Below are 56311 nucleotides of genomic sequence, written 5' to 3'. Positions count from 1 at the left end.
CACGGTAGCGGTGGCGGATTTCTTCCAGGAATGACGGGGCCAGCCAGGCGCGGTTTGCTTCGGTGGCGGCATGGGTCAGCACTGTGGAGGGCGCGCGCAAAATACCCTTCAGCGTGGCCTGATTGCGCGGGGTGGTGGTGACCAGCTGGCGCGGATGGGGGCCAAGGCGCAGGGCGAATTGCAACATGTCCCAGGCGTCTTCGGCCTTGGGCCATTTGGCCAGTTCGTCACACCATGCCGCGTCAAATTGCGGGCCACGCAGCGCCTGCGGGTCGGACGCGCTGAAGCATTGCGCAACCGCGCCATTGGGCCAGACCAGCCGGCGCTTGGTCGCTTCCCAATGGGGCAGGCGGTCAGCGGGGGAACAGGCCATGATGCCGCTGTCGCCAAACACCATCACATCGCGCGCCTGATCATAGGTTTCGCCCACCAGCGCCACGCGCCGCGCCACACCCGCATCCAGCGGGCGCGCCCCTTCGACCTGCGCGCGCACCCATTCGGCGCCCGCGCGCGTTTTGCCCGCCCCGCGCCCACCCATACACACCCATGTGCGCCAGTCGCCCGAGGGGGGCAACTGGTGGGGCGCGGCCCAGAATTCGAACAGCCATGGCAGGGCTGCCAGCGCATCATCACTCAGGCTGTCCAGAAATTCCGCCACAGTTTGCGGCGGCGCGCAGGCAAGCCAGTCTGCGGGCGATTTCATCCCTTGCGGCCCCAAGGTCAAGACTGGCGGCGCGGGCATCTTCGCCGCCCTTGAGTTTCTGGATATTGGCACGTTCATGATAAGCAATCTCCAACGCCTTGCGCAGGCTGCGGAACTCCTCGGCCAGTTCCTTGCCAGCCAGCGCAGCGGGCATATCGTCATAGGTTTCAAGAATGCGCGTCAGCCGCGCGATGGAATGGTTCAGCAACTGCTCGGAATAGGACACCATGTTTTCAGGTGTCGGCCCCCCATCGGCCCGCGTGCCGGGCTGCGTGTCTTTGATCATAAGGTTTTGCCTGTTTCTGTGGCCCCTGCACGGGGACGGACCGCGCCTGTTGCAACGCCCCCCGCCCACCGGACCCCGCCAAACACGAAAACCCACCTTAGGGCATAAAGCTGTGAACTTGGCTAAGGGCGCGTGCGCTGCCTGTAGGGGGCCTGAACGGGGCCAGAACGGGGGGGCATCAACAGGGGCGCTATGCCGTGTCGTGCGAAAACACCCGCCCAGTCGCCTGTGCGCGCGGTCATGGGCATGCGCGCCGCATGCCCTAGCCCCACCCTAACCCCAAGAATTTGCGTGTTTTCCCGCGCAACGGGCTGCAGCGCTGCGCTGCGCAGGTGACTGCGCCCGCCCCAAAGGGGCGTCATGCGGGCCGCCGCTGGCCCGACATTTTCCGAACCGCTGTCAGGCCGAACACCCCGGTTTAGGGCCTACGCAGCACGTCTAGCCGGATTTGCCGCCAAACAGCCGGTAATAGGCCCAGTCCGGCAGGAAATTCGCACCGCGAAACAGCCATGAGAACACGCGCGGAAAGGCGCGCTGGAATTTATACCCGCGCATCAGCGCCATAACTTCGGCCGCTGCCCTGTCGGGTTCCATCAAGAACGGCATGGCAAAGTCGTTCTTGTCGGTCAACCGTGTGCGGATGAAACCGGGATTGGCCAGTTGCACATCCACGCCCGTGCCGCGCAAATCGGCATGCATTGATTCCGCCAGATGCATCACGCCTGCCTTGCTGGAACTGTAGCCGATGGACCCCGGCAAGCCACGATAGCCCGACAATGACCCCACAATCACAATATGGCCCTGCTGGCGCGCCACCATCTGCGGCACCACCTGCCCCAGCACACGCGCGGCCCCTGTCAGGTTCACGTCAAACATGGTTTCGGCCTTTTCAGCGTCCCATTTGCGTGCGGAAAACGGCCAGTAGACACCCGCCATCCACACCAGCCCATCCACTGGCCCCGCCGCGCGCGCCGCCGCCAGCACCGACGCCCTGTCGGCCACATCGCAGGCCAGCACGCGCGCGGGATTGGGCAATTCGGCGGCCAGCGCCTGCAGCTTGTCTGCCGTGCGCGCCGACAGAACCAGCGTGCACCCGGCCTGTGACATTTGCTGCGCCAGCGCGCGCCCCAACCCTTCGGAGGCGCCGACAATCCAATAGGTTTTCCCTGCAAGCCCCCTCATGCGTCAGGCTTGCGCATTGTGGCGACCAGTTCGGCCACCTTGAAGCCGAATTTGCGAAACTGGCTGCGGTTGATGATGGTCTTGTCATCGACCAGATACATCCAGTCGGTGACCTGAAGCGTGTGCCCGCCCGCGCTGGCAGGCAGGCGGATGGTATAGGTCAGGCAGACCGCCGCGCCATCCTGCTTGCCTTGGCCAATGCCGGTCAGGTCATCGGCCTCGGCTTTGATTGCGCCGTCATTGCCCAGTGTCAGGCGCCATTCGCGGTCCTGCCGGGTGCCACTGTCATAGGTGAAATGTTCCGACAACACGCCCCTGTTGCCGTCCCAGCGCCCGTCCATATCGGCGGTGAAGCGCGATGTCACGCGCCCCAGCGGGCCGTAAATCACGCCTTCACAGCGCAGCGGGCCGGACAGGTGGTGGCGAATGTCCATGCGCGGTTCCAGCGTCGCATAATCCGACGGCTTTTGCGCACCAAACCCCATCATACGCGACATAAGCGCAACAAGCGCCAGCATCAGGGCCATGCCTGTCAATACACTTAGCAAGGTGGTCATGTCAGCTCTCCGTCAGGGGCGTGCGGGCCAGAAGCACCACCGCCAGAAATTTCAATACCGAAGGGAACGCGGCATACAGCACGACAAGCGCCAGCAGGGCGCTGTCGGGGTTCGCGCTGCCCGCTTCGAACCCTGCAAGGTCCAGTGTGGGAAACACAATCAGCGCCGCCAGCGCCAGTGTGGCCTTGGTCACAAACGCCCATAGCCCGAACCCTTGCGATGCATCGGGCGACAATTCGGCCATGCGGCGCGAAAATATCGCAGGCAGCAAGGTCAGATCGGCGCCAATGCCCGCGCCCGACACCACGCAAATGATGGCAAACAGCGCAATATCCCCCGGACCCAGCGCCAGCACGAACACGAAACTCAGCGCGGCCAGCCCCATGCCCGCCATCAGCGCCGGTTTTGCCCCCACACGCCGCGCCAGCCGCGCCCATAGCGGCGCAGACACTGCCGCCGACAAAAACAGCACGATCAACAGCGCGCCTTCCCACCCGTCCGCCTGCAAGACCGATTCGGCGTAAAACAAAAACAGGGTGGATGTGATGGCCACCGGCAAGGCATTGACCAGCGCAATCAGCAACAGCCGCCGCGCCGTGGCATCGGCCAGAATATGGCGCAGGGGCAGTGCGGGGGCAGCAGTCTCGCGCGGGGTGGCCAGTGCCCCCCATTCGGCCCGCATGGCCCAAAGCGCCAGCCCCGCCACAAGGGCAAAACCCACGGCGAACCCCGTGAAGGGCTGCGCCAGCACCCCCGCCAGCGCAACAGGTGCGGCCGCAGCCACGCACACCCCCAAAAGCGCCCCGGTTTCGCGCCAGCCCGCCAGCCGCACATGCCCGCCCGCGCCCAATTGCGTGCCCCGCGTCGTGCCTGTGGCATAAAAGCAGATGGTCAGGAACGAATAGGCCGAAAACACCAGCGTCAGTGCCAGCGCGAACCATAAAAGCGGGGCAAATAGCGGCGGAATGGCAAACAACGCCAACATCCCCAGCGCCATCAGCCCCCCGGCCACCGCCACGGCCTGCGCGCGCACATGGCGCAGCCGCGCAGCCAGCCAGCCAAGGGCGGGGTCCTGCACGAAATCCAAGCCCCGCAGCACAAACAACACTGTGCCCAACGCCGCCAGCGACACGGCATAGTCATCAACATAGAATTTCGGCGCATGAATATAGATGGGCAGCCCCGCCATGGCCAGCAACCCGCCAAACACCGCATAGCCCCACAGGGCAGGCGGCGCTATGGGCGTGTTGGTGGTTGCGGTGGTCATTGGCTGACCTCTTGACTGGGGGGTTCGGGGCGCGCGCGGAAGGGTGCGCCGCGCCACCACAGGCGCGCGGCCTGCCAATGGATCAGCGCCAGCACCCTGCGCGACCCCAAGGGCCTGCGCACCATGGCGCCCAGCAAGCGCCGGCTTGTCAACGCAGTGCGCGGCCCCACCAGCGTGGCCACCAGCCCGCCGCCTTGCGCGTCCTCGTTCTGGGAATAAGAAATGCGGATATTCACCTTGTCCGGCGCAATATCAAACCTGAAGGCATAGCGCCCCGCCACTGGCTGAAACGGTGAGACGTGAAAGATTTTCTGCGCGCCCAGTTCATCTTGCGCGCGGATCACGGATTGGTCGGGTTTCACGCATAAATAGGAATGCCGGTCCCCGTAGGTGTTGTTCACTTCCGCAATCACCGCGCGCAAACCGCCCGCGCTGTCATGGCACAGCCAGAAACTGACGGGGTTGAACAGATGGCCCAGAATGCGCGGCTGCGTCAGCAGCAGGACCGCGCCGCCGGTCACCCCCGCCAGCCCCTGTGCGGCCAGAACGCGGCGCACCCATGCCGCGCCCGCCCCCTGCCCCGGTGCGCCGCCATGGTCGCGGTCGCGCAGCGACACCAGACCGGCACGGTTGCGCACCATAAGGCGCGGCAGGCGCAGCGGTTTTTCCGCGTCAAACAGCACATAATCCACGCCATAGGTGAACCGGTTGTCCACCGCCCCGCGCCGCCCGTGAAAGGTGCGCCCCGCGATATGGTCAATCCCGGTCATTGCGCGGCCACTTGCTGGGCGGTGTCGTTCATGGCGCGCACCACATCCACTGCGCTGGCAAAGCCGTCTTCGTGAAAGCCATTGCGCATCCATGCGCCGCAAAACCATGTGCGGTTGGTGCCGTTGAACGCGCGAATATCAGCCTGCGCCTGCAATGCGCCCGCATCATAGACAGGGTGATCGAAGCTGTAAGTGTCGTAAATACACTCCTCGCGGACGGGGTGGTTGGCGTTCAGGGTCACGAACATGGGGTCATCATGGGGGATGGGTTGCAGGGAGTTCATCCAGTAGCTTAGCGAAATGCGGTCGCGGTCCGCTGGGCCGCGTTCGGTATAGACCCAACTTGACCAGCATTTGCGCCGCTTTGGCATCACATCGGGGTCGCAATGCAGGATTGCGTCATTGGTCTGGTAGCGCACCGCGCCAAGGGCTGCAGTTTCCTGCGGGGACGGGTCCGCCAACAAGCGCTGCGTGATGTCGGAATGGGTGGCAAAGATCACCTCGTCAAATGCTTCGGGGTCCAGACCCTGCGCCTTCAGCTGCACCTCAAGCGGGCCGCGCGTCACTGATTGCACAGGGGTTGAAGGGCGCAGGCGCACCCCCACACGTTCCAGATGGTCGCCAAGGCGGCGGACATATTCGATGGACCCGCCCTTGACGGTATACCACTGGTGCTGCCCGTCATAGCCCAGCAAGGCATGATTGCTGAAAAACGTCATCATGGCCTGCGCGGGAAAGTCCAGAATCTTGCGCGTGGGGGTGGACCAGATCGCGCCAGAAAAGGGCAAAAGATACCTGTCACGAAACCAAGCCCCTGTGCCCAAACGCGCCAGCAGCCCCCCGATACTCAGGCTGGGGTCCGCTGCCGCAACGCGGGGCGCGTGTTTGTTGAAATGCAAAATGTCGCGCACCATGCGCCAATAGCGCGGATCCGCGATGTTGCGGCGGGTTGCAAACACTTCGTCCATGCCAGACAGACTGTATTCGAACCGCCCTGCGTCAAACGACACCCCGAAACTCATGTTCGAGGGGGCGACGGGCACATCCAGCCGGTCAAACATGGCCGTCATATGCGGGTAATTCGTGTAATTGAACACAATAAAACCCGTATCCACCGGCTGTTGGCCCTGCTTGCCCGCAAGCACAGTGCGCGCATGCCCCCCAAGGCGCGGCGCGGCCTCATACAAGGTGACGCGGTGGCGCTGCGCCAGCAGATAGGCCGCCGCAAGCCCCGAAATCCCCCCCCCGACAACGGCAATACGGCGGGCAGGTGTGTCTAACATCTCGAATGGCATGCAGGCGCGCTCCGATAGAAATTTGCGTTTGAATGTTTACGTCAGGACTGCATGGACAGATCACTGCAAAAAACATCTTACTTCCTTACAGGTTTTTTGATCCGCTTCCCCCTTGCAGCCGTAACCGTGGCATGTTTGATCAGACCTGTGACGATACAACCACGCCACAACCGCATCGCGCGCCCCGGTCAGGGGGTGCGACAGACGCGGTATTGGGCAGGATGGCGGGACAGGCAGGATTGGACAATACAGATAAAACCGTCTGGGCAGCGCTGGTCATGCGCGTGGCCAACCAACAAGACGCGCAGGCGTTCACCAAGCTGTTTGAACATTTCGCGCCGCGTGTGAAGGCGTTTTTGATGAAATCAGGCGCCGACCCGACCAGCGCAGAGGAATGCGCACAAGATGTCATGGCAACGGTCTGGCACAAGGCCGCCCAGTTCGACCCCGCCCGCGCCAGCGCGGCAACGTGGATTTACACCATCGCGCGCAACCGGCGCATAGACATGTTGCGCCGCGACCGCAGGCCCGACCCCGAAGACCTGCCATGGGGGCCGGAGGCCGAACCCGATCAGGTGGACGCGCTGGCGCTGCAGCAGGAAACGGAAAAACTGGCACAGGCCATGAATGCCTTGCCCGAAAAGCAACGGAAGATGATCGAAAGTGCCTATTTCGGCGACCTGACGCATAATGAAATTGCAGATGAAACCGGATTGCCCCTTGGCACGATCAAATCCCGCATCAGATTGGCACTGGAACGGCTGCGCCATTCCATGAACTGAGAAAAGAGACGGCACGACAATGATCAAGCACCATATAAGCGACAAATTGCTGATGGCCTATTGCGCAGGCACCCTGCCAGAGGCGTTCAACCTTGTTGTTGCCACACATATTTCGCTATGCGACGACTGCCGCGCGCGGATGGCAGGGTTTGACGCTGTGGGCGGGGCGGTTCTGGACCAACGCGTGGCCCCTGTGGCCATGTCCTCGGATGCGCTGTCGGCCACATTGCGCAAGATCAAGGCCAAGACAGCCGCAGACGACCCCGAAGACAGCCCTGTTGGCCAATACATGCGCGACCCTGTGCTGCCCGGCCCCTTGCTGCGCTATACCGGCGGCGGCCTGGAGGCGGTGCAATGGCGCGCGATCGGGGGCGGGGTGCGGCAGGCAATCTTGCCAACCTCGCGCCATGCCAGCGCGCGGTTGCTGCACATCCCTGCAGGAACCGCCGTGCCCGATCATGGCCATCGTGGGCTGGAATTGACGCTTGTTCTGCAAGGCGCCTTTGTCGATGAAAGTGACCGTTTCGCGCGCGGAGATATCGAAATCGCCGATGAGGAGATGGAACATACGCCCATTGCCGAAATGGGGGCAGATTGCATCTGTCTGGCGGCCACGGATGCCCCGTTGAAGTTCCGCGCGCTGCTGCCGCGTCTGGCACAGCCGTTTTTCAGGATTTGACCGCCGACGCAGCTGTGGCTTGATTTGCATCAATGCCATGGGGCGACATATCTGGCACCGCATATTCGCAAGACGATATATGAGGTGCCACATGGACTACCCCGCTTTTATTGCCGAAACGCGCGATAAATCCCGCACACTGGCCAAGGCCATTCCCGACACAATGAAGGGATTCGGCGCGCTGTCACTGGCCGCCAAGACCAGCGGGGTTCTGGGGGTGAAGGAAAAGGAATTCGTGGCGCTTGGCATTGCGGTCGCGGTGCGCTGTGAGCCGTGCATCGCCTTTCATGTGGAAGCGCTGATCAAGGCGGGCGCCACCCGCGAGGAGCTGGCCGATGTGCTGGGCATGTGCATCCAGATGGGCGGCGGCCCTGCGGTGATGTATGCGGCCAAGGCGCTGGAGTGCTGGGACCAGCTGGCGGGGTGATCTGGTTTGACCTGCCAGACTTGACCTGCCAATTTTGACCCGAGTGAGCGGCTGCGCCGCAAGTTTACATGTCACCCCCTGCCCGTTGGGCAGGGGGTTCCGTGTTTGAGTATTTGGGGCAAGATGAAGTTGGCCAAACGGCCTGATACCGGCGGGCGGTTCTGGAGCGGATCAATAGCCGATGGCGCAGCCGTCCTTGCGCGGGTCTGATGCGCCCACCAGAATACCATCGCTGGTCAGGCGGATGGCCTGTGCGCCGCCGATGGGGCTGTCGGAATAGGTGACGGTATGGCCAATCTCGGCAAGCGCGCGCAGGGTTGTTTCGGGATAGGGGCGTTCCAGTGCGAGGGTGCCGTTTTCGGCAAAAGCGCGGGGGGCGTCGATGGCGCTTTGCAAATCCATTGCGAAATCGGTGAGGTTTGAGACCAGTCGCGCATGGCCCACAGGCTGGTATGCGCCCCCCATGACCCCGAAGGGCAGCGTGACGCGCCCGTTTTCGCGCAGCATGCCGGGGATGATGGTGTGCATGGGCCGTTTGCCGCCCTGCAATTCATTGGGGTGGCCTGCCTGCAGCGTGAAGCCCGCGCCGCGGTTCTGGAACAGGATGCCGAATTTTTCGGACGCCAGCCCCGACCCGAAGGGATGGAAGATCGAATAGATCAGCGATACGGCCATGCGGTCGCTGTCCACCACGGTCAGATAGACCGTATCGCGGTGGATGGCTTCGCTTATGGGGGCGGGGTCTGCGATGATGCGGTCGGGTGCAATCAGCGCGGCCAGTGCGGCAGCGGTTTCGGGGGCCAGCATATGGGCCAGCCGGGAGGTATGGTCAGGATCGGCAAGGATGCGGTTGCGCGCGTCATAGGCCAGTTTCGTGGCCTCGGCTTCCAGATGGGCGCGCGGGGCGCCCAAGGGGTCAAGGCCCGCGATATCGAAATGCGACAGGATGTTCAGGATCAGGTTCGCGGTGGCCCCTTGCCCGTTGGGGGCATGTTCGACCAGTTCGACGCCGTGATAGGTGCTGGAAATGGGGTCGGTGTACTCGCAGCGTGTTGCGGCCAGATCATCGAGGCTGTGGCTGCCCCCAAGGGCGCGCAGGCTGTTGATGATGTCCTGGGCCACGTCGCCCTCATAGAACCCGGCGCGGCCCTGTTGGGCGATCAGCTGCAAGGCATGGGCCTGTTGGGGGGCGCGGAACATTTGGCCCGCGCGCAAAGGCTGGCCGCCGGACAGGAAATAATCGCGCGCGCGCCCTTGCAGGTTTTGCGCGCGCCCCCAGTCAAAGGCCGTGCGCGGCGCGACCGGCACGCCGTCTTGCGCATAGCGGATGGCAGGCGCCAGAATATCGGCCAGCGCCATGCGCCCCCAATCGGCATTCAGGCGGCAAAAGGCGTCCACCGCGCCCGGCAGGGTTACAGCATCCACGCCAAACAGCGGCACTGTGGCATGCCCGCGCGCGCGCAGGGCGGCGGCATTCTGGGCGCCGGGCGCACGCCCTGACCCGTTGAGCGCAACGATGCGATCCTCGCCAGCGGGTTTGAGCAGCACGAAACAATCCCCCCCGATGCCGGTCATTTGCGGTTCGCATATGCCCAGCAGCACGGCGGCTGCGATTGCGGCATCGACGGCATTGCCGCCCGCTTGCAAAATATCGACGGCTGTTTTTGCCGCCAGCGGGTGGGAGGTGGCGCAAAGCCCATTGGCCGCATAGACCGCCGAACGGCCGGGATATTGGAAATCGCGCATCTGCCCCCCTGTTGAATCATATCACGCGCGTAGTATAGGCCGCGCGCGAAGCGGGTCCAGCGCATAAAAAAACCCCGCCAATTCAGGCGGGGTCAGTGGGCGTCCCGGCGGGAACCAGGGACACCGGCGGTAACTGTAAAACGGTTGGGTCAGTCGTGCATTTCCGCGCGGATTTGCTGGCGCAGCAAATCAATCGGAATCAACTGCCCATCGCGTTTGAACTGCCAATAGGTCCAGCCATTGCAGGACGGCGCGTTTTCCAGCGCCGCGCCCACCTGATGGATGGAGCCGCGATGTTCGGCACTGACCAGCGAGCCATCCACGCGCACTTTTGCGGCCTGACCGCGCGGGTTGACCAGCACCTCGCCCGGGCGCAGCAGGCCGCGTTCGACCAGTTGGCCAAAGGCCACGCGCGGTTGCGCCCGTTTGGACAGCGTGGTTTCCAGAACGCCAGCTTCCAGCGGGCGCACCTGCCCCAGCCGTTTGGCGGCCACCTTGCGGTAGTTTTCCTCGCGTTCAATACCAATGTAGTGGCGGCCCAGCAATTTGGCCACTGCGCCCGTGGTGCCAGTGCCGAAAAACGGGTCCAGCACAACATCGCCAGGATTGGTGGACCCCACCAGCACGCGGTGCAACAGGGATTCGGGTTTTTGCGTCGGGTGGGCCTTGTCGCCCTTGTCATCTTTCAGGCGTTCATGGCCCGAACAGATGGGCAGCACCCAGTCGCTGCGCATTTGAACGCCTTCGTTCAGTTCCTTCAGCGCTTCATAATTGAAGGTGTATTTCGCCCCTTCCGCCTTGGACGCCCAGATCATGGTTTCATGCGCATTGGTCAGCCGTTTGCCGCGGAAATTGGGCATGGGGTTGGATTTGCGCCACACCACGTCATTCAGGATCCAGAAGCCCGCATCCTGAAGCGCGGTGCCCACGCGGAAGATGTTGTGATAGGACCCGATGACCCAGATCGCCCCGTTGGGTTTCAGCAACCGGCGCGCGGCCTTCAGCCATGCGCGGGTGAAAGTGTCATAGGCCTTGAAGCTGTCGAACTGGTCCCAGGCGTCATCCACCGCGTCAACGCGGCTGTTGTCGGGGCGGTGCAATTCACCGCGCAATTGCAGGTTATAGGGGGGGTCGGCAAAGATGAGGTCAATGCTGCCTTCTGGCAGCGCGTTCATCACCTTTATGCAGTCTCCGCCAAGAATTTCATCCAAGGGTAGCACGGACGCCCCCTGCGCCAATGTTGAAACTGCCATCTCTGCCTCGCTTATGCGCTTTTTGCGCTTGTTGTGGCCCTAAGATGAGTCAAAGGCGATTCGCCGTCAATTTCTTTTTGAATCAGGTGTTTGAAAAACTTTCTTCATGTAAGCTATGGACACAAGATTTTGCGTATCGGGGCGAAGGAACGTCTATGCTCTGGGGTGACCCCCAAATCTGCTATGGCATTTTTGTGACGCTTTGTGGGGTATCCGGCGTTCACGTCCCAGCCGTAACCGGGATAGTGCAGCGCAAGGTCTGCCATGATCCGGTCGCGCGTGACCTTGGCGATGATGGATGCGGCCGCGATGGACAACACGCGCGCATCGCCCTTGACGACGGCCTGCGCGGGACATGGCAATGCGGGCGGCAGGCGGTTGCCGTCAATCAGCAAATGGTCCGGCGGCACGCGCAACGCGGCAATGGCGCGCTGCATGGCCAGATAGGTGGCCTGCAAAATGTTGATCGCGTCAATCTCGGCCGCAGTGGCATGGCCGATACCCACATCAGCGCTGGCCATGATGGCGGCGAACACCCGTTCGCGCGCGGGCGCGTTCAGGCGTTTGGAATCCGCCAGCCCTGCCGGCAGCGCGTCGGGGTCCAGCCACACAGCCGCCGCTGTTACCGGACCACAAAGCGGGCCGCGCCCCACTTCATCCACGCCCACAACACGGCGCGCGCCTTGCAGGGCTGCAAGGCGCTCATGTTCATAATCGGGGGCGGTTTGGTGTGTCATGGGCCATGTAATGCCCGAAGGCGCGGCCCCGATGCAACCCCGTCAGGACCGGCTGCGAAAGCCGCGTTCGGTCAGGCATTGTGCGGAATAGATTGTGCCCGTGGTGCTGCGCACCTGACAGGTGCGCGGCAGGTCACGCACCCCGCGCTGTTCCAGACAGGACGCGCGATACCCCGCCAGCGTTTGCCCGCCATAGTGGTAGGAAATCAGGCAGCGTTGCGGCAGGATATTCCCGCGTTGCCAGCCACTGCCACCACGCGGCGGGGCGGGCTGGTGACGGTCTTCTTCCCAGCGATTGGGGCGCCGGTCAGGGGCGCGGTGTTGCGCATGAAAGCCCGCATCCTGCAGGCAGGACGCCCGATACACGCTGCGCTGTCCGCGATTGGTGCGCGTGGTGTCAAGGCAGTGGCGCGGCAGGGTGCGCAGCCCCGCATCGTGCAGGCATTGCGCATTATAAAGCAAAATGTTGCGGTTGCGCACTGACCATGTTTCCTGACACTGGGCGGGCAATTCGCGGCTGTTGTGCTGCGGGCGGCCCCTGCTGGGGGCGCCGCCATCCGACCGCGCGGCATGCACGACAATCGCCACTGCGGCTGCGCCCAACAGGAATTTGACCAACGCATCCTCTGACGCTTTTGCAGGGGTTGCAGGCAAGGCAACTGCCCCCAGCGCAACCCCCGCCGCCAGCAAGGCACCAGTGGTTTTGACCCTTAGGGTGGAATAGAAATGTGACATGCCGCAGCTTCCTTTCATTCACAAGCCATGCCATGACCCTGTGCCCGCACGGCCCCGTCACGCAATAACGCGGCCCTGTTATCGGATAACATGCCGCCTGCGCGGGCTGTGATATTGAATAACGCGCCCGCCAATGCGATGGTTGCTGCATGAAAACCACTCTATGCGCTGCTACATGTCTGGTTCTGGCGCTTGCGGGGCAAGCCTCGGGCCAATGTTACGCAGATTACAAGGCCAAGCAGGACAGCCCCTTGCGCCTGCAATATGGCATCATTGAACTGCCGCAACCGGCCTGCACCAATATGCAGGCCGCGCGCGCCTATGCCGAACCCGTCATTTCAAGAAGCGGCTGGACGCTTCTACAAATTGAATCCATCTTCGGGGCAGATGACTTTCAACGCAGGAGTGCGCATGCAGGGGCTATCCATCTCCGCCAGTGAACTGGCACGCATGGGCAACCGCGCTGTCATTTGGGGCATTGCGGCCATTGTGGGCATTCTGGCGCTGACAGCGGGGGCGCTGTTTGCCAACCTGCCCGATGCAGGGGCCTTCAATGCGCGCGTGGAACGGGTGTTTGTCGAAAATGCGGACCTGACGGGGCTTGCGGAACTGAAACTGCTGGAAATTCTGGCGCAATCGGGCACGGCATTTTCCGAAACACTGGTGTCCTACAGGGTGGTGATTTTCGTGTTGCTGGTCTTTGCGACCGGGCTTCTGGTGACATCTTTTGTGATGATCATCATGTTGATCACGCTAAACAGGCGCATGGTGCAGGTGGAAAAACAGGGGCTGCAAGTGTCGCAACTGGTCATCGACCGCGCCACAAATGCCGTCACCCTCAATGATATGGAATTCCGCCTGACACCGGCGGCCATGGAAACGCTGGCAGTGCTGGCCGAAGCGTGCATTGATGATGAAGTGTTGTCTGGCGCGGCAATCGAAGCGGTTATTTCGGGCCGCGACGCTGCCAATTGCGACGAGGCCGCAGGCGCCACCCGCATCAAGCGCCTGCGCGACACGCTGGGCAACCAGTTGATCAGCGAAGTTCTGGTGCGCAACATTGCGCGACAAGGCTATATGCTGGCCATTGACCGCAAGGTGATATCCCTGCGCTGAGATGCGGCGCGCGCCTTGACACCCGGCGCCCCACTGTCCCCTTGTGATCGTGTGTTTTTATACCCAAAGCCCCGGGTTCCACTGTTGCACACCACACTGGAATGCGCCCCTGCCCCTGCACCACAGGTGCAGGGGCAAACACCCGCCCTGCGGGTGGTCCAGTGGGGCAGGCAGGGGGCGGCACCGCCCGCCCCCTGCCTGCCCCACACCTTCGCTGGAGCATGTCGCGCATGAGCGCGACATGCTCTGAAACGCACATTCACCCCCCCAGCCCCGCCCAATGCGGCGCATGCGGGTCTGACAGCCGCAAATTGATCGCCCCCAGATCCAGCTCTGCCACAGGGCGCGCGCCGGGGTCGAAACGGTCATACCCGAACAGCTCGAAATCCCAACGATACAGTTCTTGCATGAAATGCACGCTTATATCGTCGAAATACGCGGCCAGCGGTGCCACAGGTTTCGGCCCGCAGTTGAAGCGCCGCGCCGCCCCGGGCCTGCGCGTTGGCGGAATTTGCGCCAGCACCGGCGCGATGCCGCTGTCCCAGTCCTCAACCTGAAACACATGCGTAAACGCCACGCCATTCAAGGGAAGCGCGCGCAAATGCTGCGCTTGGGGCGTCCAGTGCCGGTCAAACCAGAACCGCTGCCCGGACACATGCACATCGCGCACGAACAGCAAAAACCGCCGAAACGCGGGCACCGGGTCCGCGCCCGCGCCCAGATCGGCCCCGTAGCGTTCCGCCAGCATCTGGCGCAATGTCCCCCGATAGGGCTTGCCGTCGCGCTGCAGCGTGCAAATCTTTTCATGAAAGCAGGACAATATCCGCGCAAAGGGGTTGCGCACCGCCGAAAACACAAACGCCGCCCCGCCCCGCGCAGGGGCCATCAGATCCGGCGCAAAGGGCCATTTCACCACCCCCTCATGTGCATCATGAATGTCGCCGTCAAAATACGCCCCGTGATCGGCATGATAGACAAGCTGCGCCAGTGTCGAACAGGCCGCTTTGGGCACTTCACGGTAGACAAGCGCCCCCCCATTGCCCAGCCAGCACCCTTCATACCGGTCCTGCGCCAGATCCATACCGCTGGAATATTCCATCTTCCGCCCGCCTGTCTGTTTTTCAGGGGTGACGCCCTGCCCTGTTGGGCCTACCTTGCGCGCCAGACACCTTCATTGCAAGAGGACGCGATGCCTTACACATATGACGACCAGAACATCTTTGCGAAAATTCTGCGCGGTGAAATCCCCTGCATCAAAGTGCTGGAAACCGATCATGCGCTGGCCTTCACCGATATCGCCCCCAAAGCGCCCCATCATGTGCTGGTCATCCCCAAAGGGCCTTATGTCTGCCATGACCATTTCGCGCTGGACGCTTCGGATGCGGAAATCGTGGATTTCACCCGCGCCATAGGCAAAGTCTGCGCGCAACTTGGCATTTCCCCCGGCGCAGATGGCGCAGGCTACAGACTGATTTCCAACGCCGGTGCAGATGGCGTTCAGGAAGTGCCGCATCTGCATGTGCATATACTGGCAGGGCGCAATATCGGCCCCATGGTGATGCCCGCCCCCTAAGAAACAGCCTTGACGCGGGCTGCCAGACTGCGTATCCGCTTGGCCCAGAGGCGAGTTGGCGGAGTGGTTACGCAGCGGATTGCAAATCCGTGAACACCGGTTCGATTCCGGTACTCGCCTCCACTTCCATATATATTCCGATCATGTGACTATATGTGGAGAACGTGGCGGGTGGCGTGAACCGCTTGATCTGCGTGTTTCAAAAGCAGTTTGAAGGACGACATTCTGGCGTTGCGGCGTCTGGAGCATGTCGCGCAAAACTGGGAACCGGTTTTGCGCAACACGCAGAAATGCGCGAAAATCGCTAATTCAGGTCTTTCAACAACCGTCCATGGCGGCGCACTTCGGTCAGGACATCGCCAAATGTTGTCAGCCCGCGCGATTTCAGCATGGGAATCAGCTTCAAAAACGCATCCGCTGTGGCCACGGTATCGCCAATGGCAGTGTGGCGGGCTTCTTCGGGAATGGTGATGCCCAGACGTGCGGTCAGCGCGTCCAGTGAATGTTGTTCCAGCTGGCCGTAAACCACCGCCGACAGCAGCACCGTGTCCAACACCGGATGGTCGAACCGCACCCCCATGGATTTTTCATGCCTGCGCAGGAATTCCATGTCAAAAGGCGCATTATGCGCCACCAGAACAGCCCCGCGCGCGAAATCATGGAAACGCTTGCCAGCCTCGGTCATGTCGGGCGCGCCTTTGACCATATCATCGGTGATGCCGTGAATTTCGGTTGATGAGGGGGGGATGGGGCGCGCGGGATCAACCAGTGTATCAAACACCTCGCGCTTGACGCGGCGGCCATTGACCACGCGCACAGCCGCGATTTGCACGATTTCGTCACTGGACGGTGTCAGGCCGGTGGTTTCCGTGTCGAACACAACATAGGTCAGATCCTCCAGCGTGCTTTCCAGAACGCCTGCATTGCGCGCTTTCGACAGCAGGTCGAAATCATAGACCACCTCGCGCTGGATGGGGGCGGGGCGGGTTGTGGCGCGGCGCGCGTTGGGGATGGGCAGGCGCACCCGCGACACGCCATCGGGGCGCATTTCGGTCCAGGCCTCGGTGCCATGGGCGTTCAGGACGGCGCGCGCGGTCAGGTCCGGGGTGTCGGGGTCCAGCGCGTCGGACAGCCACGAATCAAACACGCCAACCGACAGGGACGGCCCCTGCCAGACCAGATCCAGCACGGCACCCGGCCCGTCTTCTTCTGCCAGAACCAGACGAAAGCTGCGCGCATGCCCGGCCTGCGCCAGTTTCTGCCCCAGCCAGCGCAGCAACAGTGCCAGTTCAAACCCGTCACAGGTCAGCATCAGTTCCGGCCCTTCGGTCTGCAGGTCCAGTCCAAGGGTTTCGAACTGCGCGCCGATCCCGTCCATCAGATCGCGCGCGCGGATTTGCGCAAGCGGGCGCCAGTCATTGCGCCCTTTGTCATAGCGCTGGCCCAGTTCGGTGATGGCGGCGGTCAGGCCGCGCACTTCGGACAGCATGGCGCCCATCAGGTCAGCGGCTTGTGCCATGTCCTTGTCTTCGGAAATGACGCCGATCACAGTTTGCAAATTGGCGGCAGGGCGGCGCACGCGGTCGAACACCTCGGCCAGCAGGGATTCGCGCGCGGCATGTGCGGCCAGATCAGCGGTGACATCGCGCAGGGTCAGCACGAAGCCGGGGCGTTGCGTGTGTTCTGTGCGGCGCAACACCCGCATACGCCCCGACAACAGCCGCCCGCTGGTGGTGGTCGCGCAAATCAGGTCGGATGCGGCTTCGGGGTCGTTCAGTTTCGCCAGCCGTTCATAGGCATGGCGCACAGGCCCTTCGCGCAGGTAGTCCAGCAAATTGCGGTCCAGTCCCGGTGCGCCGCCTGCTTCCAGAATGGTGACCGCCTGCCCGTTATAGAACGCAAGCTGATAATCCGCCGTGCACAGCAGCACCGCGACCGGCACATCTGCCAGCAATTTTTCCAGACGCGCCTTTTCCGCAGACAGGCGGGATGTTTCGCGCGCCACCGATTCCGCCAGCGCGGACCGGGTTTGCGCCAGTGACTGCGATATTTCCGCCGCTGCAGGCGCAAGATCGCCCAGATACCGCGCGCGGTCCTTTTCGCGGCCCAGATCGCCTTGCACATCGGCATGGGCGCGCGTGCGAATGGCATTTGCCAGCCCGTCAATGGCACGCGCCACATTCATGTCGAACAGATACCAGATGCCGGTGACCAGAAACAGGATCAGGAACCCCGCCAGAATAGCGGCCTGCGCCATGGGTGCGGCCAGATCGGGCGTTGCGCTGCGCGACACCACCAGCCAGCCCGCAACCCCCACTGCCGCAACGGCACCTGCGGCCAGCAACGCAAAGAATAACAGGATACGGACGCGCAGGCCAAGTTTTTCAAGCATCGGTGCGGTCCGTTGGCGGGACAGTTTCGCCAGCAAGGATCTTGCGCACTTCTTCGCGCAATTCCTTCAGTTCAAACGGCTTGGAGATGAAACCATCCGCCCCCATGGCCAAGCCCTTGCGCCGTTCCATGGCCGACCCGCGCGCCGTCATCATCAGGATGCGCACATCCGCGCAGTCCGGGTCGGCGCGCACGGATTGGCAAATATCATAGCCCGACACTTCGGGCAGCATGACGTCCAGCAAAACCAGATCGGGCTTTTGGTCGCGGATCATGTCCAGCGCCCCTGCCCCGGTGGCAAGGCGTGTCTGGTCATAGCCTTCGCGGGTCAGAAGATAGTCCAGCGCTATGGCGATGTTGTCTTCATCCTCGACCACCAGAATCTTCGCCTTCTTCGCGCACTCCTCCATTTGCGGCTCCTCCTCCTGCACATGCGACGGTCAGAAACGGGTCGTCGGGCGTCAGCTGATACCATTCAGCGGCGGCCGGTATCCCTTGATCATTCAAGATTGTGCCTTCGGTCAGATCAGCGCGGCGTGCTGTGCTGCAGTCAAACAAGGACTGAAACCCGAAGGTCAGCGCCCAACGTTCCTTCAGGACCACACCTGTCAGAACCATATCGGGGTTGTTGCGGTTGGTCTGGCGCACCCGGTTGTCGATTGCGGCAATGCGGGTGGTCAGCGGCACAACATAGGTCCAGGGGCGATACCAGATGCGATGCTCATTCTTGCTGACAACAGTCACTTCATCCGGCAAACCGGCCTCGAACCGTCCGGCCCAGGTGTATTCCAGCCAGACCAGCATGCACACCATCCCCGCCGCCGCCCCGAAAGGCGCAATCCAGTCCGGCAGGTTGCGCCAGCTCAGGCGGTGCAGAAGATGCGCCACCCCAAAACCGCCAAAGCCTGCGACGATAACGGCCAGAAATTCGATAATCATAGGGGGCTGGTCCTTCTAGCCTAAGGTTCCTGCAATCTGGCCTACGGCAGATTGCATGGTGCGCACCACGACGAATGCATCGCGCAAGTGGCTGCGTTCGAAATCCGACAGGTCGGATGGCGCAAGAAAATTGTCAGGCTTGCGCCCCATGCGCACCAGTGTCGCCTGATTTTCAAGGCGCAGGTCTGCAATCAAGTCATAAGCTTCGATCAGGTCGCGCGCGCCAGACACCGAGATGATGCCCTGCTCTTCGGCCGCCAGCAGGCGCGCGCGTGTATTGACAGCCGTGATGCGCCCGCGCAGTGCGTAGACGCGCGCAAGGTCAGTGACCGGCACCACACCGCCCAGCTTCATGTCGACATGGTTCTTATGTTCACCCGAACGAATGGTTGCAAAGCCGCGCAGCAACCCAAGCGGGGGTGCGTGTTTGATGGAATTCGAAATCATGTGGACAACGAAAATCGAATTCTTGCTGGCCGCGTCCAGCGTTTCATCCTGCAAATCCCGAAACAGACTGACCTGCCCGCCAATCGGGCGCAGATCAAACATGACCGAAGACAGCATCTGCGCTTCTGGCGAGGGGGAGTTGATCCAGCCCTGAAAATACCGCCGCCACACGCGGACCGGCTGGCACCACCGCGGATTGGTCGCCATCATGTCGCCGGGGCAATAGAAATACCCCGCCGCATCCAGACCATCAGACACAAACCGCGCCAGATCGGCGAAATAGCCCATGTCATCCGGGGTCACGCTGTCATCTATGATGATGCAATTGTCCTGATCACTGACGCCGGTTTGTTCCTGGCGGCCCTGACTGCCACAGGCCGCCCAAAGATAGGGCACGGGCGGGGGTCCAAGCTTTTCTTCGGCCAGTTTCAACAACCGCCGCGTCACGGTATCGGCAATGTCGGTAATCAGGCGGGTGATCACATCATGGGCGTTATGTGCGCCCACCAGTTGCAACAAAAGCTGCGGAATACGTTCGGTCACATGGGCCAGATCAGCATAGCTTTCCGCCACGGCCGCATCGCGCACCAATTGCCCCGAACTGATGGCCTGAAACCGCGTCAGGTCTGTCTGGGTGATCATGCCCACAAGCGTATCGCCACGCACCACGGGCAAATGCCCGATCCGGTGTTCCAGCATCATATGCAAGATATCCGACCCCAGCGAATTGGGCGACAACGCCAGCGGGTCAGGGGTCATCACTTCGGCCAGCGGGGTATCAAGGGGGCGTCCTTCTGCCAGCACACGGCCTGACAGGTCGCGTGTTGTCACAATGCCAACCAGCTTTTCGCCCTCGACCACGGCCACACTGGAAATGCGGTTGTCGCGCATCAACCCGGCCGCTTGCTGGGCGGTCATTTGTGGTGTGGCCGTCACGGGCTTGCGCGCCATCAGATCGGCCACCTTCAGCGTGGCAAGGTCATTTTGCCGCCCCAGCTTCCCGCCCGAGGGCACGCCCCGGCTGAAAAACCGTTCAAACGCCGGGAAATTGGCGATCAGGTGGCGCAGTTCGGGCGCGGGCAGGCACAACAGCACCGAATTTGCCGTGGCAGTTGCCGTTGTCACCGCGCGCCCGTCCCGCAAAAGGCCGCGTTCCCCGAAGGAATTGCGCGGCGCCAGTATGGACACCAGCGCGCCATGGGTATCAGTCACTTCGATTGTGCCGGATTTGACCAGATACACCCCGTCTATCGGCTCGCCTTCGGAATAGACAACTGTGCCTGCAGACACTTCCTTGCGGCTGAAGCAACTGGCGACACGCGCCAGTTCGTCCTGCGGCAAGGAATCATATGGATGCACCGATTGCAGGAATTCCAGAACTTTCGGGGCGATTTGGGTCATTGTCTTTGTCCTGATTGCACCGGCCCCAAGTTGGGACGGCCTGCCCCCGGTAGCACGGGGACAGGCCAGTGTCTTTGCGTCGGATCAGTGATCGACAGCCGCGCCTGCCCCTTTGGGCACGCGGATCGATTCCACCAGTTCCTGAATTTCCGCAGGCGCATCGCCGGTCATTTTGTTGACGACATAGGCCGCTGCGAAGTTCAGCGCCGCACCAACCGCACCAAAGCTTAGCGGTGAGATGCCGAACAGCCAGTTGTCAGGTGTGTTGGCCAACATGTTGGTGCCGGGGATGAAGAACCACCCCAGATAGGTGAAGATATACAGCACTGTGGACCCAAGACCCACGATCATGCCGGCAATCGCCCCCGAGGAGTTCATCTTCTTGGAGAAGATGCCCATCATGATGGCCGGGAACAGCGAGGATGCTGCCAGACCGAAGGCCAGCGCCACCACCTGCGCCGCAAAGCCCGGCGGGTTGAGGCCCAGATAGGTTGCCAGCGCAATCGCAAAGGCCATCGAAATACGGGCCGCAAGCAATTCGCCCTTTTCCGAAATGCCCGGATTGATCATGGACTTGATCAGGTCATGGCTGATGGCGGACGAAATTGCCAGCAACAGACCTGCCGCCGTGGACAGCGCCGCCGCCAGACCGCCAGCCGCGATCAGACCGATAACCCAACCGGGAAGCTGTGCAATTTCGGGGTTCGCCAGAACCAGAATATCCTGGTTGAAGGTGACCATTTCATTGCCTTCCCAGCCTTCTTCAACGGCGCGCGCCGGTGGGCGGGCTTCGTTATAGTACTGGATCAGGCCATCGCCGTTCTTGTCTTCGAAGCGCAACAGACCTGTGCGTTCCCAGTTCAGCATCCAGTCGGGCTTGGCGTCGAATGCCAGCGGCTCGCCTGCGACACCGTTGGGATACAGCGTGGTGATGATGTTCAGACGCGCCATTGCACCAACAGCAGGTGCAACCGTGTACAGAAGCGCGATAAACACCAGCGCCCAACCTGCCGATTTGCGCGCATCTGCCACTTTCGGAACCGTAAAGAAGCGGATGATCACATGCGGCAGACCTGCAGTACCGATCATCAGCGACAGGGTGAACAACACCATGTTGAAGGTTGATCCGTGATTGCCGGTATAGTCATTGAAGCCCAGTTCAACCAGAACTTCGTTCAATGTGGTCAGCAGCGGCTGGCCAGAAGCCGTATGCGTGCTGAACAGCCCAAGCTGTGGCAGCGGGTTACCTGTCAGCTGCATCGAGATGAACACCGCAGGAATGGTATAGGCGATGATCAGCACGACATATTGCGCAAGCTGCGTATAGGTAATGCCCTTCATCCCGCCAAGAACGGCATAGATGAACACAACGCCCGACGCGATGAACAGGCCGGTCTGGTTGGAAACTTCCAGAAAGCGCGAAAACGCCACGCCAGCACCCGTCATCTGGCCGATCACATAGGTGATCGACATGACCAGAAGCGAGATGACAGCCACCAGACGCGCGGTCTGGCTGTAGAAACGGTCCCCGATGAAGTCGGGCACAGTGAAGCGGCCGAATTTGCGCAGATAGGGGGCCAGCAACATGGCCAACAGCACATAGCCGCCCGTCCAGCCCATCAGGAAGGTCGAGTTGCCATAGCCCACGAAGGCGATAAGACCCGCCATCGAAATGAAGCTTGCCGCCGACATCCAGTCCGCCGCAGTGGCCGCACCGTTGACGATGGGGTTAACCCCGCGCGAAGCCGCATAAAAGTCAGAGGTCGACCCGGCGCGTGCCCAGATCGCGATACCAATGTAAAGCGCGAAGGATGCGCCCACAAAGATAAGGTTGATTACAAACTGATCCATTTTTCAGGTATCCCTCATTCTTCCACGCCAAACTCTTTGTCGAGTTTGTTCATGTACCAGGTGTAGTAGAAGATCAGGACGATAAAGGTCAGGATCGAGCCTTGCTGCGCGAACCAGAACCCAAGATCGGTCCCACCGATTGGAATACCCGACAAAAGCGGGCGTAGAACGATGCCGAACCCGAAGGACACAAGCGCCCAGATCACCATGGAAATGGTAATGATGCGAATGTTGGCCTTCCAGTAGGCGTCTGTCGACTTGTCTGACATTGTGACGTCTCCCAGTTTCCTCCAGTGCCGCCCCCTTTTGGGGCTGGCTTCCTCTCTTGCAGGGAAGATGTGCTGTCGACACACCTTTCCTGTGCGCAGGCCCGATTGCTCCTCAGTGGCCTGCATTCGGGCGCGTTTCAGTGCCCGTCCGTTTTCCGGTTGCCCGGATTCCTACGCTGTCACGTCTTGCACGATCTGGGCCAATGCGGCGGCAATGGCGTCGATCCGGCCCATTGCATCCACGCGCCGCAGCGCCCCCTGCCCGTCGTAATATGTGATCAGCGGTGCGGTCTGGTCATGATAGGCCGCAAGTCGCGCGCCTACTGTTTCGGCATTGTCATCGGCCCGCCGCTTGAATTCGGTCCCGTTGCACTTGTCGCACACCCCTGCAACGGCGGGTTTCTTGAAACTGTCGTGATAGCCTTCGCCACAATTGGCGCAGGTGTAGCGGCCTGCAACCCGGTCCACCATGGCCGCATCATCCACATCCAGCGAAATGGCCGCGCCCAGTGCCATGCCCTGTTCGGCCAGCAGCGCGTCCAGCGCTTCGGCCTGTTTGGCGGTGCGGGGGAACCCGTCAAGGATGACCCCTTTTGCCGTGTCGGGTTCGGCCATCCGGTCGCGCAGGATGGCCAGAACAATCTCATCGCTGACCAGCCCGCCCGCATCCATCACGGCCTTGGCCTGTTTGCCCGCATCCGTGCCCGCCGCCACTGCGGCGCGCAACAGGTCACCCGTGGACAATTGCACAAGGCCGAATTTTTCTTCCAGCATGCGCGCCTGTGTGCCCTTGCCCGCACCGGGGGGGCCAAGCAGGATCAATACTGCAGATTTTGTCATTGTCTCGCTCATCCCTGTCACGCCCGGTTCATGCGGTTTTCAATCAACTCATCCACCACTGACGGATCTGCCAGCGTAGAGGTGTCGCCCAATGCGCCGAAATCATCCTCGGCAATCTTGCGCAGGATACGGCGCATGATTTTTCCGGAACGGGTTTTCGGCAGACCGGGGGCCCATTGAATAAGGTCAGGGCTGGCGATGGGTCCAATCTCGGTGCGCACCCATTTGACCAGTTCCTTGCGCAAATCCTCGGTCGGTTCGATGTTGTTCATCAAGGTGACATAGGCATAAATCCCCTGCCCCTTGATGTCATGGGGGTAGCCCACAACGGCGGCTTCGGCGACGGCTTCATGCGCGACAAGGGCGGATTCAACTTCTGCAGTGCCCATGCGGTGCCCCGAGACGTTGATCACGTCATCCACGCGCCCCGTGATCCAGTAATCGCCATCCGCATCACGGCGGCACCCGTCGCCCGTGAAGTAATAGCCCTTATACTGGCTGAAATAGGTTTCCATGAAACGTTCATGATCGCCCCAGACGGTGCGCATCTGACCTGGCCAGCTTTCCTTGATGCACAACACACCTTCGGCGGCGGTGTCGGTCTGCACTTCGGCAGTGGCGGGGTCCAGCACTTCGGGGACCACACCGAAAAACGGCTTGGTGGCCGAACCGGGTTTGGCAGGCATGGCACCGGGAAGCGCGGTGATCATGTGCCCGCCGGTTTCGGTTTGCCAGAAGGTATCCACAATCGGGCAGCGGCCCTTGCCGACATTTTCATTATACCAGTTCCACGCTTCTGGGTTGATAGGTTCGCCCACCGACCCCAGCAATTTCAACGAGGACAGGTCGTGCTTTTCCACCCATTCCGTGCCCTGCCCCATCAGCGCGCGAATGGCTGTGGGGGCGGTGTAGAACTGGTTGACCTTGTGCTTGGCGCAAACTTCCCAGAAACGCCCTGCATCCGGATAGGTTGGCACGCCTTCAAACATCAGCGTTGTCGCCCCATTGGCCAGCGGTCCGTAAATGATGTAGCTGTGCCCTGTCACCCAGCCCACATCAGCGGTGCACCAGAACACATCGCCATCATGATAGTCGAAGGTGTATTGCTGCGTCATGGCCGCATAGACCAGATACCCGCCAGAAGTGTGGACAACCCCTTTCGGGCGGCCCGTCGACCCAGAGGTATACAGAATGAACAGCGGGTCTTCTGCACCCACTTCGGTATAGGGGCAATAGGCGTTGGCCGCGTCCATTTCGGCCTTCAGGTCAATGTCGCGCCCGTCCACCCATGTGGTCTGGTCGCCGGTATGCTTGACCACGAAACACTTGACCTTGTCGGAACAATCAAACAGCGCCTTGTCGGTATTGGATTTCAACGCCGTGCGCCGCCCGCCGCGCGGTGCAGTGTCGGCGGTGATGACGGCCTTGGCCTGACAATCATTGATACGGTTTGCCAGCGCGTCCGGCGAAAAGCCCGCAAACACGATTGAATGCACGGCCCCGATACGCGCGCAGGCCAGCATTGCATAGGCCGCTTCGGGGATCATGGGCAGATACAGCACCACGCGGTCGCCCTTGCCAATGCCGTGTTCCTTCAGCACATTGGCCATGCGGCTGGTCTGTTCCAGCAATTCCAGATAGCTGATATGCCGCGCCGGGGTTTGGGGGTCATCGGGTTCCCAGATAATTGCGGTCTGGCTGGCGCGTGTGGTCACATGACGGTCAATGCAATTTGCAGACACGTTCAATGTGCCATCTTCAAACCATTTGATGTCGACCTTGCCATAGTCAAATGTCGCATTCTTGACCTTGGTAAAGGGTTTGATCCAGTCAATACGCTTGCCATGCTCACCCCAGAAAACGTCCGGATCACTGACAGATGCCGCATACATCTCATCATATTTCGCGGCGTCGATATGTGCGTTTGCAACAAACGCATCGGAAGCGGGATAGGTATTGGACATGAACACTCCTCCAGTCGCGCGGGGCAGGCACAAGGCCACCAATTGCGGCACCTCCCCTTCCCCAAAAAATTCTGGCGCGGCACCTTGGCACACGCCCTTCCCCAAAACTGTTATAACGCATTCGTCAAAGTTTGTGTAACTTTTTTTAACTAAAGGATTTTTTTGTAAATTTATTCACAGATTATCTGTCAATATTGTGAATATATTTTCGCCGCACTGCAGGAAACCGTTGTTTTCATATTGTTTTCCACATGACGACAATATGACGATTCCGCGGCCCGCCCGATATTGCGTGCCACCGACAGAACATGTCAGCGCAAACAGCACCCGCGCAACAATCGCAAAGTTTCACACACATAGGCGAATATAAGTGATTCGCCGCTTCAAAATATGTCCCTGTTGCGCGTGCCCGTATCCCGTCAGGGTGCTGCCGTCCGAAAGCGGTCCTTGCAAGCCCCGCCGACATGGCCCAAAAACAAACAAAGACCCCAAGCACGAAAGGCCCTGAACCATGATCCCCATCCAAGGATATAACGGGGCACGCGTTGCCGTGCTGGGGTTGGGGCGGTCGGGTCTGGCCACTTGTGCGGCGTTGCAGGCGGGGGGCGCCACTGCGCTGGCATGGGACGAAAGCCCCGAGGCGCGCCGCAACGCCGAAGGTCAGGGGATTGCGGTGCACGACCTGACCAGAATTGACTGGGCAGAGGTTGCCGCCCTGATTGTCAGCCCGGGCATCCCGCATCTTTATCCCACCCCGAACCGCATCATTGCCAGCGCAATCACGCAGGGTGTGCCAGTCGACAATGACATCGGGCTGTTTTTCCGCAGCTTCGCCACGCTGGAAACCATGGAATTTGACCAGCCGCCCAAAGTTGTGGCCATCACCGGATCAAACGGGAAGTCCACCACAACGGCCTTGCTGCACCATATTCTGGAACAGGCCGGACGCCCCACACAGATGGCAGGAAACATCGGCAAGGGGGTGTTGTCCATTGACCCGCCCCAAAATGGCGAAGTGGTGGTGCTGGAACTGTCCAGCTACCAGACGGAACTGGCGCGCGCGCTGACACCGGACATCGCAGTGTTTACCAACCTGTCCGCCGACCATCTGGACCGTCACGGCGGTATGGGGGGGTATTTCGCGGCAAAACGCAGGCTGTTCGCCGAAGGTGGGCCAGACAATGCCGTGATTGGCGTTGATGAATTCGAAGGCCAGTTTCTGGCCGGACAGATTGGGCAGAACCCCGAAGACATGCGGGTGATCCGCATCTCATCGGGGCGCAAGCTGAGCGGGCCGGGCTGGAACGTCTTTGCGCGCAAGGGGTTTCTGGCCGAATACCGGCGCGGCAAACAGGTTGCGTCCATAGATTTGCGCACCGTCAAGGGGTTACCGGGGGCGCATAACCATCAAAACGCCTGTGCGGCCTATGCCGCCGCGCGCAGTCTTGGCCTTGCGCCGCGCCTGATAGAGGATGCGTTGCACAGCTTCACGGGCCTGCCGCACCGCAGCCAGCTTGTCGCGGAAGCGCGCGGCGTGCGCTACATCAATGACAGCAAGGCCACCAATGCCGAAAGCGCGGCACAGGCGCTGCAAGCCTTTGATCGCATTCACTGGATTGCGGGGGGCCTGGGCAAGGACGGGGGCATAAGCGCGCTGGTGCCCCATCTGGGCAAAGTGACCAAAGCCTATCTGATCGGGCATTCGGCGCGTGAATTTGCCTTGCAACTGGGCGACACGGCGCATGAAATCTGCGACACCATGGACCGCGCCGTGGCCAGCGCCATGTCACAGGCGCAATCTGGCGATGTGGTTCTTCTGGCCCCTGCGGCGGCCAGTTTCGACCAGTTCAAGGATTTCGAAAGCCGCGGGCAGGCCTTTATTGATGCGGTCAGCGCACAACTGGCCGGGCAAGGCGCGTCAGATGACCACTGATGACAGCCCGCGCGGCTTTGCCTTCGCGATTGCCGCTTTTGCAATCTGGGGGATGTTGCCTTTCTATTTCAAGGCGCTGGAGCATGTCCCCACTATAGAGGTCATCGCCCATCGGGTGATCTGGGCGGTTCCGGTGGCGTTGATCGCGCTGATTGCGCTGGGGCGCACAGATGACTTGCGCACCGCCATCCGAACGCCGCGCATGCTGGGCATGGCTTTGGTGACGGCGGCGCTGATTTCCGTCAATTGGGGAACCTATGTCTGGCTTATCCAGACCGGCAAGGCCATGGATGCAGCGCTTGGCTATTATATCAACCCCATCTTCAACGTCTTTCTGGGCGCAACACTGCTGGGCGAAAAGCTTAGCCCACGGCAATGGGGCGCTGTGGCGCTGGCAATGGCGGCGGTGGTTGTGCTGACGCTGGACGCGGGCGCGCTGCCGATTGGAACCTTGCTGATTGTGTTCAGCTGGGGCAGCTACGCCTATTTCAAGCGCGCGCTGCCCATTGGCCCCAATCAGGGTTTCGCGCTGGAAGCGCTGATCCTGTTGCCCTTCGCGCTGGTTTATATAGGCTGGACCCTGTTTCAGGGCACCAGCTTCAGCGCGCAGGCGGGCGCAGTGGACTGGGTGCTGCTTGTGGGGTGCGGGGTGGTAACGGCAGCACCGCTGATGCTGTATGCAAACGGTGCCAAGGCGCTGCGCCTGTCAACCATCGCAATTGCAGGCTATTCCATTCCCACGATGATTTTCCTGATATCCGTGTTCATCTTCCGCGAACCCTTTGACGGCGCGCGCGTCATAGCCTTCCCCATGATATGGGGGGCGATGGCGCTGTATATTCTGGAAATCCTGCGCAAACGCCGGGCGGGCGTGCAATAGCGCATGTCGCGCAAAACTGGGCACCGGTTTTGCGCAAAAAGACATGCGACACCATAAAGCCAGAGTGGGTCGCGTGGCTACGAATGCACACGACCCACTCTGGCGCCCGGCGCATGCATATCGCTGCGCGCGTCAGCGCACTTTCAGCGTTGCCAGCCCAATCAGCGCCAGCACCAGCGCGATAATCCAGAACCTGATGACAATCTGCGGTTCGGCCCAGCCTTTCTTCTCGAAATGGTGGTGAATCGGGGCCATCAGGAACACGCGCTTGCCCGTGCGCTTGAAATACAAGACCTGAATAATGACGGACAAGGTTTCGACAACAAAGATACCGCCCACGATGGCCAGCACGATTTCATGCTTGATGGACACCGCAATTGCCCCCAGCGCACCGCCCAGCGCCAGTGACCCGGTATCGCCCATAAACACCGCCGCAGGGGGCGCGTTATACCACAAGAACCCCAGCCCCCCACCGGCCAGCGCGGCGGTAAAGACCAGCAATTCCCCCACACCGGGCACATAATGCACATCCAGATAGGCCGTGAAATCCACCCGCCCCACGGCATAGGCAATCACCCCAAGCGTGGTTGCGGCAATCATCACCGGCATGATGGCCAGACCGTCCAGACCATCCGTCAGGTTGACCGAATTGGCCGCGCCCACAATGACGAACGCGCCAAACGGAATGAAGAACCACCCCAGCGACAGCAGAACTTCCTTGAATACCGGAACGGCCAACTGGCCTTGCAAATCGTCGGGGTGCACATACATGGCCGCCGCACTGGCCAACAGGCCAATCAAAATGCCCGTCCCCAGCCGCACACGGCCCGGCACGCCCTTGACATTGCCCTTGGACACTTTGGCAAGATCATCGGCAAACCCGATCGCGCCAAACGACACTGTGACCAGAAGCACAATCCACACATAGGGGTTGTCCAGCCGCGCCCAAAGCAGCGTTGACACAGTCAGCGCCGACAGGATCAGCAAACCACCCATGGTGGGCGTGCCTGTCTTGGTGAGCAAATGGCTTTCGGGGCCGTCTTCGCGGATGGGCTGGCCATTGGACTGGCGCCGCTTGAGCATGTTGATCAGCGGCTTGCCGAACACAAAGCCGAAAATCAGCGCTGTGAAGAAAGCCGCGCCCGCACGCACCGTGATGAACCGGAACAAGTTGAACCCCGGCAATGTGCCCGCGAATTCGGTCAAAAAATAAAACATGGTGCTTCCTTCAACTTCTTCGGGGGGCACGCGTGCCATCAGTTGGCGCGTCAAGGCTGCGCAGCGCCGTGACAATGCCTGACACAAGGCTGCCTTTCGACCCTTTGACCAGAACAACATCGCCGGGCGCGACCAGCAGATGAACGATGCCGGCCAGATCATCGGCATGGGCAACATGGCGCCCGCGCTGGCGCAGCGGCAATTTGCGCGACAGCGCTGCCATCCGTGGCCCGACACAATGCACCAGATCAACACTGGCCATCGCGGGATACTGGGCCACAGATTCGTGCAAGGCCCGTTCATTCGGGCCAAGTTCCAGCATATCGCCCAGAATGGCAACGCGCCGCCCGCGCCGCCCCGTCGGGGTTTGCGAGGGGGTGATTTTTGCCAGCATGTCCAGCGCCGCTTCCAGCGATGCGGGGTTGGCGTTGAAAGCGTCATCAATCAGCGTGAAAGACAGGTCTTCCAGCGCGTCCAGTGTAATGGTCTGGCGCAAGCCGCGCCCCGCCGGGGGCTGCCACCGCCCAAGACCCAGTGCCGCGCGCGCCAGATCCAGCCCAAGCGCCTGCGCCACGGCCAGACACCCCAGCCCGTTCATGCCAAAATGCGCCCCTGCATTGGCCAGCCGCACAGCCACGCGCGTGCCGCCCACATTGGCGCGCACGACCAGCGCCGCGTCGGTCTGGGTCATGTCTTCGGGCACAACACCGCTGTCTGCCCCAACGCCAAAGGGCCAAAGCGTGGCCCCCGACAGGGTTGCCGCGTCGCGCAAAATGGGGCTTGTGGGCAGGTCACAGGGGAAAATTGCGTGCCCAGTGCTGTCAAGTGATGTGAAGATGCTGGCTTTTTCCTGCGCGATCCCTTCAATATTTTCAAAGGCTTCCAAATGGGCTGGCGCGATAGTGGTAATCATGGCCACATGCGGGCGGGCCAGTGCGGCCAAGGGTGCAATTTCCCCCGGCTGGTTCATGCCAATTTCTATGACTGCAAAATCCGCATCAGGGGCCATGCGCGCCAGCGTGACCGGCACCCCCCAATGGTTGTTGAAACTGGCCTCGGCGGCATGGGTCTTGCCAAACGCCTGCAGCATGTCGCGCAACATTTCCTTGGTTGATGTCTTGCCCACAGACCCAGTTACCGCAATCACCTGCGCCTTGCTGCGCGCGCGCCCCGCCGCCCCCAGCGCCGCAAGCGCGGTCATCACATCCGGCACAAGCAAAAGCGGCGCATCCTGTGCCACGCCGCAGGGGACATGATCCACCATGGCCGCCGCCGCGCCATTTGCCAGCGCCTGGGCCACAAAATCATGCCCGTCGCGCGCAGCTTTCAGCGCGATGAACAAATCCCCCGGCTGCAGGCTGCGCGTGTCAATGGAAATACCATGCGCCTGCCAGTCCCCGCGCGCCTGCCCGCCTGTGGCAAGCGCCGCATCCGATGCTGTCCAAAGGGTCATGGCTGCCCCTCCAATGCGGCAATGGCAACACTTGCCTGTTCCACATCATCAAAGGGATAGACTGTTTCGCCGATGATTTGCCCGGTTTCATGGCCCTTGCCCGCGACCAGAAGCGCATCCCCCGGACCCAGCGCATCAACGGCGCGCAAAATAGCCTCGGCGCGGTCGGGCACTTCATGGGCATTCGGGCACCCTTGCAGGACTGCCGCCCGAATTTGCGCAGGGTCTTCTGATCTTGGGTTGTCATCTGTCACAAAAACAATGTCGGCATGCGCACTTGCCGCGCGCCCCATCAACGGGCGTTTGCCCTTGTCGCGGTCCCCACCTGCCCCGAACACGACAATCAAGCGCCCCATCACATGCGGGCGCAGTGCCTGCAGCGCCACCTCCAGCGCGGCGGGCGTATGGGCATAATCCACGAATACCGGCGCCCCATTGGCACGCGCGCCCGCCAGTTGCATGCGCCCCCGCACCCCGTCCAGAAGCGGCAGGCGCAGGGCAACATCATCAGCATCATCCCCGCAGGCCAGCACCAGCCCGACCGCCGCCAGCACATTTTCGGCCTGAAACCCGCCAATCAGGGGCAAGTATTCCTGATAGGTCTTGCCTGCATAGCTGAAGCGCAATGTCTGGCCTGCTGCGTCAAACCGCTGGCCCAGAATGCGCAAATCCGCATCCGCGTTGCGCCCGATCGTCAAACTGCCCTGCCCGCGCGCTTCGGCAATAGCCAGAATATCGGCGCCATAGGGGTCATCCATATTGATGACGGCCACGCCGTCTTCGGACAAAAGCCGGTCAAACAGCTGCGCTTTGGCCGCGAAATAGGCCTCCATCGTCACATGATAATCCAGATGGTCCTGTGTCAGGTTGGTGAAGGCCGCAGCGCGCAGGCGCACCCCGTCAAGGCGGCGCTGGTCCAAGCCATGCGAAGATGCTTCCATTGCGGCATGTGTCACGCCCGCATGCGCCATATCGGCCAGCAACCGATGCAGGGTTATGGGGTCGGGCGTGGTATGGGCCAGCGGGGCGGAATATGCCCCTTCTACGCCCGTGGTGCCCAGATTGACTGCCTCATGGCCCAGATTGGCCCAGATCTGGCGGGCGAAACTGGCCACCGAAGTTTTGCCATTCGTGCCCGTCACCGCCACCATCTGCGCGGGCTGCGCCCCGAACCACAGCGCACAGGCCAAGGCGAACGCGGCGCGCGGATCTTCCGCCAGCACCACCGCAGCATCACTGCCCGCCAGCGCATCTTGCGCGATTTCGGCACCGTCGCGGTCGGTCAGCACAGCAGCCGCGCCCATGCGCAGCGCATAGGAAATGAATTCGGCGCCATGAACGCGACTGCCGGGAAGGGCCGCGAACAATGCGCCTTGGCGCACATGGCGGCTGTCCAGCGCCAGCCCGGTGACAGGGACATTCCCCCCTCTGGTCGGACTAAGTCCAAGCGCGGAAAGGGGGCGAAGGGGCGGCTGGTCAGTCACGCGCGTTAGCTCCTTGCGGGATGGGTGCTGCCTGTTAGCCCGAAACCCAAGCGCTGTTCAATGGCCGATGGGTCATTGAACAGCTGCCTCGAAGGCGGCGTTGGCAGCTTCCAGCCGAACGGGGCGAATATCCAGCAAGGGCGCAACCCGGCGTGTGATCTCGGCGGAGACGGGAACCGCCGTCCAGCCTGCCGTGCGGCGCGGTTCAGGGCCGGTGGTGTCGGCGCCTTCATCCAGCGTGACAATCAGCACATAGCGCGGGTCATGCGACGGGAACACGCTGGCGAATGTTGCCAGAACCGCATCTTTCATATATCCGCCGCGCGGCCCCGGTTTGTCCGCCGATCCGGTCTTGCCGCCCACGGGATAGCCGGGAATGCGCGCAAAAGACGCTGTGCCTTCTTGCACAACCTGATGCAACATCAGGCGCATTTGCTGCGATGTCTGCGCCGAAATGATTTGCGGGCCTGCCTGCACATTGTCCTGACGCAGCAAGGTGGGCGTAATCTTGCGCCCGCCATTGACAAGGCTGGCATAGCCCGCAGCCAGCGCCAGCGGGCTGGTGGACATGCCATGTCCGTAAGAAATTGTCATGACCGACAGGTCAGACCAGCGTTCAGGCAACAGCGGGCGCGCGCGGGCCGCTTCGGCCAGTTCAATTGGGGCGGGGTCCAGGAACCCGAATTTGCGCAAGAAGTCCTGCTGGGCCTCGGCGCCGATGGGCTGCATGATGCGCGCGGTTCCGATATTGGAGGATTTGACCATCACATCCTTGACCGACAGTTGCGGCCCATAATTGCGGAAGTCATTAATGCGAAACCGGCCCCATGTCAGCGGGCCGCGCGTATCAACAATGCTTTGCGGGGTAAGGGTTCCGATATCCAGCGCCTGGGCCACGGCAAAGCTTTTCATCACCGACCCAAGTTCATAATAGCCCTGCACAGCGCGGTTGAACAGCGGGCTGTCAGCCGGTTCGCCCTCGGTGGGGGGGGCGGGGCGCAGGTTGGGGTCAAAATCCGGCAAGGAAACAAGGCTGATCACTTCACCAGTGTAGACATCCATCAGCACCGCAGACGCGCCTTTGGCGTTCAACATGTGCATGCCGCCTTCCAGAACCTCGGTCACCGTGGCCTGAACTGTCAGATCAAGCGACAGATGCAAGGGGGCGTTCACCTGTTCAGGGTCGCGCAGGCGGGCGTCAAAGAACAGTTCAGTGCCGGCAACACCCAGAAGTTCGGCGGCACGCACCCCTTGCTGACCAAAACGCGCGCCGCCCAGCACATGCGCGGCCATCCGCCCGTTTGGATAAACGCGCATGTCCCGCGGACCAAACAACAGGCCGGGTTCGCCAATGTCATGCACGGCCTGTTGCTGTTCGGGCGACAGCTGCGCCCGTATCCAGATGAAGCGGCGCTGCGGATCAGTGAACCGCGCGGCCATGCGCTCGGCATCCATATCGGGGAAGATGCGGGCCAGTTCGCGCGCGGCGCGCAGCGGGTCCACCATGCGGCGGGTTTCGGCATAAAGCGCGTGTGTCGGCAGGTTGGTGGCCAGCACCCGCCCGTCACGGTCCAGAATGTCGGCGCGCGCGCTGGAAATATCCTCGGCCATGCCCACACGCAATTCCAGCGGTTCGGTGGCCGCCAGCAACCCCATTCTGGCCCCCAGCAACACGAACCCGCACAAAAACAGCAATGCCAGCGTCAGCAACCGCCCTTCGGCCTGATTGCGGGCCGCATCGCGCATGTTTTCCAGCCGCAAGCGGCGGTTTTCCTGTTCGATATGGTCAGGGTTCTGGCCGGTTTCGCGCGCTTTAAGCACACGCGCCAGCGGGCGCAATGGCGTGCGGATCATGGTTCCCCCTGTGGTTGATCGGACAGGTTCTGCAGATCGCCGAACACTTCAACCGCTGTGGAATAGTCGCTGCGCAACACCGGCAAAGGGTAGGCCACCTGCCCGATTTCGCCGAAATGATCTGCGGTCATCGGCACCAGCCGCAAGCGTTCGAAATTGACATCCACCAAGTCGCGCAGGCGGTCGGGCCGGTTCAGATAGGCCCATTCGGTGCGCTGGATGGTAATTGCATTCCCAAGGCTCTCAACCTCTCGTTGCAGGGCACCGCGTTCGTTCATGGCTTGCTGGGTCAGATGATTTTCACGGTAGGCCCATGCAGCAAGGCCAATCACGGCCAAAGCGGTCAGGAAATACAGCAAGCTTCGCATTTTGTCCTATTCCAGATTATCAAGGGCAAGTCCGGGCAACCCAAGGGCGGCCCGGTCGGCTTTGGCCGCAGGCGCATCCGTGCGCAGCGCCATGCGCAGGCGTGCAGACCGCGCACGCGGGTTTTGCGCCAGTTCATCAGCATCCGCACTGACACCGCGCTTTTCGATCAGCGTGAAACGCGGCGCATCACTGGGCGCTTCGGGGGCGTAGCGGTTGGCCCGCCCGCCCTGCCCCGCACGCAGATGCAAGAAGCGCTTCACGATGCGGTCTTCAAGGGAATGAAAACTGACAACCGCCAGTTTGCCGCCCGGACGCAGCGCGCGTTCTGCCGCTTCCAGCCCCTGCACAAGCGATTCGAATTCAGTGTTCACTGCAATGCGCAACGCCTGAAAACTGCGCGTGGCAGGGTGGCTTTGGCCCGGTTTGGGGCGCGGCAGGCAGCTTGAAACAATCTGCGACAGATGCAAGGTGGTGGTGATGGGCGCGTCCGTGCGGGCGCGCGCAATTGCGCGCGCAATCCGGCGCGATGCGCGTTCTTCGCCGTAATGATACAGGATATCGGCCAGCACAGCTTCGGGCGCGGAATTCACCAGATCGGCAGCGCTTGGCCCTGATTGCGACATGCGCATGTCCAGCGGCCCGTCCTTGCCGAAGGAAAACCCGCGTTCGGCCTGATCCAGTTGCATGGATGACACGCCAAGATCCAGCACAATGCCATCCACCAGACCGCCAGCATGGGTGTCAAGCTGCGCGAAATTCCCCTGAACCAGCCGCAACCTGTCGCCATAGCGCCCCGCCCATGCGCGCGCCATATCCAGCGCCATGGGGTCGCGGTCGATACCGATAACCTGATCTGCGCCCCCGTCCAGCAGCGCGCGCGCATACCCGCCCGCGCCGAATGTGCCATCCACCCACAGCCCGGAAACAGGGGCCAGATGGGCCAGAATGGGGCGTATCAATACCGGGATATGGGGGGTGTGTTCTTGCTCGGTCATGAGGAACCGGGGCGCGGCGGCAATTTTGTCAGCGGGTTGAAGCGCGGTCCCTGATCGGCCATGTAGGCGCGGGTTGCCGCGGTTTTGGTGGCCTCAAACGTGTCTTCGCGCCAGATCTGGAACCTGTCGCCCAACGCGATGAACAGCGCTTTTTCATCGCCATCCAGCCCGATCTTGTCGCGCAGCTTCTGGGGCAGCACGATACGCCCGTCTTCATCAATCTGCATGTCCTGTGCCAGACCGTGAAACAGCAATTCCAGCGCTTCGCGGTCATCGCTGCCCGGCTGCATCTGGTCGATGCGTTCCTCGATATCTTCAATGGCGTTGACCGTGTAGCAATCCAGCCATGTCTGGTCATCCAGCCCGTAGACAATGACAAGATTGGGGCGCAGGCCGTCGGTCCAGTCCGGGTCGCCGGTTTCGACAACACGCCGGAATGAGGCCGGGATTGATACCCTTCCCTTGCTGTCCACCTTCTGGTGGAAGGAGCCTCTGAACCTGCGTGCCACTGCGCGGCGGTCCCTTTTTGCCATGGACCCCATAAGGCGGGGTCTGAAAATGGAAACGGCGGATCGAGCTGCTGCCACTGCCCGATCCGCCGACTGTCCCATCGCTGGGTGCCCGGTTTGCGCTTGCGTCCTTGGGGGAGGGGATGCTGCCTGCAAGCGCGCCGGATCTGTTTTGTTTCAAGATAAAGCGGGTGCCTGTATGAAACTGTCTGCCTCGGTCGGGGTCTTTGGTTGCCCCTTAATGCCCGTCTACCTTGTCAAAAGGGATGCCATGGGATTGCATGGTAATCAACTGAAAAATACGGGCAGAGCAAACAGGGTTTGGGGCACTGCACCCCTGTATTCTGTTAACCTTTGGCATTTACAACTAGATGTAGCGTGAACATTGCAAGAACCGCCCCAAATGCCGCGCACCCACACAATCCCATTCAGGGCGGCGCCAAATGAGGAAAATACGAGAATATTTTTAGCCAAACACACTAAAGTTGCGCATATGCAACAAAATCGCATGTCAGGACGGCAGATTTTGGGGTGTTAAATGCAAATTACTGCAGGTAACGCCGAATCACAGACCGTTGATTCGTGCGTGACCCGCCAGCACTTGGGACGGCAGGACCACAAACCCGCCATTCCCATGAAATACCATGAGGGCCATCCGGTCCCGGCCATTCCCAAAAACCGTGGCGCCCCCTGCGTCAGATCGCATCTATCAAGCGTTGGGCCATACGCTCATAGGCGCGGGCAACAGGGCTGTCGGTGGCCGCAACGGGAATGCCACCATCGCCCGCCAGCCGCACTTCAATGCTTAGCGGCAATTCCCCCAAAAAGGCCAAGCCCTGCTTTTGCGCTTCCACGCGGACACCGCCTTCGCCGAAAATATGGTCCTCATGCCCGCAATTGGGACAGATATAGGTCGACATGTTTTCGACCAGTCCCAGAATAGGGGTTTTCAATGTCTGGAACGCGCGCAGCGCCTTGCGCGCATCCAGCAGCGCCACATCCTGCGGGGTGGATACCACAATTGCACCGCGCACATCGAATTTCTGGCACAGCGTCAGTTGAATATCGCCTGTGCCCGGCGGCATGTCGATGATCAGGATGTCCAGGTCGCCCCATTCCACCTGCGTCAGAAGTTGCTGCAACGCCCCCATCAACATGGGGCCACGCCAGATAACGGCTTCATCTGCTTTCAACATCAGGCCAATGGAAATCATTGTGACGCCATGCGCCTGCAACGGAATGATTTTCTTGCCATCAGGGGACGCGGGCCTGCGGTCCACGCCCATCATCTTTGGCTGGCTGGGACCGTATATATCAGCGTCCAGCAACCCGACCCGCACCCCCAGACGCGCCAGCGCAACCGCAAGGTTGGATGCCACTGTGGACTTGCCGACCCCGCCCTTGCCAGACCCCACGGCCACAATATGGCGCACGCCGGGCACGGCTTGCTTGTCACCCTGCGGGCGGGCATGGCCCCCGATTTTCAGCGACGGGGCGGCCCCTTGCGGTTTTTGGGCGGGGCCATGCGCCGTCAGGGCCACCGACACCCGCGCCACACCGTCAAGCGCCTTGACCGCCGCTTCGGCATCCTGACGCGCAGGGGCCAGCCGCTGGGCCATTTCGGCAGTTTCGGCTTCCAGCACAAACCGCACCGCGCCGCCATCGACAACCAGCGCGCGCACCAGATCGCGCGACACCAGATCGCCGCCATCGGGCAATGAAATGGATTTCAGGGCCTGCAAGACCTTTTCGCGTGTCACCGTCATAATGAAGTCCCTTCCTGCTTTGTTCTGACAAATGAGCCTTTCATGCGACAGCGACAAGGGGCGGCGGGGCTGTTTACCCAGCTTCGCACGCGCGATACGACACAAAAGCCGCATATTTGCTGCATCAAATGCCCTAAAGGAAATTCCCGGCCCAAGCATGCCCCGTTCCGGCCCATTCCCAAGGCATGCTTTACCTGAAAGCATGTCGCGCAAAACCGGTCCCCATTCTTGCACGACATGCGCAAAGGGAATCGTGCAACAAGACGGGTTTTGGTGATTCCCGAAGCGTATTTTCCCCTGATTTGAGGATTTGCCACAGGCAAAGGGCCGCAGGCGCCCAAAAAATAACCGACGCGATTGTATATTTTGTGCCGGTCTTGCAAGGCATCGCGCCCTAAGATCGCGCCCATGCGCTAAATGCATGGCACCACATCGGCTGCCTGCGGGCAACACGGGGCCGCCTGCCGCCGCCTGCCGGTGGGCAAGAAACCCTTGATATCGCTAACACTATTTCCGAACATTTGGTCAATTAACATGACTGTGGGACTCACCTTCTTCTTGTGGCCTGCGCGTGTCGCACGCGCAACAGGGACCAATTTGGTGGCAGTTTGTTAATTTCCCTAGCGTAAACATGACGCTGGCGCATAGCCGCATTGCAGCATCGTCTATTGTGCGAATGCAGCAAATTGCTATCTTGGGTTCAACAAGACGCGGCACTGACCGCAACACGCTTTAAAAGAGAAGACGCAAAATGGCACATATCACCGCGAATGTAAGCGCTGTTCGCCCCCTTGGTTACCTTATCGGTTGGGTTGAAGCCGTTGCTGACACCTTCGCACGCTACCGCGTTTACAAACGCACCCATGATGAGCTGAGCCGCCTGAGCAGCCGTGAATTGGATGATCTTGGCATCAGCCGCTCCATGATCACGCGCCTGGCATATGAGGCCGCATACGAGAATTAATGGTTTTGGACCCCCTCCTCCTCCCTGGGGTCCGAGAGCGACGGTGATTGATCCTCCTCCCCAATCACCGTCACCCTATTCCGGCGATGGCAGAATGCCAGAAACCGGCACAAGAACGAGCGCCCCGTCCTCCTCCCTAGGGGTGATCGTTGGGATAAAGCGGCCCTCCTCCTCCCTGGCTGCTTTGTCCCTCGAATATCGGATCACCTGATCCGGACATTGCAACGGCCCCCTCCTCCTCCCTGGGGTCAAGCAAATCAGCGGCAGTCCCCCTCCTCCTCCCTGGGACTGCCGCTTTTTTATTTCCAGATTTCAGAGCAGGTTGCGCAAAAGTGGGAACCGGTTTTGCGCGCCATGCTTTAGGCCAATTTTCTGCCTGCGGGGCAGATTGTTTGACCAATACGCCAAACACGCCGACATGCGCGCCTGTCTGTGGTGTTCAACCACAATCACGAATCCCGGTTTTGCCCGTCAGGGTGGTGCGGTTTTACGCAACACCCCTCAAAACGGCACGTCATCGGCCTGATCTGCTGGCACAACGAATTTCGCCACGACATGACGTGCGCCCGACTTCTCAAATTCGATAAACAGTTTGTCGCCGTCCACAGACGCCACGCGCCCATAGCCGAATTTGGTGTGAAAAACCCGCGCGCCTTCGTCAAATGCGGGCAAGGCTGTCGCATCAATCACCATCTGCGCGGCAGGGCGCGGTTGTGTCACGGGGCGGGACTGCGCGGCCTGAAAGCGCCGCCAGCCTGGCGAATTATAGGCATCCGCGCGCAGGGCGCGATCCTCAACCGCGCTTGGCGCTGCAGACCCCGCCACCCCACCGCCCCCATACAGGCCCGGCGGGGTCAGGATATCGACATGTTCGGCAGGCAGTTCATCCACAAACCGCGACGGCATTTGCGCCTGCCACTGGCCATAGACCCTGCGATTGGCGGCAAAACTGACGGTGCATAACTGTTCTGCGCGGGTAATTCCCACATAGGCAAGGCGGCGTTCTTCCTCCAACCCCTTGACCCCGCTTTCATCCATGGACCGCTGAGAGGGGAACAACCCATCTTCCCAGCCCGGCAAGAACACCACGGGAAATTCCAGCCCCTTGGACGCGTGAAGCGTCATGATGCTGACTTTTTCCTCGGCCCCGTCGCTGTCATTATCCATGACCAAAGCGATATGTTCCAAAAAGCCTTGCAGGTTTTCAAATGATTCCAATGCCTTGACAAGTTCTTTCAGGTTGTCCAGCCGCCCCGGCGCCTCGGGTGTCTTGTCGTTCAGCCACATTTCAGTGTAGCCCGATTCCTCCAGTATCTGTTCGGCCAGTTCGATATGGCTACCCTCGGGCTGGGGTTGGCCCGTATCAAGCACGTCCACCAGATCATCGCTGAGCGCCCCAACGCTGCCCCCGACCGCCGCATGCCAACGCGCGATCCCGTCCAGCAATTCGCGCAGCGCTTTTGCGCCGCGCCCGCCCAGCGCGCCCTGATCCAGCGCCAGCGCAGCCCCCTGCACCAACGACACGCCAGCGGCGCGCGCAATCCGCTGGATGGTTTGCTGCGCCTTGTCACCAAGCCCGCGTTTGGGGGTATTGACCACCCGTTCAAAGGCCAGATCATCGCCCGGACTGACCGCCAGCCGGAAATAGGCCATCGCATCGCGGATTTCCATGCGTTCATAAAAACGCGGGCCGCCAATCACGCGATAGGGCAGGCCGATGGTCAAAAACCGGTCTTCAAATGCGCGCATCTGGTGGCTGGCCCGCACCAGAATCGCCATCTGGTTCAGGGCAAACGGGTTCAGGCCACGGGTGCCGCGCTGCAAATCCTCAATCTGTTCGCCAATCCAGCGCGCCTCCTCCTCGCCGTCCCAATGGCCAATCAGGCGCAGTTTCTCGCCCGATTGCGCGTCGGTCCACAGGGTTTTTCCAAGCCGGTCTTCATTGCCCGCAATCACCTGACCGGCAGCGGCCAGAATATGCGGGGTGGAGCGGTAATTCTGTTCCAGCCGCACCACTGTCGCGCCCGGAAAATCCCGTTCAAACCGCAAGATATTTCCCACCTCGGCCCCGCGCCAGCCATAGATCGACTGATCATCATCGCCCACGCAGCAAATATTCTTGTGCCCGCCCGCCAGCAGGCGCAACCACAGATATTGCGCCACATTGGTATCTTGATATTCATCCACCAGAATATAGCGAAACCGCGTCTGATACCCCTGCAGCACATCCGGGCAGGTCTGGAAAATGCTGATGCAATGCAGCAGCAAATCCCCGAAATCACAGGCATTCAGGGTTTTCAGCCGATCCTGATAAGCGGCGTAAAATTCGGTTCCGCGATTGTTGAAGGCACTGGCTTCGCTGGCGGGCACCTGTTCGGGCGTCCAGGCGCGGTTCTTCCATTGGTCGATGATCCCTGCCAACAGCCGCGCGGGCCAGCGTTTTTCGTCAATATTGGCGGCCACAATCAGTTGTTTCAGCAGGCGCAGCTGGTCGTCACTGTCCAGAATCGTGAAACTGGACTGCAAGCCCACAAGTTCGGCATGGCGGCGCAGCAACTTGGCACTGATGGAATGGAACGTGCCCAGCCATGGCATGCCTTCCACCGCTTCGCCCATATAGCCGCCCACACGCACCTTCATTTCGCGCGCGGCCTTGTTGGTGAAGGTGACGGCCAGAATTTGCGACGGAAAGGCGCGACCGGAATTGAGCAAATGCGCAATGCGCGCGGTCAGCGCCTTGGTTTTGCCAGTGCCCGCGCCCGCTAGCATCAACACAGGACCATCCAGCGCCTCGACGGCCTGGCGCTGCGCGGGGTTCAACCCGTCCAGATAGGGGGCGGGGCGCGCAGCCATGGCGCGGGCGGACAGGGGCAGGTCGGTGTTGAAATCGCTCATGTGCGTGACCATACCCAAAACCGTCTGGAAGTGGAAGACATGTTCGCCCAACGTTCCCGGCCCCGGTCACGCCAGCCCCTGCCCGCCCCCAGTCAGGCCCCGGTCAGGCCCCGGTCAGGCCCTGTTCAAATCCCGAAAGCTGCCAAGGAAGCTTTTGAACAGTTTGTTCACCCTGCCATCCCCGCTGAAACTGTCCGCCTGGGGGGCAAGTTCGGTCAGGGAAATTGCGGAATTGTCCAGAATATTGGCCAGATCCGCCCGTGGCACAAAGGCCATTTGCCAATTGGGGAAGGCCGGTGCATCCACTTCGGTATCTGACAGCACCAACAAGCTGGAATGGCGCGAATCACGCCGGATGCGCGCCAAAACCCCTTCGACCACATCGCGTGGCCCTTCCAGCACCTGGAAAAAGCACCTGTCATGATAGGCCAGAAACCCGGTTACGCCTGCGGGTTCATTGTTGCGGCGCGATGTGCGCAAGATGTCTTCGATCTGCTCTTTATCAAGCGCGCCCTTCGATGAACTTAGATACACGATTCTGCGCATTTTGCCTTATCCTTGAACGCGTTTTGCAGCAGGATAAACGCGCCCGCTTAACAACCCGTTTACTGACATTGAGGTTATGGCGCGCCCACGCACGGCCAGACCATGGCGCAGCATGCCGCAACGCAGCTTACGGGCGGGGCGAATTCTAACGAAACCTTACAATCCCTTTACGAAACTGTGAAAACTGGTCTATCCAAAAGACCAAGACTGTTTTGCACCCGCAGAAAGGACCGTCATGGCCGAATTTCAGAAAATCCTTATCGCCAATCGTGGTGAAATTGCGATCCGCATCATGCGCGCCGCCAATGAACTGGGCAAGCGCACAGTTGCTGTTTACGCAGAAGAGGATAAGCTGGGCCTGCACAGGTTCAAGGCCGATGAAGCCTACCGTATTGGCGAAGGGATGGGGCCAGTGGCGGCCTATCTGTCGATTGACGAAATCATCCGGGTGGCGCGGCTGTCGGGCGCAGATGCCATTCATCCCGGCTATGGCCTGCTGTCGGAAAACCCCGAACTGGTGGATGCCTGTGTGGCCAACGGGATTACCTTTATCGGCCCCAAGGCGGAAACCATGCGCGCGCTTGGCGACAAGGCCAGTGCGCGGCGCGTGGCGATTGACGCAGGCGTGCCGGTCATTCCCGCCACCGAAGTTCTGGGCGATGACATGGACGCCATCCGCAAGATGGCCGATGAGGTGGGCTATCCACTGATGCTGAAGGCCAGCCATGGCGGGGGCGGGCGCGGCATGCGCGCGGTCAATGGCCCTGACGAACTGGAAACCAGAGTGCGCGAGGGCCGCCGCGAGGCAGAGGCCGCATTCGGCAATGGCGAAGGGTATCTGGAAAAGATGATCCAGCGCGCGCGCCATGTCGAAGTGCAGCTTCTGGGGGACACATATGGCAATCTGTATCACCTGTATGAACGCGACTGCACAGTTCAGCGCCGCAACCAGAAGGTTGTTGAACGCGCCCCTGCCCCGTATCTAAGCGCGAACCAGCGCGCCGCCATCTGCGAAGAAGCGCTGAAGATCGGGCGCGCCGTGGGCTATCAGAACGCGGGCACTGTCGAATTCCTGATGGATATGGACAGTGGCGATTTCTACTTCATCGAAGTGAACCCGCGCGTGCAGGTGGAACATACGGTCACCGAAGAAGTCACCGGCATTGACATTGTGAAGGCCCAGATCCGCATTGCGGAAGGGGCCACCCTGTCGGAAGCCACCGGCACCCCCAGCCAGGGCGATGTCACCTTGTCGGGCCACGCCATGCAATGCCGCATCACCACCGAAGACCCGCTGAACAATTTTATCCCCGATTATGGCCGCCTGACCGCCTATCGCAGCGCCACGGGCATGGGTATTCGTCTGGACGGGGGCACGGCCTATGCGGGCGGCGTGATCACGCGGTATTATGACTCGCTTCTGGTCAAGGTCACCGCATGGGCCCCCACGCCAGAGGAATCCATCGCGCGCATGGACCGCGCCTTGCGCGAATTCCGCATTCGCGGTGTCAGCACGAATATAGATTTCGTTATCAACCTGCTGAAACACCCCACATTTCTGGATTACAGCTATACAACGAAATTCATCGACACCACCGATGACCTGTTCCATTTCCGCAAGCGGCTGGACCGGGCGACGAAAATTCTGACCTATATTGCCGATATCACGGTCAACGGGCACCCGGAAACCGCCGGGCGTGTGCGCCCGCCTGCCGGAATAAAAACCCCTGTTGCGCCAGTTGTCACGGGCACCACCCCCCCGCGCGGCGCGAAGCAAATTCTGGACGAACAGGGGCCGCAGGCCGTGGCCCAGTGGATGGCGGGCGAAAAGCGCCTTTTGCTGACCGACACCACCATGCGCGATGCGCACCAGTCGCTTCTGGCCACGCGCATGCGCTCTATCGACATGATCCGTGTGGCGCCGGCCTATGCGCATATGCTGCCGCAATTGTTCAGCATGGAATGCTGGGGCGGGGCCACGTTTGACGTGGCTTACCGTTTCTTGCAGGAATGCCCCTGGCAGCGCCTGCGCGATCTGCGCGCGCGCATGCCCAACCTGATGACGCAAATGTTGCTGCGCGCGTCCAACGGGGTGGGATATACGAATTACCCTGACAATGTGGTGCAGTTTTTTGTCAAACAGGCCGCCGAAACTGGGGTCGATGTGTTTCGCGTGTTCGACAGCCTGAACTGGGTTGAAAACATGCGCGTCGCCATGGATGCTGTGCTGGACGCAAACAAGGTGTGCGAAGGCACAATTTGTTATACCGGCGACATTCTGAACCCTGACCGCGCGAAATATGATCTGAAATATTATGTCCGCATGGGCCAGGACCTGAAGGCCGCGGGCGCGCATGTGCTGGGCCTGAAGGACATGGCAGGGTTGCTCAAACCCGCCTCAGCGCGCGTGCTGATCAAGGCGCTGAAGGAAGATGTGGGCCTGCCCATCCATTTTCACACCCATGACACGGGCGGGATTGCGGGTGCCACGATTCTGGCCGCAGCAGAAGCGGGCGTGGATGCCGCAGATGCCGCGATGGATGCGTTTTCGGGCAATACCAGCCAGCCCACGCTTGGCTCCATTGTAGAAGCGCTGCGTTTCACCGAGCGCGACACGGGGCTGGACATGGGCGCGATTCGCAAGATTTCGGATTACTGGGAAGATGTGCGCGCCCATTACGCCGCCTTCGAATCTGCGCAGCAGGCCCCCAGTTCCGAAGTGTATCTGCATGAAATGCCCGGTGGACAGTTCACCAACCTGAAGGCGCAGGCGCGGTCCATGGGGCTGGAAGACCGCTGGCCGGAAGTGGCGCGCACCTATGCCGATGTGAACATGATGTTTGGTGATATCGTCAAGGTCACCCCGTCCTCCAAGGTGGTGGGCGATATGGCGCTGATGATGGTGTCGCAGGGGCTGACGCGCGCCGATGTTGAAAACCCCGAGCGCGATGTCAGCTTCCCTGATTCGGTGATCGACATGATGCGCGGCAATCTGGGCCAGCCCCCCGGCGGCTGGCCAGAGCGGATTTTGCGCAAGGTTCTGAAGGATGACGCGCCGCTGACAGACCGCCCCGGCGCGCGCCTGCCGCCCGTTGATCTGGACGCCACGCGCGCCGATCTAAGCCAGCAACTGGAAGGGTTCACGGTCGATGACGAGGATCTGAACGGGTATCTGATGTATCCGAAGGTATTTCTGGATTATATGGGCCGCCACCGCGTTTACGGACCAGTGCGCGCCTTGCCCACACAAACCTTCTTCTACGGCATGGAACCCGGCGAGGAAATCTCGGCCGAGATTGCGCCGGGCAAAACATTGGAAATCCGCGTTGTGGCCGTGGGCGAAACGGGCGATGACGGCGATGTGAAAGTGTTTTTCGAACTTAACGGCCAGCCCCGCACGATTCGGGTCCCCAACCGCGAGGTAAAGGCCAAGACCGCGCAGCGCGCCAAGGCCGACATCACCAACCCCGCCCATATGGGTGCCCCGATGCCCGGTGTCATAGCCTCGGTCGGGGTGAATGCCGGGCAGAAGGTCAAGGCGGGCGATCTGTTGCTGACGATCGAAGCCATGAAAATGGAAACCGGCCTGCATGCCGACCGCGACGCGGTGGTAAAATCCGTGCATGTTCAGGCGGGCACCCAGATCGAAGCCAAGGATCTGTTGATCGAGTTTGAGGACTAAGTGCCCCCCAAGGGCGGACGCAAAAAACCGCCACAGGCGCGGGGACAGTTGATTCCCGCGCCGATTTCCCGCAAACCGTTGCAAAAGCTTCGGGACAGGATCACATGACCAGAATAGACACCACCTTCGCCACCCTGAAATCCGAAGGTCGCAAGGCTTTCGTTGCCTATATCATGGCGGGTGATCCGGACCTTGAAACGTCGCTGTCGGTTATGCAGGGCCTGCCCGCCGCCGGGGTTGATGTTATCGAACTGGGCGTTCCCTTCACCGACCCAATGGCCGATGGTCCCACAATCCAGCTGGCCGGCCAGCGCGCCCTTGATGGCGGGCAGACATTGGACAAGACGCTGGACATGGTGCGCCGGTTCAGGGCCGGCAATGACACAACCCCCATAGTGTTGATGGGCTATTACAACCCCATCTACAGCATGGGGGTTGACCGTTTTCTGACCAAGGCCACCGATGCGGGCATTGACGGGTTGATCGTCGTTGACCTGCCCCCCGAAGAAGACAGCGAACTGTGCCTGCCTGCACAGGCGGCGGGGCTGAACTTCATCCGGCTGGCCACCCCCACCACCGATGACAAGCGCCTGCCCAAGGTTTTGCAAAACACATCAGGCTTTGTCTATTATGTGTCCATCACCGGTATTACCGGGGCGGCGGCGGCGCAAGCTGCACAGGTCGGGCCGGAAGTTGCCCGCATCAAGGCACAAACCGCGCTGCCCGTTATCGTGGGCTTTGGCATTTCGACCCCGCAAACCGCCCAAGATATTGCCAGCGTTGCGGATGGGTGCGTTGTCGGGTCGGCAATCGTCAAGGAAATCGCCTCGGGCAAGTCTGTGGAACAGGTTCTGGCCTATGTGCGCACATTGGCTGACGGGGCGCATAAGGGATAGGGGCGGCGAAGGTCCTGGCCTGAAGGGGACGTTGGCGCTTGGATGAAGCCCGCGCTGTCGGCGGGCCGGGGGCTGCCGATCCGGCGTTTTAGGGGTTCACTTTATCCACGCGGCATATTCCGACGTTCAAGGCTTGGCGTGCCACCAGAGTAATCGGCAGGCCGCGGGACGGCCCGCCGATAGTGCGGCGGCCTGCGGCCTTGATTCCGCACCGGGGCATATCCGCAAATGTCCCCTTCAGGCCACACGCCCCCATAAGCCCGCCCATAAGCCCGATCGCCCGCAGCAATACGCCCCTTGACGCATGCCTGTTCCAGCCGCACCAGCGGCACATTTCCCCCCTGCGCCATGTCACAGGCTTGGGCGCAAGTGAAAAGCCGCGCCCGTTCAGGCGCGGCTTTTTAACCTGTCACAGGCCCAAAGGCAGGGCGCGTCAGCGCCCTGCCATCAGGAAACCGGCATTGGGTTCGCCAAGCACCACTGTCCACCACAGCTTGCCATTGTCGTCTTGATGCCAGCCCACGCCAACCTCTCGGGCGCGGTCATCCAGTATGACGGCGCGGGTTTCAGGCTCGCTCATCCATCCGGTGACAGTTTCAATCTCTGTCTCGAAGGTTTCTGACACCATTTCCCCCACGAAGGCCCCTTGATAGCCTGCGCGCTGCACACGTTGCATGGGGCTGGACCCGTCCGACCCCCAGTGCCAGGGGCGGCTTTGAAAGGACATGTCCTGCGCATGCGTTGCGGCGGCGCTGGCCAGTTCGGCGTTGCCCTGCAAGGGCGCCAAGCCGTGTTGCGCGCGCATGGTGTTCAAGCCATCCTGCATGCGCTGGCGCACGCGCGGCGCGTCATTCGGGCCAATCCGGTAAACTGCCGGAACCGGCTTGCCATCCGGCCCCATGCGCATGGGCACAGGCGAAATGTCACAAGCGGCCAGAAACAACGCCCCAAGCAAGGGAACAGCAAAAAACCGAAACATGGTCAGGATCATCCTTTTCTTATCAGGGTGCTGCATATCGTCAACGCCGGCGGTTTTCAAACACAACTCGACGTGATCGGGGCTGCAATGACAGTTATGCAACTATGCCCTTGCGCCCCCAAGCCCCGAACCGCAGATGCCTGCGCGACACGGCGCGAAAGTGTTGCGAAATTGACGATTTCTACAAATTCCTTCACCGGACACCATATCTGTGCGTTGCGTTTGGTTGCGGAAAATGGTTTCACCACCCTTACGACATTTCGTCTTGGGTGCCTGTGCCTGATGAATGGGTTGCAGGTAAATACTGGAGGTTACTATGAAAAAGATCGCACTCGCAGCAGCACTGTCCGTAGCTGCAACATCCGCTTTTGCTGGCGGCCATGGCAGCAAATATGCAGAACCAGTTGTTGAACCAGCTGTTGTTGTTGAAGACACACGTTCTTCTTCGGCTGGCATCATCGTTCCGCTGATGCTGCTTCTGGTTGTGGCTGCTGCTGTCGCTTCCAAATAATCTGCAAAACCCCGGTTTTGCGGGAATGGCGGGCCTTGTGCCCGCCATTTTGCGTTTTTGCACCGCTATGGCGCAGGGATGTGAACCATGTTCAAGCTGATTGCGTGTCCGGCCCGCAACCAGTTATGACGCGCGCAAGGGAAGATCACGCCATAAGTGCCGGAGTCCGGCAGACATCCGGCAAGTTGCGGGGACATCCCCGCTCAGGTCCAGCCGGACAGGTTTGATGCGATCACCTGAACAAGCGCATCGACATGTTCGGAATCATCATTCAGACAGGGGATATAGGTGAACTGCTCGCCGCCCGCATGTTCAAAGCTTTCGCGGATTTCCTCGTTGATTTCTTCCAGCGTTTCAATGCAATCGGCAGAAAACGCAGGCGCCACAACCGCCAGCCGCTTGACGCCCGCGCGCGCCAGTTCCGCAACATGCTCCACCGTATAGGGGCGCAGCCATTCTTCAGTGCCGAACACAGATTGAAAAGTTGTCTGCACCTTGTCCTTGTCCCAGCCCAGTTTTTCGCGCAACAGGCGCGTGGTTTTCTGGCACTGGCAATGATAGGGGTCCCCTTCCAGCAAATACCGCTTGGGCATGCCATGATAGGACGCCACCAGCACTTCGGGCTTTTCATCCATCGCGGCATATGTGCGCTGAACAGATGTTGCCAGCGCGTCAATATAGGCGGGGTGGTCGAAATAGGGGGCCACAGTGCGCGCGGCCGGTTGCCATTTCTGCGCCATCAGCGCGCGAAAGAACTGGTCGCAGGCCGTGGCGGAGGTTGCGCCCGCGTAATGGGGGTATAGCGGGAAAAACAGGATTTTCTCGCACCCGGCCTTGACCATTTCATCCACCTTGGACTGGGTGGACGGGTTGCCATAGCGCATGCAGAAATCCACCATGACATTCTGGCCGAACTGTTCGGCAATCGCCGCCGCAATCCCGGCCGTTTGGTCCTTGGTGATGGTCATCAAGGGGCTTTCGCCCTTGTCATGGTTCCAGATGGATTTGTAATTCGCCCCCGACGTAAAGGGCCGCTTGGTCAGGATGATCAGTTGCAAAAGCGGTTGCCATTTCCACGCCGGGTAATCGATCACACGCTTGTCGGACAGAAATTCGTTCAGGTAGCGCCGCATGGACCAGTAATCATAATTGTCCGGCGTTCCCAGATTGGCCAGCAACACCCCAATCCTGGCCTGTGGTACCGCGGGGTGGTCTGCGGCCGCATGGGCCAGACGCCCCTGGCCGGGATGGTCCATATGGACGGGGCAGCCGCGCGCTGTTGATTGTGGCTTTGCATCAAGCATGGCAGGGTCTTTCATTCCAATATGTCCAGATAGGTCTGGCGTGACATAACTGTTTTTCTTCGGGAATCAATCTGTGCCGGGGATTTTCACCTGATCGGGCAAGGCTGTTTCCACACTTCCCAGCGCATCCGCCAGTGACATTTTGGCCGAACCGGGGCGCAAGGGGCGCGGCTGGCTGGCGTCGGGCGCCCATCCTGTCAGGAAGATAAGCTCATATGTGGCCATCAGCCGCCCCGCGCTGTCGGCGTAATGGGCGGCGTAATTCCGGGCCGTGCGTCTAAACAGCGCAGGGCGGGTAAAACCGCGGCGGCGACCGGCCAACGCGTTGCGTTCCCCCATTGCGCGCAGGTCGTCAAACAGGCGCTGCAACTTGCCATAGGCCACTGGCACTGTCAGCGAATCTGCCACTGGCAGGGCCAGTCCCGCGCGTTGCAACAGCGCGCCAAGGTCGCGGATTTCGGCCATGGGCACAATTCTGGGCGACAGGCCGCCTGTCAGGTCCGATTCCGCCTGCGCAAGGGCGCTGCGCAATTCCGACAGGGTTTGCCCGCCAAACAGCACCCCCAGAAACAACCCGTCAGGGCGCAAGGCACGCCGCGCCTGCACCAACTGGCCCACCGGGTCCGATGCCCAGTGCAGCGCCATGACATGCAGCACCAGATCATGCGCCCCTTCTTGCAAATCCAGCACGGCATCATCCGCCACAACCCGCGCATGGGGTAAAAAATCCTGCCAGTATTGGGGTAAACCCGTCACAATCGCGGGTGCGTTAAACGATCTGTTAACCATACTCAGGCGAAACTGCAGCTCCTCTTGTGCCGTGGCGTGCAAGAAGGGCATCTGGTTTTCCGTCCCCACCCGCTGGCGGTTTCGGCGCAGGGCGGCGCGGTCGGTCAGTTCTGGTGGGGTTTGGGTCATATCGGGGCCTGTGGTCGCGTCATTGCCCTTGTATGTAGGAGTATTCGCTTGGAAAGGCAAAAGACCATGCCGCGCCTGACCGCGACGGGCAAAGCGCTGGCCACGCGCGTGTTGCAGGCAGTCTACCCGCCGCAATGCATGACCTGCGAAACGCTGGTCGAAGAGCAAGGCGCGCTATGCCCACACTGCTGGCGCGATACGGGGTTCATCTTCGGTCTGTGCTGCAATTTATGCGGAACCCCCCTACCCGGCGACTGTGCCGATGATCCGGTCGCGGTGTGTGACGACTGCCTGACCCTTGCCAGACCATGGGATCAGGGGCGCGCGGTCATGGTTTATGGTGACAAGGCCCGCCAGATCCTGCTTGGGCTGAAATATCATGACCGGCTGGACCATGCGCCCGTTGCCGGAAAATGGATGGCGCGCGCCGCGCAACCGCTGGTGCGCCCAGATACATTGGTTGTCCCCGTCCCGCTGCACTGGTTGCGCCTGCTGAAACGGCGCTACAATCAGGCGGCAGTGCTGTCCCATGCCCTGGCCAACACGCTGCGTCTGGCGCATTGCCCGGATTTGCTGATTCGCAGCCGGTATACCGGCACGCAGGACGGGCGCGGGCGGATGGCGCGCTTTGCCAATGTGCAAGGGGCCTTCAGGCCCAACCCGCGACAAGCCCACCGCATTGCAGGGCGTCATATCCTGCTGGTCGATGATGTGATGACCGCAGGGGCGACATTCGCGGCGGCAACTGATACATTGCTGGCACGCGGCGCCGCGTCGGTTCGTGTGATTGCGCTGGCGCGCGTTGCACATGCAGAATGATCGGCTATAGTGCGCGCAAACCCGGACAGACAGGATGCCTGCGATGCAACCGATTGAAATATATACCTCGCCACTTTGCGGCTTTTGTCATTCCGCAAAACGCCTGCTAAGCGCGAAAGGGGCAAGTTTCACCGAAATTGACGTAAGCCGCACGCCTGAGCGCCGCGCCGAAATGATGAAACGCGCGCATGGCCGCCATACAGTGCCGCAAATCTTCATCGGGGACACGCATGTGGGCGGCTGTGACGAGTTGTATGCACTGGATCGCGCAGGCAAGCTTGACCCCTTGCTGAATGGATGACGCCATGGGGCTACGCGCAGCACTTGTGCAGCTAAATTGCAGTGACGACCCCAGTGCAAACCTGGCCACCACGCTGGAGTATGTGCGCAAGGCCGCCGCGGGCGGTGCCCAAATCGCGCTGACACCGGAAATGACCAATTGCGTCTCCGCCTCGCGGGCGCATCAGCAGCGTGTCTTGCAGCACGAAGACGATGACATCACGCTTGCCGCCCTGCGCCGCGCGGCGCAGGATTTGGGCATATGGGTGATGATCGGATCGCTTGCGCTGAAAACCCGCGACCCGGATGGCCGTTTTGCGAACCGCTCTTTCCTGATTTCGCCGCATGGGGCGATTGTTGCGCGCTATGACAAGGTTCATATGTTCGATGTTCAGGTGTCGGAAACCGAATCCTACCGCGAATCTGGCGGGTTCCGTCCCGGCACACAGGCTGTTCTGGCCGATACCGATTTCGCCTGCATCGGCATGAGCATCTGTTACGATTTGCGGTTTCCATACCTTTATCGGGCCTTGGCGAAGGGCGGCGCCGATATTTTGACAGTGCCTGCCGCCTTCAGCCCTGTGACCGGGGCGGCGCATTGGGACGTGCTGCTGCGGGCGCGCGCCATTGAAACGGGCTGCTTTGTTCTGGCCCCCGCGCAAACTGGCCAGCATGTGGCCACACAAGGGCATGCGCGCCAGACTTATGGGCATTCCATGGCCATTGCCCCTTGGGGTGATGTGTTGCTGGATATGGGCACCCAACCCGGCGTGGACCTTGTGACGATTGATCTTGACCAGATACTGGGGGCGCGCAACCGTATTCCCGCATTGTTTCATGACCGCCCCATCGAAGGGCCCGCCCAGCCATGAGCACCACGCCACGTTCCGATCTGGCCAATGCATTGTTCAGCGAATTGTTGATGGCAGACCAGCTGGCCCGAAACCGGCTGTCCAAAGTGCTGCCCAAAGGCATGGAATTGTCGCATTTCGGGGTGCTGAACCTGCTTGCGCGCCAGCATACCGAACGCCGCCCCGCCGAACTGGCGCGCGCGTTTCATGTGACGCGCGGGGCCATGACCAACACATTAAGCAAGCTGGAATGGGCGGGCTATGTTCATATTCGCCCCGACTGGGACGACGCGCGGCGCAAGATGGTCGCCATCAGCCCGGCAGGACGCGCGGCGCGCGATGCGGCGCTTGCGGCCATCAGCCCGCTGATTGACGACATCGCCCAAACCCTTGGCGAAGACCGCGTGCGCCAGACCCTGCCGGTTCTGCGCGAATTGCGGTTGCGGCTTGAATCATGACCACGAAACAGGCAGCACCGTGGCAAAAGGCAGGGCATATATGCCGTAAACGGGCAAAAGGGGCGCGCGCGTGGCTGATGACGATATAACGCGCCTTCTGGGACGCATTGCACAGCAGGACAAAACTGCGCTGCGGGCGTTGTATACTGCGGCCGGTCCGAAACTGATGGGCATCTTGGTTCGTATGTTGGGCAACAGGTCCGATGCAGAAGACGCATTGCAAGATGTCATGATCAAGATATGGACTCGTGCCGCGGCCTTTAACCCCGAGAAAGGGACGGGTATGGCCTGGATCTGTGCGATCACGCGAAATCACGCCCTTGATTGCCTGCGCGCGGCGCGGCCTGCGCACAGGCACACCCAGCCTGCGCGGCCTGATGATGGTGGCGACGGGCACGATGACCCGGTAGCGCGCCTGCCCGACCCCACCCCCGGCGCGGAAGAACAATCCCTGCTGCGCGCGGAAATGCAGCGCGTGCTGGCCTGCATGAAGGAATTGCCCAACGACCGCGCAACCGCGCTGCAAGGGGCCTATCTGCAGGGGTTAAGCTATCAGGATCTGGCAAGCCGGTTTGATGTGCCCCTCAACACCATGCGCACATGGCTAAGGCGCGCGTTGATCACCCTGAGGGAGTGTCTGGAGAAATGAGCGCGCAGCCATCTGATACCCCAACCCCCGATGACGTGCTGGCCGCTGAATATGTGCTGGGCCTGCTGGACGGTGACGACTGGCAAGCGGCCAAGGCACGCGCGGCTGTTGACAGCACTTTCGCCGCCCGCGTGCAGGCCTGGGAAACCCGCCTGTCGCCGCTCAATGACATGTATGAAGATGCGCACGCCCCCGCCCATATCATGACCCGAACAGAAGCGCAGCTGTTCCCCGCCCCGCCCCCGACACCACGCAGATCATGGTTTCTGGGCTTGGCATCTGGCACTGCGTTTGCTGCAATCCTGATGCTGGCCCTGATGATCTGGGACATCTCGACCCCGCCTGCTGGCCCGATGCTGCAGGCCGAACTTGTCGCGGCGGACCGCGATCTGGTGGTGCAGGCGCGCTTTGACAGTGCGGATGCGCAATTGACCATCACGCTGCGCGGGCAGGATGCGGGACGCGGGCTGGATTATGAATTATGGGTGATTGACGACAGTGAAATCCCCCGCTCGCTTGGGGTGGTGCGGGGGCCGGAACTGGCCGTTGGTGCCGAACTTGTCGCTGGTCAGGTGCTGGCCGTCAGTCTGGAACCCGCTGGCGGGTCGCCCACGGGGCTGCCCACTGGCGCTGTTCTGGCCGTGGCCGAACTGGGCGACAGCTAAAGCATGTCGCGCAAAACTGGGAACCTGCTGTAACGCGCTTCCTGTGGGGCCAGGCATTTTGCACCTGCCCGCCATATCGCGGATATATTTCACAACCCCGCCCTGAAACTTTCGCGCCTGTCCCCCCGTTCCCTGGATATGGGACAGGCATATCAGCACTGTCCTGCGCAACAATCAGGAGTGAGTGATGAAAAAACTGGCGATACTGGCCCTATTGGCCCTGACAAGCCCCGCCGTTATGGCACCCGCATTGGCGTCTGAAAACCCGATGGTTGGCGGCGCCCCCATGCTGACCACCCGCAACATTGTTGAAAACGCAGTCAATTCTGCCGATCACACCACCCTTGTTGCCGCTGTTCAAGCCGCCGATCTGGTAGAGGCGCTGCAAGGCACCGGACCGTTCACCGTGTTTGCCCCCGTCAATGCAGCCTTTGACGCCCTTCCGGCTGGAACTGTCGATACCTTGCTGCAACCCGAAAACAAGGGCACATTGCAACGCGTGCTGACATCGCATGTGGTGGCGGGCAATCTGGGCGGGGCAGAATTGATGCGCCGCGCCCGCGCCAGCCGGGACGGTTTCTTTCATATGGAAACGCTGTCAGGTGCCCCCCTCAGCGCACAGCTGCGCGGCAGAACCCTATGGGTGTATGACCAGTCCGGAAATGCGGCACGTGTGACCATCTCTGACGTGAACCAGTCCAACGGTGTGATTCATGTTGTTGACAAGGTTCTGCTGCCACGCTGACCCTGCCACGTTTAGACATGTCGCGTAACATCGGCGCATCCTGACCTTGCCGCAGGCATAGGGTGGCCCGGCTGTCCGGGCCACTTTTGTTTCGCGGCGTTACTGTCCGGTTTTACGCAGTTGCGCCGCTGATTCGTGGATGGCCTTGTATTGGCCGCCCTGACGGTGCACCCACAAATAGGACGGCAAGACGGCATCCATTGGCGTCGGGGTTATTCCAAATGCGTCAAACCCCTGCGCAGTGTCGCTTACCACATTGTCATGGCGCAAATTCCGCACCTGGTCGCGCGTCAACACTGTGTTGGTGAACAGGCCCAGTGACAGTTTCTGCGCAATATCCAGCGCCCCGCCCATCAGCCCGGCAAGGGCAAACGGCACATTCACCAAAATCCGGTTGCGCCGGATTTCCGACAACATGGTTTGCATCAACTGCCGGAACGTGGCGCGGTCTGGCCCGCCCAGTTCATAGATGCCGGCGGCCACAGTGCCAGTCAGCGCATGTTCTGCAGCCTGGGCCACATCATCCACGAAAACGGGTTGAAAGCGCGTATCCGCCCCCACCACGGGCAGGAAGGGCGAAAAGCGCGTCATCGCGGCGAAGCGGTTGAAGAACTGGTCTTCCACCCCGAAAATGATGGAAGGGCGCAGAATCACCGCACCCGGAAAATGCTGGGTGACCAGCGCTTCACCTTGGGCCTTGCTGCGTTGATACAGGCTTTCTGATTGCGCATCAGCACCAATCGCGGACACATGCACCAGCCGCGCAACCTGCAATTCCGCTGCGATCCGCGCAATGCGCCCCGCACCTTCGGTCTGGACCGCATCAAAGCGGTTGCGCCCGATTTCGGACAGGATACCCACGCAATTGACCACCGCATCGGCACCTTGCATGACCGCGCGCACCGAAGCATCATCGCGGATGTTGCAAAATACGGGTTCAACCTGCCCCACCGCCCCATATGGTTTGACATGCAGCGCCTGATTGGGCCTGCGCACTGCAACCCGCACACGCCAACCCGCCTTGGCCATACGCCGCGCAATATATCGCCCGACGAAGCCGGACCCGCCAAAAATGGTAACAAGCTGCGTCATGTCGCGCCCTCCGCCTGCGGTTGAATACCTGTGGGTTTCTTGGGTGCATCAATACCCCTGTGCCCGCCGCACGACAAGCCCGAACGGTTTTTTTCACGCTTCGCATTTTTCCTTCATTTCCCCCGTTGACAGCGCCAGCGCCGCGCCATAAACACCCCCTCACGCAACCTGCCCAGGTGGCGGAACTGGTAGACGCGCTAGCTTCAGGTGCTAGTGCCCGTACGGGCGTGGAGGTTCGAGTCCTCTCCTGGGCACCATGCGGAACTAAAAACCCGTGCAAGGTCAAAACCTTGCACGGGTTTTTTAATTCCACGCATAAAGACAGGCTTTTGCGAATTTCACGCGACCGTCGCCTTTGGGGGGGGGGGCGGGGCGGGGGGCGGGGGG

53 protein-coding genes and 2 tRNA genes (1 of these 55 cut by a window edge) are annotated in these 56311 nt (G+C 61.0%); 21 read left to right on the top strand and 34 right to left on the bottom strand.

Features of this window, described 5'->3' with window-relative positions; translation table 11 throughout:
• The 7 genes from ACTZWY_RS09020 to ACTZWY_RS08990 form a co-directional block, all read right to left on the bottom strand.
• On the bottom strand, positions 1–703 hold the 5' portion of the coding sequence (locus tag ACTZWY_RS09020; RefSeq protein WP_444790365.1) for a DNA-packaging protein. It extends 641 nt beyond the left edge of the window; the window shows 703 of its 1344 coding nt (coding positions 1–703); the start codon lies at positions 701–703; its stop codon lies off the left edge, out of view.
• On the bottom strand, positions 630–989 hold the full coding sequence (locus ACTZWY_RS09015; protein WP_444790364.1) for a hypothetical protein: 360 nt from the start codon (positions 987–989) through the stop codon (positions 630–632). The genes ACTZWY_RS09020 and ACTZWY_RS09015 overlap by 74 nt, the downstream gene beginning before the upstream one ends.
• Before the next feature lie 438 nt (positions 990–1427).
• Positions 1428–2171 carry an SDR family NAD(P)-dependent oxidoreductase gene (locus tag ACTZWY_RS09010; RefSeq protein ID WP_444790363.1) on the bottom strand — a complete coding sequence of 248 codons (744 nt, stop codon included), beginning with the start codon at positions 2169–2171 and terminating at the stop codon, positions 1428–1430.
• On the bottom strand, positions 2168–2728 hold the full coding sequence (locus ACTZWY_RS09005) for a DUF3833 domain-containing protein (protein ID WP_444790362.1): 561 nt from the start codon (positions 2726–2728) through the stop codon (positions 2168–2170). Before ACTZWY_RS09005 ends, ACTZWY_RS09010 begins: the two co-directional genes overlap by 4 nt.
• A 1-nt stretch (position 2729) precedes the next feature.
• A complete protein-coding gene (locus ACTZWY_RS09000) occupies positions 2730–3995 on the bottom strand; it encodes an MFS transporter (RefSeq protein WP_444790361.1) in 1266 nt (421 codons plus the stop codon).
• Positions 3992–4765, bottom strand: a complete 774-nt coding sequence (locus ACTZWY_RS08995; RefSeq protein ID WP_444790360.1) for a DUF1365 domain-containing protein — start codon at positions 4763–4765, stop codon at positions 3992–3994. Before ACTZWY_RS08995 ends, ACTZWY_RS09000 begins: the two co-directional genes overlap by 4 nt.
• Complete coding sequence (locus tag ACTZWY_RS08990) at positions 4762–6060, bottom strand: NAD(P)/FAD-dependent oxidoreductase (protein ID WP_444790359.1); 1299 nt, start codon at positions 6058–6060, stop codon at positions 4762–4764. Before ACTZWY_RS08990 ends, ACTZWY_RS08995 begins: the two co-directional genes overlap by 4 nt.
• 278 nt (positions 6061–6338) lie before the next feature.
• Between ACTZWY_RS08990 and ACTZWY_RS08985 the strand changes: the two genes are divergently transcribed.
• The 3 genes from ACTZWY_RS08985 to ACTZWY_RS08975 all read left to right on the top strand — a co-directional run bounded on the left by ACTZWY_RS08985 (position 6339) and on the right by ACTZWY_RS08975 (position 7948).
• Complete coding sequence (locus ACTZWY_RS08985; RefSeq protein ID WP_444790410.1) at positions 6339–6842, top strand: sigma-70 family RNA polymerase sigma factor; 504 nt, start codon at positions 6339–6341, stop codon at positions 6840–6842.
• Positions 6843–6861: 19 nt separating this feature from the next.
• Positions 6862–7521, top strand: a complete 660-nt coding sequence (locus tag ACTZWY_RS08980; protein ID WP_444790358.1) for a ChrR family anti-sigma-E factor — start codon at positions 6862–6864, stop codon at positions 7519–7521.
• A gap of 91 nt (positions 7522–7612) precedes the next feature.
• Positions 7613–7948: a carboxymuconolactone decarboxylase family protein gene (locus ACTZWY_RS08975; RefSeq protein WP_444790357.1), complete on the top strand. Its 336-nt coding sequence runs from the start codon at positions 7613–7615 to the stop codon at positions 7946–7948.
• A gap of 171 nt (positions 7949–8119) precedes the next feature.
• Here ACTZWY_RS08975 and ACTZWY_RS08970 read toward each other — a convergent pair whose 3' ends face one another.
• The 4 genes from ACTZWY_RS08970 to ACTZWY_RS08955 all read right to left on the bottom strand — a co-directional run bounded on the left by ACTZWY_RS08970 (position 8120) and on the right by ACTZWY_RS08955 (position 12419).
• Complete coding sequence (locus tag ACTZWY_RS08970; protein ID WP_444790356.1) at positions 8120–9694, bottom strand: gamma-glutamyltransferase family protein; 1575 nt, start codon at positions 9692–9694, stop codon at positions 8120–8122.
• 149 nt (positions 9695–9843) lie between these two features.
• Positions 9844–10947 (bottom strand): site-specific DNA-methyltransferase, encoded by a 1104-nt coding sequence (locus ACTZWY_RS08965; protein WP_444790355.1) that lies wholly within the window; start codon positions 10945–10947, stop codon positions 9844–9846.
• 113 nt (positions 10948–11060) lie between these two features.
• On the bottom strand, positions 11061–11684 hold the full coding sequence (locus tag ACTZWY_RS08960) for a ribonuclease HII (protein WP_444790354.1): 624 nt from the start codon (positions 11682–11684) through the stop codon (positions 11061–11063).
• A 42-nt stretch (positions 11685–11726) separates the two neighbouring features.
• On the bottom strand, positions 11727–12419 hold the full coding sequence (locus ACTZWY_RS08955) for a hypothetical protein (protein WP_444790353.1): 693 nt from the start codon (positions 12417–12419) through the stop codon (positions 11727–11729).
• Positions 12420–12568: 149 nt separating this feature from the next.
• Here ACTZWY_RS08955 and ACTZWY_RS08950 point away from each other — a divergent pair, with 149 nt between their 5' ends.
• Both ACTZWY_RS08950 and ACTZWY_RS08945 read left to right on the top strand, forming a co-directional pair.
• Positions 12569–12859 (top strand): hypothetical protein, encoded by a 291-nt coding sequence (locus ACTZWY_RS08950; RefSeq protein WP_444790352.1) that lies wholly within the window; start codon positions 12569–12571, stop codon positions 12857–12859.
• A complete protein-coding gene (locus tag ACTZWY_RS08945) occupies positions 12831–13535 on the top strand; it encodes a winged helix-turn-helix domain-containing protein (protein WP_444790351.1) in 705 nt (234 codons plus the stop codon). The genes ACTZWY_RS08950 and ACTZWY_RS08945 overlap by 29 nt, the downstream gene beginning before the upstream one ends.
• 259 nt (positions 13536–13794) lie before the next feature.
• Here ACTZWY_RS08945 and ACTZWY_RS08940 read toward each other — a convergent pair whose 3' ends face one another.
• On the bottom strand, positions 13795–14634 hold the full coding sequence (locus ACTZWY_RS08940) for a sulfotransferase family 2 domain-containing protein (protein ID WP_444790350.1): 840 nt from the start codon (positions 14632–14634) through the stop codon (positions 13795–13797).
• Between the two features lie 90 nt (positions 14635–14724).
• On the opposite strand from ACTZWY_RS08940, the gene ACTZWY_RS08935 reads away from it, so the two are divergent.
• Entirely contained in the window at positions 14725–15108 is a 384-nt protein-coding gene (locus ACTZWY_RS08935; protein WP_444790349.1) for an HIT domain-containing protein, read from the top strand.
• Positions 15109–15157: 49 nt separating this feature from the next.
• Positions 15158–15231: transfer RNA gene (locus tag ACTZWY_RS08930), tRNA-Cys, on the top strand.
• Positions 15232–15412: 181 nt separating this feature from the next.
• On the opposite strand, the gene ACTZWY_RS08925 is transcribed toward ACTZWY_RS08930, so the two are convergent.
• From ACTZWY_RS08925 to acs, 8 genes are all read right to left on the bottom strand, one after another.
• On the bottom strand, positions 15413–17500 hold the full coding sequence (locus tag ACTZWY_RS08925; protein ID WP_444790348.1) for an exonuclease domain-containing protein: 2088 nt from the start codon (positions 17498–17500) through the stop codon (positions 15413–15415).
• The gene (locus ACTZWY_RS08920) at positions 17493–17909 is read right to left on the bottom strand and encodes a response regulator transcription factor (RefSeq protein WP_444790347.1); all 417 of its coding nucleotides are present in this window, start codon (positions 17907–17909) and stop codon (positions 17493–17495) included. The genes ACTZWY_RS08925 and ACTZWY_RS08920 overlap by 8 nt, the downstream gene beginning before the upstream one ends.
• The gene (locus tag ACTZWY_RS08915; protein ID WP_444790346.1) at positions 17863–18438 is read right to left on the bottom strand and encodes a hypothetical protein; all 576 of its coding nucleotides are present in this window, start codon (positions 18436–18438) and stop codon (positions 17863–17865) included. The genes ACTZWY_RS08920 and ACTZWY_RS08915 overlap by 47 nt, the downstream gene beginning before the upstream one ends.
• Before the next feature lie 15 nt (positions 18439–18453).
• A complete protein-coding gene (locus tag ACTZWY_RS08910; RefSeq protein ID WP_444790345.1) occupies positions 18454–20286 on the bottom strand; it encodes a DUF294 nucleotidyltransferase-like domain-containing protein in 1833 nt (610 codons plus the stop codon).
• An 84-nt stretch (positions 20287–20370) separates the two neighbouring features.
• The gene (locus tag ACTZWY_RS08905; RefSeq protein WP_444790344.1) at positions 20371–22137 is read right to left on the bottom strand and encodes a sodium:solute symporter family protein; all 1767 of its coding nucleotides are present in this window, start codon (positions 22135–22137) and stop codon (positions 20371–20373) included.
• Positions 22138–22151: 14 nt separating this feature from the next.
• Positions 22152–22406 (bottom strand): DUF4212 domain-containing protein, encoded by a 255-nt coding sequence (locus ACTZWY_RS08900; RefSeq protein ID WP_444790343.1) that lies wholly within the window; start codon positions 22404–22406, stop codon positions 22152–22154.
• A 171-nt stretch (positions 22407–22577) separates the two neighbouring features.
• On the bottom strand, positions 22578–23246 hold the full coding sequence (locus ACTZWY_RS08895) for an adenylate kinase (protein WP_444790342.1): 669 nt from the start codon (positions 23244–23246) through the stop codon (positions 22578–22580).
• A 17-nt stretch (positions 23247–23263) separates the two neighbouring features.
• The gene (acs, locus tag ACTZWY_RS08890; protein WP_444790341.1) at positions 23264–25210 is read right to left on the bottom strand and encodes an acetate--CoA ligase; all 1947 of its coding nucleotides are present in this window, start codon (positions 25208–25210) and stop codon (positions 23264–23266) included.
• A gap of 511 nt (positions 25211–25721) precedes the next feature.
• On the opposite strand from acs, the gene murD reads away from it, so the two are divergent.
• Both murD and rarD read left to right on the top strand, forming a co-directional pair.
• Positions 25722–27143, top strand: coding sequence for a UDP-N-acetylmuramoyl-L-alanine--D-glutamate ligase (gene murD / locus ACTZWY_RS08885; RefSeq protein ID WP_444790340.1), 1422 nt, complete (start codon positions 25722–25724; stop codon positions 27141–27143).
• On the top strand, positions 27133–28023 hold the full coding sequence (rarD, locus tag ACTZWY_RS08880) for an EamA family transporter RarD (RefSeq protein WP_444790339.1): 891 nt from the start codon (positions 27133–27135) through the stop codon (positions 28021–28023). Before murD ends, rarD begins: the two co-directional genes overlap by 11 nt.
• A 132-nt stretch (positions 28024–28155) precedes the next feature.
• Here rarD and mraY read toward each other — a convergent pair whose 3' ends face one another.
• From mraY to ACTZWY_RS08840, 8 genes are all read right to left on the bottom strand, one after another.
• Positions 28156–29241 carry a phospho-N-acetylmuramoyl-pentapeptide-transferase gene (gene mraY, locus ACTZWY_RS08875; RefSeq protein WP_444790338.1) on the bottom strand — a complete coding sequence of 362 codons (1086 nt, stop codon included), beginning with the start codon at positions 29239–29241 and terminating at the stop codon, positions 28156–28158.
• Between the two features lie 10 nt (positions 29242–29251).
• Entirely contained in the window at positions 29252–30694 is a 1443-nt protein-coding gene (locus tag ACTZWY_RS08870; RefSeq protein WP_444790337.1) for a UDP-N-acetylmuramoyl-tripeptide--D-alanyl-D-alanine ligase, read from the bottom strand.
• Positions 30691–32178, bottom strand: a complete 1488-nt coding sequence (locus ACTZWY_RS08865; RefSeq protein ID WP_444790336.1) for a UDP-N-acetylmuramoyl-L-alanyl-D-glutamate--2,6-diaminopimelate ligase — start codon at positions 32176–32178, stop codon at positions 30691–30693. The genes ACTZWY_RS08870 and ACTZWY_RS08865 overlap by 4 nt, the downstream gene beginning before the upstream one ends.
• 72 nt (positions 32179–32250) lie before the next feature.
• Positions 32251–34032 carry a peptidoglycan D,D-transpeptidase FtsI family protein gene (locus ACTZWY_RS08860; protein ID WP_444790335.1) on the bottom strand — a complete coding sequence of 594 codons (1782 nt, stop codon included), beginning with the start codon at positions 34030–34032 and terminating at the stop codon, positions 32251–32253.
• Positions 34029–34400, bottom strand: a complete 372-nt coding sequence (gene ftsL / locus ACTZWY_RS08855) for a cell division protein FtsL (protein WP_444790334.1) — start codon at positions 34398–34400, stop codon at positions 34029–34031. Before ftsL ends, ACTZWY_RS08860 begins: the two co-directional genes overlap by 4 nt.
• Before the next feature lie 6 nt (positions 34401–34406).
• On the bottom strand, positions 34407–35396 hold the full coding sequence (rsmH, locus tag ACTZWY_RS08850; RefSeq protein ID WP_444790333.1) for a 16S rRNA (cytosine(1402)-N(4))-methyltransferase RsmH: 990 nt from the start codon (positions 35394–35396) through the stop codon (positions 34407–34409).
• Positions 35393–35929 (bottom strand): division/cell wall cluster transcriptional repressor MraZ, encoded by a 537-nt coding sequence (gene mraZ, locus ACTZWY_RS08845; RefSeq protein WP_444790332.1) that lies wholly within the window; start codon positions 35927–35929, stop codon positions 35393–35395. The genes rsmH and mraZ overlap by 4 nt, the downstream gene beginning before the upstream one ends.
• A gap of 671 nt (positions 35930–36600) precedes the next feature.
• On the bottom strand, positions 36601–37671 hold the full coding sequence (locus tag ACTZWY_RS08840; protein WP_444790331.1) for an Mrp/NBP35 family ATP-binding protein: 1071 nt from the start codon (positions 37669–37671) through the stop codon (positions 36601–36603).
• Between the two features lie 751 nt (positions 37672–38422).
• Here ACTZWY_RS08840 and ACTZWY_RS08835 point away from each other — a divergent pair.
• The gene (locus ACTZWY_RS08835; protein ID WP_444790330.1) at positions 38423–38635 is read left to right on the top strand and encodes a DUF1127 domain-containing protein; all 213 of its coding nucleotides are present in this window, start codon (positions 38423–38425) and stop codon (positions 38633–38635) included.
• A gap of 501 nt (positions 38636–39136) precedes the next feature.
• Here ACTZWY_RS08835 and ACTZWY_RS08830 read toward each other — a convergent pair.
• Entirely contained in the window at positions 39137–41530 is a 2394-nt protein-coding gene (locus ACTZWY_RS08830; RefSeq protein ID WP_444790329.1) for an ATP-dependent helicase, read from the bottom strand.
• A 114-nt stretch (positions 41531–41644) separates the two neighbouring features.
• A complete protein-coding gene (locus tag ACTZWY_RS08825) occupies positions 41645–42076 on the bottom strand; it encodes a BLUF domain-containing protein (RefSeq protein ID WP_444790328.1) in 432 nt (143 codons plus the stop codon).
• A gap of 235 nt (positions 42077–42311) precedes the next feature.
• Between ACTZWY_RS08825 and ACTZWY_RS08820 the strand changes: the two genes are divergently transcribed.
• Together ACTZWY_RS08820 and trpA are read left to right on the top strand one after the other, a co-directional pair.
• Complete coding sequence (locus tag ACTZWY_RS08820; protein ID WP_444790327.1) at positions 42312–45758, top strand: pyruvate carboxylase; 3447 nt, start codon at positions 42312–42314, stop codon at positions 45756–45758.
• A gap of 104 nt (positions 45759–45862) precedes the next feature.
• Entirely contained in the window at positions 45863–46654 is a 792-nt protein-coding gene (gene trpA / locus ACTZWY_RS08815) for a tryptophan synthase subunit alpha (protein WP_444790326.1), read from the top strand.
• Positions 46655–47087: 433 nt separating this feature from the next.
• Here the strand turns inward: trpA and dalA are convergent, their stop codons facing one another.
• On the bottom strand, positions 47088–47633 hold the full coding sequence (dalA, locus tag ACTZWY_RS08810; protein WP_444790325.1) for a divisome-associated lipoprotein DalA: 546 nt from the start codon (positions 47631–47633) through the stop codon (positions 47088–47090).
• A 316-nt stretch (positions 47634–47949) separates the two neighbouring features.
• Here dalA and ACTZWY_RS08805 point away from each other — a divergent pair, with 316 nt between their 5' ends.
• Entirely contained in the window at positions 47950–48144 is a 195-nt protein-coding gene (locus tag ACTZWY_RS08805) for a hypothetical protein (protein ID WP_444790324.1), read from the top strand.
• 203 nt (positions 48145–48347) lie between these two features.
• Here the strand turns inward: ACTZWY_RS08805 and hemH are convergent, their stop codons facing one another.
• Together hemH and ACTZWY_RS08795 are read right to left on the bottom strand one after the other, a co-directional pair.
• The gene (gene hemH, locus ACTZWY_RS08800; protein WP_444790409.1) at positions 48348–49448 is read right to left on the bottom strand and encodes a ferrochelatase; all 1101 of its coding nucleotides are present in this window, start codon (positions 49446–49448) and stop codon (positions 48348–48350) included.
• Between the two features lie 66 nt (positions 49449–49514).
• Complete coding sequence (locus ACTZWY_RS08795; protein ID WP_444790323.1) at positions 49515–50366, bottom strand: methyltransferase domain-containing protein; 852 nt, start codon at positions 50364–50366, stop codon at positions 49515–49517.
• Positions 50367–50432: 66 nt separating this feature from the next.
• On the opposite strand from ACTZWY_RS08795, the gene ACTZWY_RS08790 reads away from it, so the two are divergent.
• The 7 genes from ACTZWY_RS08790 (at position 50433) to ACTZWY_RS08760 (ending at position 54832) form a co-directional block, all read left to right on the top strand.
• Positions 50433–51185: a ComF family protein gene (locus ACTZWY_RS08790; RefSeq protein WP_444790408.1), complete on the top strand. Its 753-nt coding sequence runs from the start codon at positions 50433–50435 to the stop codon at positions 51183–51185.
• Positions 51186–51228: 43 nt separating this feature from the next.
• On the top strand, positions 51229–51486 hold the full coding sequence (gene grxC, locus ACTZWY_RS08785) for a glutaredoxin 3 (protein WP_444790322.1): 258 nt from the start codon (positions 51229–51231) through the stop codon (positions 51484–51486).
• 4 nt (positions 51487–51490) lie between these two features.
• Positions 51491–52336: a carbon-nitrogen hydrolase family protein gene (locus tag ACTZWY_RS08780; protein WP_444790321.1), complete on the top strand. Its 846-nt coding sequence runs from the start codon at positions 51491–51493 to the stop codon at positions 52334–52336.
• Positions 52333–52773 (top strand): MarR family winged helix-turn-helix transcriptional regulator, encoded by a 441-nt coding sequence (locus ACTZWY_RS08775; protein WP_444790320.1) that lies wholly within the window; start codon positions 52333–52335, stop codon positions 52771–52773. Before ACTZWY_RS08780 ends, ACTZWY_RS08775 begins: the two co-directional genes overlap by 4 nt.
• Before the next feature lie 70 nt (positions 52774–52843).
• On the top strand, positions 52844–53422 hold the full coding sequence (locus ACTZWY_RS08770) for a sigma-70 family RNA polymerase sigma factor (RefSeq protein ID WP_444790319.1): 579 nt from the start codon (positions 52844–52846) through the stop codon (positions 53420–53422).
• Positions 53419–54087: an anti-sigma factor gene (locus ACTZWY_RS08765; RefSeq protein WP_444790318.1), complete on the top strand. Its 669-nt coding sequence runs from the start codon at positions 53419–53421 to the stop codon at positions 54085–54087. Before ACTZWY_RS08770 ends, ACTZWY_RS08765 begins: the two co-directional genes overlap by 4 nt.
• 187 nt (positions 54088–54274) lie before the next feature.
• On the top strand, positions 54275–54832 hold the full coding sequence (locus tag ACTZWY_RS08760; protein ID WP_444790317.1) for a fasciclin domain-containing protein: 558 nt from the start codon (positions 54275–54277) through the stop codon (positions 54830–54832).
• A 99-nt stretch (positions 54833–54931) separates the two neighbouring features.
• Here the strand turns inward: ACTZWY_RS08760 and ACTZWY_RS08755 are convergent, their stop codons facing one another.
• On the bottom strand, positions 54932–55924 hold the full coding sequence (locus tag ACTZWY_RS08755; protein WP_444790316.1) for a complex I NDUFA9 subunit family protein: 993 nt from the start codon (positions 55922–55924) through the stop codon (positions 54932–54934).
• 170 nt (positions 55925–56094) lie between these two features.
• Between ACTZWY_RS08755 and ACTZWY_RS08750 the strand changes: the two genes are divergently transcribed.
• Positions 56095–56181 (top strand) — tRNA-Leu (locus tag ACTZWY_RS08750).
• Positions 56182–56311 lie beyond the last annotated feature (130 nt).

The sequence above is a fragment of the Roseinatronobacter sp. NSM genome, from assembly GCF_052379845.1.
Taxonomy (GTDB): domain Bacteria; phylum Pseudomonadota; class Alphaproteobacteria; order Rhodobacterales; family Rhodobacteraceae; genus Roseinatronobacter.
The sequence above is the reverse complement of the archived record's forward strand: the minus strand, read 5'-3'. Positions and strand labels throughout refer to the sequence as shown.

Coding starts and splice junctions, on each gene's coding strand:
- ftsL (WP_444790334.1), bottom strand. CDS start 34,400: ATGCGAAGCTTGCTGTATTTCCTGACCGCTTTGGCCGTGATTGGCCTT.
- ACTZWY_RS08790 (WP_444790408.1), top strand. CDS start 50,433: ATGCCGCGCCTGACCGCGACGGGCAAAGCGCTGGCCACGCGCGTGTTG.
- acs (WP_444790341.1), bottom strand. CDS start 25,210: ATGTCCAATACCTATCCCGCTTCCGATGCGTTTGTTGCAAACGCACAT.
- ACTZWY_RS08975 (WP_444790357.1), top strand. CDS start 7,613: ATGGACTACCCCGCTTTTATTGCCGAAACGCGCGATAAATCCCGCACA.
- rarD (WP_444790339.1), top strand. CDS start 27,133: ATGACCACTGATGACAGCCCGCGCGGCTTTGCCTTCGCGATTGCCGCT.
- ACTZWY_RS08970 (WP_444790356.1), bottom strand. CDS start 9,694: ATGCGCGATTTCCAATATCCCGGCCGTTCGGCGGTCTATGCGGCCAAT.
- hemH (WP_444790409.1), bottom strand. CDS start 49,448: ATGCTTGATGCAAAGCCACAATCAACAGCGCGCGGCTGCCCCGTCCAT.
- trpA (WP_444790326.1), top strand. CDS start 45,863: ATGACCAGAATAGACACCACCTTCGCCACCCTGAAATCCGAAGGTCGC.
- ACTZWY_RS08950 (WP_444790352.1), top strand. CDS start 12,569: ATGAAAACCACTCTATGCGCTGCTACATGTCTGGTTCTGGCGCTTGCG.
- ACTZWY_RS08940 (WP_444790350.1), bottom strand. CDS start 14,634: ATGGAATATTCCAGCGGTATGGATCTGGCGCAGGACCGGTATGAAGGG.
- ACTZWY_RS08840 (WP_444790331.1), bottom strand. CDS start 37,671: ATGACGGTGACACGCGAAAAGGTCTTGCAGGCCCTGAAATCCATTTCA.
- ACTZWY_RS08935 (WP_444790349.1), top strand. CDS start 14,725: ATGCCTTACACATATGACGACCAGAACATCTTTGCGAAAATTCTGCGC.
- ACTZWY_RS08765 (WP_444790318.1), top strand. CDS start 53,419: ATGAGCGCGCAGCCATCTGATACCCCAACCCCCGATGACGTGCTGGCC.
- ACTZWY_RS08775 (WP_444790320.1), top strand. CDS start 52,333: ATGAGCACCACGCCACGTTCCGATCTGGCCAATGCATTGTTCAGCGAA.
- ACTZWY_RS08960 (WP_444790354.1), bottom strand. CDS start 11,684: ATGACACACCAAACCGCCCCCGATTATGAACATGAGCGCCTTGCAGCC.
- ACTZWY_RS08905 (WP_444790344.1), bottom strand. CDS start 22,137: ATGGATCAGTTTGTAATCAACCTTATCTTTGTGGGCGCATCCTTCGCG.
- ACTZWY_RS08830 (WP_444790329.1), bottom strand. CDS start 41,530: ATGAGCGATTTCAACACCGACCTGCCCCTGTCCGCCCGCGCCATGGCT.
- ACTZWY_RS08945 (WP_444790351.1), top strand. CDS start 12,831: ATGCAGGGGCTATCCATCTCCGCCAGTGAACTGGCACGCATGGGCAAC.
- ACTZWY_RS08895 (WP_444790342.1), bottom strand. CDS start 23,246: ATGACAAAATCTGCAGTATTGATCCTGCTTGGCCCCCCCGGTGCGGGC.
- ACTZWY_RS08955 (WP_444790353.1), bottom strand. CDS start 12,419: ATGTCACATTTCTATTCCACCCTAAGGGTCAAAACCACTGGTGCCTTG.
- ACTZWY_RS08780 (WP_444790321.1), top strand. CDS start 51,491: ATGGGGCTACGCGCAGCACTTGTGCAGCTAAATTGCAGTGACGACCCC.
- ACTZWY_RS08835 (WP_444790330.1), top strand. CDS start 38,423: ATGGCACATATCACCGCGAATGTAAGCGCTGTTCGCCCCCTTGGTTAC.
- dalA (WP_444790325.1), bottom strand. CDS start 47,633: ATGTTTCGGTTTTTTGCTGTTCCCTTGCTTGGGGCGTTGTTTCTGGCC.
- ACTZWY_RS08795 (WP_444790323.1), bottom strand. CDS start 50,366: ATGACCCAAACCCCACCAGAACTGACCGACCGCGCCGCCCTGCGCCGA.
- ACTZWY_RS08805 (WP_444790324.1), top strand. CDS start 47,950: ATGAAAAAGATCGCACTCGCAGCAGCACTGTCCGTAGCTGCAACATCC.
- ACTZWY_RS09005 (WP_444790362.1), bottom strand. CDS start 2,728: ATGACCACCTTGCTAAGTGTATTGACAGGCATGGCCCTGATGCTGGCG.
- ACTZWY_RS08980 (WP_444790358.1), top strand. CDS start 6,862: ATGATCAAGCACCATATAAGCGACAAATTGCTGATGGCCTATTGCGCA.
- ACTZWY_RS08965 (WP_444790355.1), bottom strand. CDS start 10,947: ATGGCAGTTTCAACATTGGCGCAGGGGGCGTCCGTGCTACCCTTGGAT.
- ACTZWY_RS08925 (WP_444790348.1), bottom strand. CDS start 17,500: ATGCTTGAAAAACTTGGCCTGCGCGTCCGTATCCTGTTATTCTTTGCG.
- ACTZWY_RS08825 (WP_444790328.1), bottom strand. CDS start 42,076: ATGCGCAGAATCGTGTATCTAAGTTCATCGAAGGGCGCGCTTGATAAA.
- ACTZWY_RS08760 (WP_444790317.1), top strand. CDS start 54,275: ATGAAAAAACTGGCGATACTGGCCCTATTGGCCCTGACAAGCCCCGCC.
- ACTZWY_RS09010 (WP_444790363.1), bottom strand. CDS start 2,171: ATGAGGGGGCTTGCAGGGAAAACCTATTGGATTGTCGGCGCCTCCGAA.
- ACTZWY_RS08820 (WP_444790327.1), top strand. CDS start 42,312: ATGGCCGAATTTCAGAAAATCCTTATCGCCAATCGTGGTGAAATTGCG.
- ACTZWY_RS08910 (WP_444790345.1), bottom strand. CDS start 20,286: ATGACCCAAATCGCCCCGAAAGTTCTGGAATTCCTGCAATCGGTGCAT.
- mraY (WP_444790338.1), bottom strand. CDS start 29,241: ATGTTTTATTTTTTGACCGAATTCGCGGGCACATTGCCGGGGTTCAAC.
- ACTZWY_RS08860 (WP_444790335.1), bottom strand. CDS start 34,032: ATGATCCGCACGCCATTGCGCCCGCTGGCGCGTGTGCTTAAAGCGCGC.
- ACTZWY_RS08870 (WP_444790337.1), bottom strand. CDS start 30,694: ATGACCCTTTGGACAGCATCGGATGCGGCGCTTGCCACAGGCGGGCAG.
- ACTZWY_RS08995 (WP_444790360.1), bottom strand. CDS start 4,765: ATGACCGGGATTGACCATATCGCGGGGCGCACCTTTCACGGGCGGCGC.
- ACTZWY_RS08920 (WP_444790347.1), bottom strand. CDS start 17,909: ATGGAGGAGTGCGCGAAGAAGGCGAAGATTCTGGTGGTCGAGGATGAA.
- ACTZWY_RS09015 (WP_444790364.1), bottom strand. CDS start 989: ATGATCAAAGACACGCAGCCCGGCACGCGGGCCGATGGGGGGCCGACA.
- murD (WP_444790340.1), top strand. CDS start 25,722: ATGATCCCCATCCAAGGATATAACGGGGCACGCGTTGCCGTGCTGGGG.
- ACTZWY_RS08985 (WP_444790410.1), top strand. CDS start 6,339: ATGCGCGTGGCCAACCAACAAGACGCGCAGGCGTTCACCAAGCTGTTT.
- mraZ (WP_444790332.1), bottom strand. CDS start 35,929: ATGGCAAAAAGGGACCGCCGCGCAGTGGCACGCAGGTTCAGAGGCTCC.
- ACTZWY_RS08900 (WP_444790343.1), bottom strand. CDS start 22,406: ATGTCAGACAAGTCGACAGACGCCTACTGGAAGGCCAACATTCGCATC.
- ACTZWY_RS08915 (WP_444790346.1), bottom strand. CDS start 18,438: ATGATTATCGAATTTCTGGCCGTTATCGTCGCAGGCTTTGGCGGTTTT.
- grxC (WP_444790322.1), top strand. CDS start 51,229: ATGCAACCGATTGAAATATATACCTCGCCACTTTGCGGCTTTTGTCAT.
- ACTZWY_RS09000 (WP_444790361.1), bottom strand. CDS start 3,995: ATGACCACCGCAACCACCAACACGCCCATAGCGCCGCCTGCCCTGTGG.
- ACTZWY_RS08990 (WP_444790359.1), bottom strand. CDS start 6,060: ATGCCATTCGAGATGTTAGACACACCTGCCCGCCGTATTGCCGTTGTC.
- ACTZWY_RS08755 (WP_444790316.1), bottom strand. CDS start 55,924: ATGACGCAGCTTGTTACCATTTTTGGCGGGTCCGGCTTCGTCGGGCGA.
- rsmH (WP_444790333.1), bottom strand. CDS start 35,396: ATGACCGAGCAAGAACACACCCCCCATATCCCGGTATTGATACGCCCC.